Source organism: Aeromonas sp. 601039 (assembly GCF_049174415.1).
Classification (GTDB): domain Bacteria; phylum Pseudomonadota; class Gammaproteobacteria; order Enterobacterales; family Aeromonadaceae; genus Aeromonas; species Aeromonas veronii_A.
Genome location: NZ_JAAKTL010000027.1, coordinates 1 through 54,342 on the forward strand (window position 1 = coordinate 1; position 54,342 = coordinate 54,342).

52 protein-coding genes are annotated in these 54,342 nt (G+C 60.0%); 31 read left to right on the forward strand and 21 right to left on the reverse strand.

What is annotated here, in order from left to right; all coding sequences use genetic code 11:
• Window positions 1–313: 313 nt before the first annotated feature.
• The 3 genes from G5195_RS17715 to G5195_RS17725 form a co-directional block, all read right to left on the reverse strand.
• Window positions 314–523, reverse strand: coding sequence for a cold-shock protein (locus G5195_RS17715; protein WP_005338972.1), 210 nt, complete (start codon window positions 521–523; stop codon window positions 314–316).
• 274 nt (window positions 524–797) lie between these two features.
• Window positions 798–1,466 carry a LysM-like peptidoglycan-binding domain-containing protein gene (locus G5195_RS17720; protein WP_103250429.1) on the reverse strand — a complete coding sequence of 223 codons (669 nt, stop codon included), beginning with the start codon at window positions 1,464–1,466 and terminating at the stop codon, window positions 798–800.
• Between the two features lie 99 nt (window positions 1,467–1,565).
• Window positions 1,566–3,668, reverse strand: coding sequence for a methyl-accepting chemotaxis protein (locus G5195_RS17725; protein WP_421236352.1), 2,103 nt, complete (start codon window positions 3,666–3,668; stop codon window positions 1,566–1,568).
• 273 nt (window positions 3,669–3,941) lie between these two features.
• On the opposite strand from G5195_RS17725, the gene gltX reads away from it, so the two are divergent.
• On the forward strand, window positions 3,942–5,357 hold the full coding sequence (gene gltX / locus G5195_RS17730) for a glutamate--tRNA ligase (protein WP_323895711.1): 1,416 nt from the start codon (window positions 3,942–3,944) through the stop codon (window positions 5,355–5,357).
• A gap of 144 nt (window positions 5,358–5,501) precedes the next feature.
• Here the strand turns inward: gltX and G5195_RS17735 are convergent, their stop codons facing one another.
• Entirely contained in the window at window positions 5,502–6,752 is a 1,251-nt protein-coding gene (locus tag G5195_RS17735; RefSeq protein ID WP_421223593.1) for a methyl-accepting chemotaxis protein, read from the reverse strand.
• A 100-nt stretch (window positions 6,753–6,852) separates the two neighbouring features.
• Between G5195_RS17735 and G5195_RS17740 the strand changes: the two genes are divergently transcribed.
• The 11 genes from G5195_RS17740 (at window position 6,853) to G5195_RS17790 (ending at window position 20,925) form a co-directional block, all read left to right on the forward strand.
• Window positions 6,853–7,602 (forward strand): potassium channel family protein, encoded by a 750-nt coding sequence (locus G5195_RS17740; protein WP_266135366.1) that lies wholly within the window; start codon window positions 6,853–6,855, stop codon window positions 7,600–7,602.
• Between the two features lie 146 nt (window positions 7,603–7,748).
• The gene (locus G5195_RS17745; RefSeq protein WP_266135365.1) at window positions 7,749–8,354 is read left to right on the forward strand and encodes a TIGR04211 family SH3 domain-containing protein; all 606 of its coding nucleotides are present in this window, start codon (window positions 7,749–7,751) and stop codon (window positions 8,352–8,354) included.
• 313 nt (window positions 8,355–8,667) lie between these two features.
• The gene (gene putA / locus G5195_RS17750; protein WP_227342007.1) at window positions 8,668–11,832 is read left to right on the forward strand and encodes a bifunctional proline dehydrogenase/L-glutamate gamma-semialdehyde dehydrogenase PutA; all 3,165 of its coding nucleotides are present in this window, start codon (window positions 8,668–8,670) and stop codon (window positions 11,830–11,832) included.
• A gap of 259 nt (window positions 11,833–12,091) precedes the next feature.
• Entirely contained in the window at window positions 12,092–12,871 is a 780-nt protein-coding gene (nudC, locus tag G5195_RS17755) for an NAD(+) diphosphatase (RefSeq protein ID WP_421236353.1), read from the forward strand.
• Window positions 12,872–13,053: 182 nt separating this feature from the next.
• Window positions 13,054–14,121, forward strand: coding sequence for a uroporphyrinogen decarboxylase (gene hemE / locus G5195_RS17760; protein WP_421223591.1), 1,068 nt, complete (start codon window positions 13,054–13,056; stop codon window positions 14,119–14,121).
• A 112-nt stretch (window positions 14,122–14,233) separates the two neighbouring features.
• Window positions 14,234–15,163: an ROK family protein gene (locus G5195_RS17765; RefSeq protein ID WP_421223589.1), complete on the forward strand. Its 930-nt coding sequence runs from the start codon at window positions 14,234–14,236 to the stop codon at window positions 15,161–15,163.
• 60 nt (window positions 15,164–15,223) lie between these two features.
• Window positions 15,224–16,234, forward strand: a complete 1,011-nt coding sequence (epd, locus tag G5195_RS17770; RefSeq protein WP_124928631.1) for an erythrose-4-phosphate dehydrogenase — start codon at window positions 15,224–15,226, stop codon at window positions 16,232–16,234.
• A 61-nt stretch (window positions 16,235–16,295) separates the two neighbouring features.
• Window positions 16,296–17,459, forward strand: a complete 1,164-nt coding sequence (locus G5195_RS17775) for a phosphoglycerate kinase (RefSeq protein ID WP_120415498.1) — start codon at window positions 16,296–16,298, stop codon at window positions 17,457–17,459.
• A 115-nt stretch (window positions 17,460–17,574) separates the two neighbouring features.
• Complete coding sequence (fbaA, locus tag G5195_RS17780; RefSeq protein ID WP_005340963.1) at window positions 17,575–18,654, forward strand: class II fructose-bisphosphate aldolase; 1,080 nt, start codon at window positions 17,575–17,577, stop codon at window positions 18,652–18,654.
• Between the two features lie 159 nt (window positions 18,655–18,813).
• Window positions 18,814–20,118: an NAD(P)/FAD-dependent oxidoreductase gene (locus tag G5195_RS17785; RefSeq protein WP_421223587.1), complete on the forward strand. Its 1,305-nt coding sequence runs from the start codon at window positions 18,814–18,816 to the stop codon at window positions 20,116–20,118.
• 303 nt (window positions 20,119–20,421) lie between these two features.
• Window positions 20,422–20,925, forward strand: a complete 504-nt coding sequence (locus tag G5195_RS17790) for a hypothetical protein (RefSeq protein ID WP_421223585.1) — start codon at window positions 20,422–20,424, stop codon at window positions 20,923–20,925.
• Between the two features lie 55 nt (window positions 20,926–20,980).
• Here G5195_RS17790 and G5195_RS17795 read toward each other — a convergent pair whose 3' ends face one another.
• The 3 genes from G5195_RS17795 to cutA form a co-directional block, all read right to left on the reverse strand.
• Window positions 20,981–21,394, reverse strand: a complete 414-nt coding sequence (locus G5195_RS17795; RefSeq protein ID WP_139733337.1) for a hypothetical protein — start codon at window positions 21,392–21,394, stop codon at window positions 20,981–20,983.
• Between the two features lie 131 nt (window positions 21,395–21,525).
• A complete protein-coding gene (locus G5195_RS17800; RefSeq protein WP_421223583.1) occupies window positions 21,526–23,316 on the reverse strand; it encodes a protein-disulfide reductase DsbD in 1,791 nt (596 codons plus the stop codon).
• On the reverse strand, window positions 23,313–23,630 hold the full coding sequence (cutA, locus tag G5195_RS17805; protein ID WP_421210090.1) for a divalent-cation tolerance protein CutA: 318 nt from the start codon (window positions 23,628–23,630) through the stop codon (window positions 23,313–23,315). The genes G5195_RS17800 and cutA overlap by 4 nt, the downstream gene beginning before the upstream one ends.
• A 244-nt stretch (window positions 23,631–23,874) precedes the next feature.
• Between cutA and G5195_RS17810 the strand changes: the two genes are divergently transcribed.
• Complete coding sequence (locus G5195_RS17810) at window positions 23,875–24,231, forward strand: hypothetical protein (protein WP_167557017.1); 357 nt, start codon at window positions 23,875–23,877, stop codon at window positions 24,229–24,231.
• A 162-nt stretch (window positions 24,232–24,393) separates the two neighbouring features.
• On the opposite strand, the gene G5195_RS17815 is transcribed toward G5195_RS17810, so the two are convergent.
• The gene (locus G5195_RS17815; protein WP_216961077.1) at window positions 24,394–24,840 is read right to left on the reverse strand and encodes a PACE efflux transporter; all 447 of its coding nucleotides are present in this window, start codon (window positions 24,838–24,840) and stop codon (window positions 24,394–24,396) included.
• 125 nt (window positions 24,841–24,965) lie between these two features.
• On the opposite strand from G5195_RS17815, the gene G5195_RS17820 reads away from it, so the two are divergent.
• Window positions 24,966–25,847 (forward strand): LysR family transcriptional regulator, encoded by an 882-nt coding sequence (locus tag G5195_RS17820; RefSeq protein ID WP_021229472.1) that lies wholly within the window; start codon window positions 24,966–24,968, stop codon window positions 25,845–25,847.
• 6 nt (window positions 25,848–25,853) lie between these two features.
• On the opposite strand, the gene ygfZ is transcribed toward G5195_RS17820, so the two are convergent.
• On the reverse strand, window positions 25,854–26,762 hold the full coding sequence (ygfZ, locus tag G5195_RS17825; protein WP_199765780.1) for a tRNA-modifying protein YgfZ: 909 nt from the start codon (window positions 26,760–26,762) through the stop codon (window positions 25,854–25,856).
• Window positions 26,763–26,873: 111 nt separating this feature from the next.
• Between ygfZ and G5195_RS17830 the strand changes: the two genes are divergently transcribed.
• Window positions 26,874–27,143, forward strand: coding sequence for a succinate dehydrogenase assembly factor 2 (locus G5195_RS17830; RefSeq protein WP_236348725.1), 270 nt, complete (start codon window positions 26,874–26,876; stop codon window positions 27,141–27,143).
• Between the two features lie 19 nt (window positions 27,144–27,162).
• On the forward strand, window positions 27,163–27,555 hold the full coding sequence (locus G5195_RS17835; RefSeq protein WP_421236354.1) for a protein YgfX: 393 nt from the start codon (window positions 27,163–27,165) through the stop codon (window positions 27,553–27,555).
• 133 nt (window positions 27,556–27,688) lie between these two features.
• On the opposite strand, the gene nadB is transcribed toward G5195_RS17835, so the two are convergent.
• Window positions 27,689–29,296: an L-aspartate oxidase gene (gene nadB, locus G5195_RS17840; RefSeq protein ID WP_421236355.1), complete on the reverse strand. Its 1,608-nt coding sequence runs from the start codon at window positions 29,294–29,296 to the stop codon at window positions 27,689–27,691.
• 182 nt (window positions 29,297–29,478) lie between these two features.
• Between nadB and rpoE the strand changes: the two genes are divergently transcribed.
• The 10 genes from rpoE to pdxJ all read left to right on the forward strand — a co-directional run bounded on the left by rpoE (window position 29,479) and on the right by pdxJ (window position 38,183).
• Window positions 29,479–30,060 (forward strand): RNA polymerase sigma factor RpoE, encoded by a 582-nt coding sequence (rpoE, locus tag G5195_RS17845; protein WP_042062096.1) that lies wholly within the window; start codon window positions 29,479–29,481, stop codon window positions 30,058–30,060.
• Between the two features lie 22 nt (window positions 30,061–30,082).
• Entirely contained in the window at window positions 30,083–30,688 is a 606-nt protein-coding gene (locus tag G5195_RS17850) for a sigma-E factor negative regulatory protein (protein WP_421223577.1), read from the forward strand.
• A gap of 21 nt (window positions 30,689–30,709) precedes the next feature.
• Complete coding sequence (locus G5195_RS17855; RefSeq protein WP_005335407.1) at window positions 30,710–31,690, forward strand: MucB/RseB C-terminal domain-containing protein; 981 nt, start codon at window positions 30,710–30,712, stop codon at window positions 31,688–31,690.
• 93 nt (window positions 31,691–31,783) lie between these two features.
• Window positions 31,784–32,245, forward strand: a complete 462-nt coding sequence (locus G5195_RS17860; protein ID WP_040068038.1) for a SoxR reducing system RseC family protein — start codon at window positions 31,784–31,786, stop codon at window positions 32,243–32,245.
• A gap of 116 nt (window positions 32,246–32,361) precedes the next feature.
• Complete coding sequence (lepA, locus tag G5195_RS17865; RefSeq protein WP_005335396.1) at window positions 32,362–34,155, forward strand: translation elongation factor 4; 1,794 nt, start codon at window positions 32,362–32,364, stop codon at window positions 34,153–34,155.
• A gap of 3 nt (window positions 34,156–34,158) precedes the next feature.
• A complete protein-coding gene (gene lepB, locus G5195_RS17870; RefSeq protein WP_005335395.1) occupies window positions 34,159–35,082 on the forward strand; it encodes a signal peptidase I in 924 nt (307 codons plus the stop codon).
• A complete protein-coding gene (gene rnc, locus G5195_RS17875) occupies window positions 35,083–35,754 on the forward strand; it encodes a ribonuclease III (protein WP_005335394.1) in 672 nt (223 codons plus the stop codon).
• Window positions 35,751–36,650 (forward strand): GTPase Era, encoded by a 900-nt coding sequence (gene era, locus G5195_RS17880; protein WP_005335393.1) that lies wholly within the window; start codon window positions 35,751–35,753, stop codon window positions 36,648–36,650. The genes rnc and era overlap by 4 nt, the downstream gene beginning before the upstream one ends.
• A complete protein-coding gene (recO, locus tag G5195_RS17885) occupies window positions 36,651–37,361 on the forward strand; it encodes a DNA repair protein RecO (protein ID WP_005335391.1) in 711 nt (236 codons plus the stop codon). It abuts the gene before it with no gap.
• Window positions 37,362–37,445: 84 nt separating this feature from the next.
• A complete protein-coding gene (pdxJ, locus tag G5195_RS17890) occupies window positions 37,446–38,183 on the forward strand; it encodes a pyridoxine 5'-phosphate synthase (RefSeq protein ID WP_005335389.1) in 738 nt (245 codons plus the stop codon).
• A 120-nt stretch (window positions 38,184–38,303) separates the two neighbouring features.
• Here the strand turns inward: pdxJ and G5195_RS17895 are convergent, their stop codons facing one another.
• Genes G5195_RS17895 through kbaZ form a run of 8 tightly spaced genes read right to left on the reverse strand, consistent with a single transcriptional unit; the run spans window position 38,304 to window position 45,462 of the window.
• Window positions 38,304–39,158: a tagatose bisphosphate family class II aldolase gene (locus G5195_RS17895; RefSeq protein WP_167567023.1), complete on the reverse strand. Its 855-nt coding sequence runs from the start codon at window positions 39,156–39,158 to the stop codon at window positions 38,304–38,306.
• Window positions 39,149–40,348: an N-acetylglucosamine-6-phosphate deacetylase gene (gene nagA, locus G5195_RS17900; RefSeq protein ID WP_421236356.1), complete on the reverse strand. Its 1,200-nt coding sequence runs from the start codon at window positions 40,346–40,348 to the stop codon at window positions 39,149–39,151. Before nagA ends, G5195_RS17895 begins: the two co-directional genes overlap by 10 nt.
• The gene (gene agaF, locus G5195_RS17905) at window positions 40,348–40,788 is read right to left on the reverse strand and encodes a PTS galactosamine/N-acetylgalactosamine transporter subunit IIA (RefSeq protein ID WP_115522006.1); all 441 of its coding nucleotides are present in this window, start codon (window positions 40,786–40,788) and stop codon (window positions 40,348–40,350) included. Before agaF ends, nagA begins: the two co-directional genes overlap by 1 nt.
• A 48-nt stretch (window positions 40,789–40,836) precedes the next feature.
• Entirely contained in the window at window positions 40,837–41,715 is an 879-nt protein-coding gene (agaE, locus tag G5195_RS17910) for a PTS N-acetylgalactosamine transporter subunit IID (RefSeq protein WP_005354370.1), read from the reverse strand.
• On the reverse strand, window positions 41,705–42,478 hold the full coding sequence (gene agaW, locus G5195_RS17915) for a PTS N-acetylgalactosamine transporter subunit IIC (RefSeq protein WP_005354369.1): 774 nt from the start codon (window positions 42,476–42,478) through the stop codon (window positions 41,705–41,707). Before agaW ends, agaE begins: the two co-directional genes overlap by 11 nt.
• Before the next feature lie 15 nt (window positions 42,479–42,493).
• Entirely contained in the window at window positions 42,494–42,967 is a 474-nt protein-coding gene (agaV, locus tag G5195_RS17920; protein ID WP_005335358.1) for a PTS N-acetylgalactosamine transporter subunit IIB, read from the reverse strand.
• On the reverse strand, window positions 42,967–44,136 hold the full coding sequence (locus tag G5195_RS17925) for an SIS domain-containing protein (protein ID WP_421236357.1): 1,170 nt from the start codon (window positions 44,134–44,136) through the stop codon (window positions 42,967–42,969). Before G5195_RS17925 ends, agaV begins: the two co-directional genes overlap by 1 nt.
• Window positions 44,137–44,148: 12 nt before the next feature.
• Window positions 44,149–45,462 carry a tagatose-bisphosphate aldolase subunit KbaZ gene (gene kbaZ, locus G5195_RS17930; protein WP_421236358.1) on the reverse strand — a complete coding sequence of 438 codons (1,314 nt, stop codon included), beginning with the start codon at window positions 45,460–45,462 and terminating at the stop codon, window positions 44,149–44,151.
• Window positions 45,463–45,736: 274 nt separating this feature from the next.
• On the opposite strand from kbaZ, the gene G5195_RS17935 reads away from it, so the two are divergent.
• Both G5195_RS17935 and cysQ read left to right on the forward strand, forming a co-directional pair.
• A complete protein-coding gene (locus tag G5195_RS17935) occupies window positions 45,737–46,597 on the forward strand; it encodes a DeoR family transcriptional regulator (protein ID WP_421236359.1) in 861 nt (286 codons plus the stop codon).
• A gap of 47 nt (window positions 46,598–46,644) precedes the next feature.
• On the forward strand, window positions 46,645–47,400 hold the full coding sequence (gene cysQ / locus G5195_RS17940; RefSeq protein ID WP_421236360.1) for a 3'(2'),5'-bisphosphate nucleotidase CysQ: 756 nt from the start codon (window positions 46,645–46,647) through the stop codon (window positions 47,398–47,400).
• Window positions 47,401–47,479: 79 nt separating this feature from the next.
• On the opposite strand, the gene G5195_RS17945 is transcribed toward cysQ, so the two are convergent.
• The 3 genes from G5195_RS17945 to G5195_RS17955 form a co-directional block, all read right to left on the reverse strand.
• Window positions 47,480–47,776: a YciI family protein gene (locus G5195_RS17945; RefSeq protein WP_005335344.1), complete on the reverse strand. Its 297-nt coding sequence runs from the start codon at window positions 47,774–47,776 to the stop codon at window positions 47,480–47,482.
• A 24-nt stretch (window positions 47,777–47,800) separates the two neighbouring features.
• Window positions 47,801–48,364 carry a septation protein A gene (locus G5195_RS17950; protein WP_279498676.1) on the reverse strand — a complete coding sequence of 188 codons (564 nt, stop codon included), beginning with the start codon at window positions 48,362–48,364 and terminating at the stop codon, window positions 47,801–47,803.
• 90 nt (window positions 48,365–48,454) lie between these two features.
• Window positions 48,455–49,978, reverse strand: coding sequence for an aminotransferase class V-fold PLP-dependent enzyme (locus tag G5195_RS17955; RefSeq protein WP_421236361.1), 1,524 nt, complete (start codon window positions 49,976–49,978; stop codon window positions 48,455–48,457).
• A gap of 175 nt (window positions 49,979–50,153) precedes the next feature.
• On the opposite strand from G5195_RS17955, the gene trhA reads away from it, so the two are divergent.
• The 3 genes from trhA to G5195_RS17970 all read left to right on the forward strand — a co-directional run.
• Complete coding sequence (gene trhA / locus G5195_RS17960) at window positions 50,154–50,789, forward strand: PAQR family membrane homeostasis protein TrhA (protein ID WP_158111314.1); 636 nt, start codon at window positions 50,154–50,156, stop codon at window positions 50,787–50,789.
• Window positions 50,790–50,916: 127 nt separating this feature from the next.
• Window positions 50,917–52,578, forward strand: coding sequence for a putative transporter (locus tag G5195_RS17965; protein ID WP_216952965.1), 1,662 nt, complete (start codon window positions 50,917–50,919; stop codon window positions 52,576–52,578).
• Between the two features lie 229 nt (window positions 52,579–52,807).
• A partial coding sequence (locus G5195_RS17970; protein WP_421236362.1) for a retention module-containing protein occupies window positions 52,808–54,342 on the forward strand: 1,535 nt, incomplete at its 3' end.

Below are 54,342 nucleotides of genomic sequence, written 5' to 3' on the forward strand. Positions count from 1 at the left end.
GGGAATAGCTCAGTTGGTAGAGCACGACCTTGCCAAGGTCGGGGTCGCGAGTTCGAGTCTCGTTTCCCGCTCCAATCTCTCTTCGAAGTTTTCATAATTCCTTTGAATTGCCCTTCACATCGCGCTGCGATGTTTTGTTGTATCTGGCGTTTACTAGGCGCGTCTCTGCCACCTCCTGCCAACAGTAAGGGGACGTGGGCTCATGGTGCGGATTGTACGAGGCAAGCGGTTGTAACAGGTGGTGGGAGGCGAGAATTGCGGGCAAAAAAGAGGAGGGGCCTTGGCTCCTCCTGCATGATTCACTGGCGCGGGCTTAGACCAGAGTAACGTTTTCAGCCTGAGGGCCTTTTTTGCCCTGGGTCACAGTGAACTGGACTTTTTGACCTTCAGCCAAGGTTTTGAAACCGGTGCTCTGGATGGAGGAGAAGTGAACGAATACGTCCGGACCCTGGGATTGTTCAATAAAGCCAAAACCCTTGGTTTCGTTGAACCATTTTACCTGGCCGGTGCGAATGTCAGACATGTGCTAAATCCTATCAATAACAAAATGAAACTAAGCCCGTGCTGGGCTGCATTTGCCTTGCAAGCAGGGGTTGGCTCATGACTGACCACGTCTCTTTGTCCCAGTAGCACGTAGAACAATCCCTGTCTAAAGCACAAACGATTGTACGTTAGCGCCGATCCTTGTCAATTTGACCCCTTTCGTTTTTTGAACAAGCTAAAAATATTGTGAAGTCAGTAGCTTATTTGAAGATATTTGACTGAAAAAAACGGGAGGCCAGCGCCTCCCGTTTTTGTTATTCCTTGAGGGCGAACCCTTCGCCCTGCCGGTCGTAGCGGTAGACCGCCTGACCGTAGGAGCGGATCTCCACCCGCTGGATGCGGCGGGTGTCGTCCACCAGGATGAAGATAGAGCGGCCCGATTGCAGGCGGGTCAGGGGGCGATCCGGCCCCTCGATGGCGATCAGGCGGCTCAGCTCGGCACCCGGCAACTCGAATTTACGCCAGATGGAGTAGAGGGTCTCACCCGCCTGCACATCGTGTTGCAGCCAGGTACCGTTGACCTTCTCTTCGACTGGTTTAGCTGCCGCGGGGGCACTGCCTGCCGCGCCATTACCGACAGTTAGAGCTTGAGCAGGTACGGCCAGCGGCACTTCCAGCGAGCCGGAAGGGGCTGCTTTGGGAGCGGAGGGTGCCGGCTCCCAGGCCAGTACCAGCAACCAGAGCGGGATCAGGATCAGCAGACCTATGGTGTTTTTGCGGGGCAGCGGGCTGGACAGCTTGAATTTGCCTGCTTTGGCATCCTGGCGGCGTTGGCCGAGGTTGCTCATCCCTTGGCCAAAACGTTGGCGCAGGGACAGGGTCGCGGCATTGATGCGATGGAGCAGGGATCCTTGTGATTCGTCTTGGCGACGCTGCTGGGCTCGTCTGTTATGGCCTCGTGGGCGACGGTCCGGGGTGGGCACGGCATTTACCTCTCACTACATTGCCTGCCATCAGGCAAATTCGTCGCCTATGGTAAACGGACTCGCCCCCGAGGGGGAGAGTCCTGATGCGGAAAATTATCAGCTGAGACGAAATTGACCCAATAATTGCTGCAATTTGTCGGCCGCATGACGCAAAGCCTGACTGGCTTTGGCCGTTTCGGTCGCATCCTGAGCAATGTCGTTGGCCAGTGCGTTGGTTTTTGACAGGTTGCCGGAGACGGTTTCTGAGACCGAGCTCTGCTCTTCGGCGGCGGAGGCGATCTGATAGGTCATGTCGTTGATGGTGGAGATGGCCTGGTAGATGCTGCCGAGCGCCTCTTCCGCCAGATCCGCCTCGCCCACCGCTTGATGGGTCAGCTGCTGGCTTTGGGTGATGGCGTTGACTGCATTGGTGGAGCTGAGGCGGATCTTCTCGATCAGCTCCTGGGTGTTCTGCACCGCCTGCTGGGTATTGCCCGCCAGTTTGCGCACCTCGTCGGCGACTACCGCAAAGCCGCGGCCCTGTTCGCCAGCCCGGGCAGCCTCGATGGCGGCGTTGAGGGCCAGCAGGTTGGTCTGATCGGCAATCCCCTGAATGACGGTGAGGATGCTGGTGATCTGGGCGCTATCGTGGGCCAGCCCTTCCACCACTTCGGCCCCTTTCCCGGCTTCTGCCGCGACCTTGTGCATCGACTGGATCACCTGCTGGAAGCGCTCCTTGCCCTGATCGGCCGCGCTTTGCGCCTGTTTGGCCGAGTCGGCGGTATTGTTGGCGTGGGTGGCGACCTCCTGACTGACGTAGGACATCTCCTGCACCGCGGTCAGCATCTGCTCCATCTCCGCCTGATGGTGCTGCAGGTTGTTGTCGGTCTGGCCGGCGATGCGATCGGTATCACCGGCGTAGCGGTTCACCTCGCTGGCAGTCTTGAGCACATCCCCGAGCAGCCCTTGTAGCTTGTCGATAAAGCGGTTTATCCCCTTGGCGAGATCCCCCAGCTCATCCACCGAGCGGGTCGTGAGGCGTTTGGTGAGATCCCCTTCACCATCGGCGATGTCATCCACCAAGCTGACCATCTGACGGATGGGGCCAGTGATGCTGCGGGCAATCACCAGCATGGTGGCCAGCGCCAGCACCAGTACGATAACGGCGCCCACCAATTGCTGGGTCATGGCTGCCTGGTTCATGTTGCTCAGCTGGCTTTCCAGTTGATCGGCGCCCGCCAGTACCACCTTGTAGGGCAGGGTGACGATGATGGCCCAGTTGCGGCTCATTCCCGACACCATGATGGGGACGGAAATACGGAATGACTCGTCCAGCTCCTGACGCTGAATTTCCGGTTTCAGGTACTGCTGCCACTGGTCGCCCAGCACCTTACTTGCGCTGCTACCGAGCAGGCTGGCATCACCGCTGGTGCCGGTGATGACACCGGCGGCGCTGACGATCAGGGTTTCGCCCTTGCCGTCATAGATATTGCTGTTGAGGCTCTTGGCCTGACGACTGATGGAGTCCACCGCCAGATCCAGCGCGGCGATCCCCTTGAACTGACCATCCACCATGATGGGGGTGGTGATGGTGCTCACCAGCACCTGCTGACCGTTGATATCCACTTTGAAAGGATCGATCAGACAAGAGCGTCCTTCCCGCTTCGGGCAGGCGTAGTAGTCGTTGGCGGGATTGCCGAATTCGTCCGGGTCGGTTTTTTCGATGGAGAGCAGCAGATCGGTACCGATTTGATCCTTGTCGCGATAGAAGTAGGGGACAAAGCGCCCCTTGCTGTCGCTACCGAGCTCGGTCTGACCGGCAAAGCTGGCATCCTGACCGTCGAAACCGTTGGGTTCGAAGCCGGCGAAGGCGCCATAGAGTTGGGGTTCAAGGGCGAGCTGCGCCTTGAGCAGGTCGGTGGCCTGTTGGCGATCCAGCGGCAGTTTGCCTTGCTGTTGCAGGGCGAGGGCGCTGGCCATCTGCTGGGTGTAGGAGAGCCCTTTTTGCAGCAGCTGGGTGATGGTGGCCGCCTCGGCGCGGGCATTGGCGCTGACCTTCTGCCATGCCTCCTGCTGCAGCGCTTCACGGCTGGAGCTGATGGTGAGTTGTTGGGTTTGTTTGCCGGAGTATTGGTTGAGCAGGATCAGGATGACCAGGGCTGCGGTCATGGCGATCCCGGCCATCACTAGAATGCGATTCTGGATAGAACGGAACTGCATCGTCTCTTCCTTGTTCGTGAGAAGTGTGGTGAGCGTTATTTGGGTATCGACCGGAGGAGGCAGCTCTCCAGCATTGTGCATAGCAAATCGGAAACGGGGCTTCGGTTTTGCGATCCTCTTCAAATATCGGGCTACAGATGCAAATGGCGACAGATTTAATCCCCTACTTTAGCCCGCAATGGCGTCATGGTTTTCCCATCCGTGATTGTCGGTGCTAAAATGCGACGGTTTTTTTAACGAATTGGCCCAAGGCCCTCTACACAAGGCTTAAAGATGAAAGTCAAAACCCGTTTTGCTCCCAGCCCGACCGGCTTTTTGCATGTCGGCGGTGCCCGTACCGCACTCTATTCCTGGTTGTTTGCAAAGAACCAGGGCGGTGAGTTCGTGCTGCGTATTGAGGATACCGACCTGGAACGTTCCACTCAGGAGGCGATCGACGCCATCATTGAGGGCATGGAATGGCTGGAGCTGAACTGGGATGAGGGCCCCTACTACCAGACCAAGCGCTTCGATCGCTACAACGGTCTGATCGACGAGATGCTGGCCGATGGCCGCGCCTACAAGTGCTACTGCTCCAAAGAGCGTCTGGAAGCACTGCGCGAAGGCCAGATGGCCAACGGCGAGAAGCCCCGTTACGACGGCAAGTGCCGCGACCACGCCCACGATCACCCGGCCGATGCGCCGCACGTGATCCGCTTCCGCAACCCGACCGAAGGCTCTGTGGTGTTCGATGACCACGTCCGTGGCCGCATCGAGTTCGCCAACACCGAGCTAGACGATCTGATCATCCGCCGTACCGACGGCGCGCCGACCTACAACTTCTGCGTAGTGGTCGATGACTGGGATATGGAGATCACCCACGTGGTGCGTGGTGAAGACCACATCAACAACACCCCGCGCCAGATCAACATCTACAAGGCGCTGAACGCGCCGGTGCCGGAATTTGCCCACGTCTCCATGATCCTGGGTGACGACGGCGCCAAGCTCTCCAAGCGCCACGGTGCTGTCTCCGTGATGCAGTACCGCGATGACGGCTACCTGCCGGAAGCGCTGCTGAACTATCTGGTACGTCTGGGCTGGTCCCACGGCGATCAGGAGATCTTCACCCTGGAAGAGATGATCAAGCTGTTCAGCCTGGATGCCATCTCCAAGTCCGCCTCAGCTTTTAACACCGACAAGCTGCTGTGGCTGAACAACCACTACATGCGCAGCCTGGATCCGGCTTATGTGGCCAAGCATCTGGCATGGCACATGGAAAACCAGAAGATCGACACCAGCAATGGCCCGGCTCTGGCCGACGTGGTCACCCTGCTGGCCGAGCGCTGCAACACCCTGGTCGAGATGGCCGCCCAGAGCCGCTACCTGTTCGAAGAGTACGAGGCCATCGACGAAGCCGCTGCCAAGAAGCACCTGCGTGGCGTCGCTGCCGAGCCGCTGGCTCTGGCCAAGACCAAGCTGGCTGCACTGGATAGCTGGACCACCGAAGCGCTGCACGAGCTGATAGAAGCGACCGCCGCCGAGCTGGGTCAGGGCATGGGCAAGGTTGGTATGCCGCTGCGTGTGGCCGTCACTGGTCTGGGCCAGTCTCCTGCTATCGACGCGGTAATGGCGTTGGTAGGTAAAGAGCGTGTTCTCGCTCGTATCGACCGCGCACTGGCTTACATCGAAGCCCGCATGGCTGCCGAGTAAGTTCTGCCGAGGTGGCAGGCGAGGGGACAACCCTGCTCTGCCACATGCTGAATAGCAAAAATCCGAAACCACTGGTTTCGGATTTTTTTATGGCCGGGAGCGGCGGCAGGGCACAACGCGGTCATGCCCGACCAGGGCGAGCAGTCAGGCGAGCTTGAAGGAGTGGATCTGGCTGTCGAGCTCCTTGCTGTGCTGTTCGACCAGCTCGGAGGCCTCTTGCAGCTCGCGCAGCACCACGACGGAGCCTTCGGCGATCTGCTTGACCTGTTCCAGATTGCCGCGCATCTCTTCGGCGACCGAGCTCTGCTGCTCGGAGGCGGCTGCGATGTGGCGGTTCATGTCGGCGACACCCTGTACCCGCTGCACTATGGTGGCCAGCTGGGTTCCGGCCTGGGTCACCTGTTCCACCCCCTTGTCGGCCTGGCGCACGCTCTGGGCCATCAGTTCGGCGGCCTGACCGGCATTGCCCTGCAGTTGTTCGATCATCTTCTGAATTTCGACGGTGGCAGCTTGAGCCCGGTTGGCCAGCTCGCGCACTTCGGAGGCTACCACGGCAAAGCCACGACCCGCTTCACCGGCGCGGGCCGCCTCGATGGCCGCGTTAAGTGCCAGCAGGTTGGTCTGCTCCGAGATGCCGCGAATGGTGTCGACCACAGATCCAATGCGCTCGACCCCTTGCTCCACCTGATTGACCACGGTGGCGGAGCGCTGGATGTTGTCGGAGAGGGTGTCGATGGTGCTGACGGTATCGGCGACGCAGCGGCTCCCCGCTTCTGCCAGCTGGCTGGTTTCGGCGGTGGCGTGAGAGGCCTGATCCGCATGGGCAGCCACTTCGCGAATGGCGCCGACCATCTGGCTCATGGCGCTCGCCAGCTGTTCGATCTGGGTGAACTCTTCGTTGATCGCTTCGTTGGCCTCCTCCATGCAGAGGGTGACCTGAGAGGCGATGTCGTTGAGCTCCTTGCAGGCGGCGCGCTGGTTGTTAAACACTGCTTTGAGGTTCTCCTGCGAGTGGGAGACCGCCTTGGCGATGTCACCGAATTCATCCCGAGATTTGAGCAACACCTTGTGACTGAGATCCCGCTTGGCGAAGCGCTCCAGCAGATCCACCAGATAGTGCACCTGCTTGACCATCAGGCGGGAACCGGTCATCAGCAGGATCACGAACAGCAGCCCCATGATGGTGGTCTCCATCAGGCCGCTCCAGAGCAGGCGGTCGGCAATGGCGTTGGCTTTGTCCGGATCAAGCCCCTCGCTGAGCAGGGTCGCTTCCAGATTGTTGGCGTCAAACCAGAGTTTTGTCAGTAGCAGGAGGGTACTGAACACCATCAGCAGCACCACTTTGGGTACCAACCGAATGTTGCTCATCCGCTTCTCCAGCAGGTTCAACTGCATCGTAAAATCTCCTTTGAATATCGCTTTTCCTTTGCCCTCAAGGCTATCGGCATTATCTTCTCTTTTATTAATTCGCACTGTGCTTAAAGTTGGAAAATGTATGCGACATCACTTAACTCATCTACGGGCGATGGATCTGCTGATGGCATTTCTGTCGATTGTCTCGGTTCTGCTGGTGACGGCCCGCTGGTGGGGCCACGAAACCCTGACTCCCCAGACCCTGCAGCTCTTCTATGACCTGGACAGTCTGATCTGCTACTTCTTCCTCGCGCATTTTGCTTATGGCTGGATCCGTGCTCCAGACCGCAAAGCCTACTTCAAGGCAAACTGGTTCTATCTGCCGGGTAGTCTGCCGATGGTGGAGCAGCTGCGTTGGGCCCGACTGCTCCAGTTGTGGCGGGTCTATCAACTGTTCAAGGAGCACCCGGATCTCTGGGCCATGTTCCGTCGCGAGCGCAACGAGACCACCCTCTCCGGCATCCTCTTCCTCTTCGTCCTGCTGCTGGGATTGGGCTCCGGCGTCATGTACTGGATTGAGTCGGGCCAGCCCGGCAGCCAGATTGAGACCCCCTATGACGCCTTCTGGTGGACGCTGGTGACCCTGTCGACCGTGGGCTATGGCGATCTGGTACCCAAGACCGAGGAGGGGCGTTTTGTCGCCAGCCTGCTGATCCTGTTCGGGGTCGGTCTGTTTGGTGCCATAAGCGGTTTTATGGCCAGCATCTTTTTGCAGCCTGCCAAGGAGAGCGAGACCGACAAGTGGCGTCATCACTACAACAACCAGCAAGAGGAGTTGCTGCGAGAGATCCGCGCCCTGCGCAGCGAGGTGCGGGAGCTGAAAAACAAGTGAGGCCAAGGGCGGGCAAGTTGCGAGGTGACTCGCAACTCCGCGCTTTATATCCGGGGGGAGCTGCTTTTTCTTTGCTTGTCCTTTAGCCTGCTGGCGGCTTAACATTCAACCTCTTGTCCACACCAGAAAAAGAGAACCGATCGACCATGCGCGCCCTTCTCGGGATTTTGATCTGCTTGTGTGCCCAACAGGCACTGGCCGATACCCGTTATGTTTCAGACAACATCTTTACCTATATCCACAATGGTCCGGGTACCCAGTACCGGATCCTCGGTAGCGTCAAGGCTGGTGAACCGCTGGAGGTGAAGGCGGTGAACGGCGAGGCCGGTTTCACCCAGGTGGTGGACGGTCGTGGCCGCGAGGGGTGGATCAAGAACAGCGAACTGCAGAGCCAGATCAGCCTGCGCGAGCGTCTGCCCCAGGTGGAAAAAGAACGCGATGAGCTTAAAGATCGCCTGCAGAACCTCAACGGTGACAACGAGAAACGCTTCACCGAGAAGGATGGCCAGATCGCTGCCCAGAGCAAGGAGATCGCCGCCCTCAAGGCCCAGCTGGTCAGTCAGGGTGAGGAGATGAGCAATCTCAAAGAGCAGAATGATGCCCTGACCCAGAGCTACGACAACCAGGAGCACGACATGCAGATGGACTGGTTTATCCGTGGTGGTGCCATGGTGGGGGCCGGTATCCTGCTTGGCATCCTGTTGCCCATGCTGCCCCGTCGTCGCAGCCGTGGCGATCGCTGGATGAACTGACAGCATCTGGCTGAATGAATTGCTAAGAAGGGTCGCCGTGGCGGCCCTTCTTTTTTAGGGCGTATTGGACGGAATGCGTGGCTGCTTTGCGATAGAGCGGCGGAAGATCGTATACAAAATGAAGTCAGGTGACCCTCACGCTTGCTGGCGTATTGGCTTAAAAAGGGAATTTATGGGGGGGATGAGCGATCTTTGTTAAAGAATGGCAACAAATTCATTTCATATAAGGTGCAACATTGTATACATTATCGGCGTTTCGGCGGCACGTCCGCCTTTGTTGATATCAGCCCTAGGGCGTACAGGAAGACCCCATATGTTCAAAGCTACTCAAGTGCTTGCCGCTGACTATATCCCCTCCGATCTGGCCGCCCTGCGCGAAGCCATCACCCAAAACTACGTGGTGGATGAAAATGCCTATCTGGCCGAACTGTCGGCCATGCTGCCGGGGGATGGTGCTTCGCTGGAGCAGGTGACCCAGCGTGCCCGTACTCTGGTGACCAAGGTGCGCAAGGAGAGCGGCTCCGGTGACGGTATCGACGCCTTCCTGCAGGAGTACAGCCTGGATACTCAGGAGGGGATTATCCTGATGTGTCTGGCCGAGGCGCTGCTGCGCATTCCCGATGCCGAGACCGCTGACGCCCTGATCAAGGACAAGCTCTCCGGCGCCAACTGGTCATCTCATTTCCGCAAGAGCGACTCTACTCTGGTCAACGCCTCCACCTGGGGGCTGATGCTGACCGGCAAGATTATCAAGCTCGACAAAAAGCTCGACGGCAACCCGGCCAACCTGCTGGGGCGGATGGTCAACAAGCTGGGGGAGCCGGTGGTGCGATCCGCCATGTATGCCGCCATGAAGATCATGGGCAAGCAGTTCGTGCTGGGGCGCGACATGAAGGAGGCGCTCAAGGCGAGCCGCAAATCCCGCGAGCTGGGCTACACCCATACCTACGACATGCTGGGTGAATCTGCGCTGACCATGCAGGATGCCGACAAGTATCTGACCGATTACCGCAACGCCATCGAGGCGGTGGGTAACGAGCGGATCAGCGACGGCGGCCCGGCCCCCTCCATCTCCATCAAGCTCTCGGCACTCCATCCACGCTATGACGTGGCCAACCGCGAACGGGTGCTCGGCGAAATGTGCGAGCGGCTGGTGGGGCTGGTGCGTCTGGCCCGCGACAAGGATGTGGCCATCAGCATCGACGCCGAGGAGATGGACAGACTCGAGCTGTCGCTGGACTTGTTCGAGCAGCTCTACCGCTCCGACGCCAACCGTGGTTGGGGCAAGCTCGGTATGGTGGTGCAGGCCTACTCCAAGCGCGCCCTGCCGGTACTCTGCTGGCTGACCGCACTGGCCCGCGAGCAGGGTGACCTCATTCCGGTTCGCTTGGTAAAAGGCGCCTACTGGGACAGCGAACTGAAATATGCCCAGCAGGCGGGTCTGCCCGGCTACCCGCTATTTACCCGCAAGGCGGGCACCGATATCTCCTACCTCGCCTGCGCCCGCTACCTGCTGAGCGAGTCGACCCGTGGCTTTATCGCCCCCCAGTTTGCCACCCACAATGCCAATACCGTGGTCAGCATTCTGGAGATGGCCGGTGATCGCCAGTTTGAATTCCAGCGTCTGCACGGCATGGGGGAGGAGCTGCACAACGCCGTGCTGAACGACAATCCCGGCCTGCACTGCCGCATCTATGCGCCGGTCGGCGCCCACAAGGACTTGCTGCCCTATCTGGTACGCCGCCTGCTGGAGAACGGGGCCAACACCTCCTTCGTTCACAAGCTGGTGGATCCCAACACCCCGGTGGACTCGCTGGCCGAGCACCCGCTGCGCACCCTCAAGCGCTACTCCGGTTTTGCCAACGACCGCATTCCCCAGCCGGTGAACCTCTTCATCGACCGCAAGAACTCCAGCGGCGTCAACATGAACATCCTCTCCATCCAGCGCCCCTTCTTCGCCCGCTTGAAAGAGCTGGAGAGCAAGCAGTGGCTGGCGGGCCCCATCGTCGATGGCGAGACCCTCAAGCGCAGCGAGGCACGCACCGTGCTGAGCCCGCAGGATGTGAGCCTGACTGTCGGCAAGATCCACTGGGCCGACGAGCAGGCGGTGGAACAGGCTTTGGCATCTGCCCACGCTGCCTTCCCGCGCTGGCGTGAAACCCCGGTGAGCGAGCGTGCTGCCGCGCTGGAGAAGCTGGCGGATCTGTTGGAAGCGAACCGCGAGCAGTTCGTCTCCCTCTGTACCCGCGAGGCGGGCAAGTTGCTGCAAGATGGCATCGACGAGGTGCGTGAAGCGGTCGATTTCTGCCGCTACTACGCGGTGCAGGCCCGCGGCCTGATGGGGCAGGCAACCCTGTTGCCCGGTTATACCGGCGAGCAGAACGAGCTGTTCCTGCAGGGGCGCGGTGTCTTTGTCTGCATCAGCCCGTGGAACTTCCCGCTGGCGATCTTCCTCGGCCAAATTGCTGCTGCGCTGGCCACCGGCAACACCGTCATCGCCAAACCGGCGGAGCAGACCGGCCTTATAGCCCATCTGGCGGTGACTCTGGCCCATCAGGCCGGTATTCCGGGCGACGTGCTGCAACTGCTGCCCGGTGACGGTGCCACCGTGGGTGCCAAGTTGACAGCCGATCCGCGCATCGGCGGCGTCTGCTTCACCGGCTCCACCGAGACTGCCAAGCTCATCAACATGACCCTGGCCCAGCGCGATGGCGCCATCCTGCCGCTTATCGCCGAAACCGGCGGCCAGAACGCTATGATCGTCGACTCCACCGCCCTGCCGGAGCAGGTGGTGCGCGACGTGGTGAGCGCCGCCTTCCAGAGCGCCGGTCAGCGCTGCTCGGCCCTGCGGGTGCTCTACCTGCAGGAGGAGATCGCCGAGCGGGTGCTGGAGATCCTCACCGGCGCCATGCAGGAGCTGAAAGTGGGCAACCCGACCGAGCACAACACCGACGTCGGCCCGGTGATCGATGCCGATGCCAAGGCCGGTCTCGATGCTCACCTCGCCTACATGATCCCGCGTGCTCGCCTGATTGCCCAGGCGCCGATGCCCGCCGCGACCATGGAGGGACACTTCGTCCAGCCGACCGCGCTGGAGATCGGCTCCATCCGCGAGCTGGTGAAGGAGCAGTTCGGTCCCATCCTGCACGTGGTGCGCTACGCCACCCGGGATCTGGACAAGGTGATCAGCGACATCAACGGCACCGGCTATGGCCTGACGCTCGGGATCCACAGTCGCAACGAATCCCACGCCGAGGAGCTGGCAAGCCGCATCAATGTGGGTAACGTCTACATCAACCGTAACCAGATCGGCGCCATGGTCGGGGTGCAACCGTTCGGCGGCCAGGGGCTCTCCGGCACCGGCCCCAAGGCGGGTGGCCCCCACTATCTCGGGCGGTTTGTTACCGAGAAGACCCGCACCATCAACACCACTGCAGTGGGCGGCAACGCCTCCCTGTTGGCGATGGGCGATGCCTGATCTGCGTCGATAGAGGCCGGATACGGGATACCGGATAACAGCGGGCCGCCTTCGGGCGGCCTCTTTGTTGGTATGCTCCTCTTGCTCGCCAGTTTTGGCCCCGGCGGGGAGAAGATCGGAGACGATTTTGTTGTGGCGGCGGGGTCGTCAGTGGCGCTTGCCAGTCGTAAGATGGGGCCCATTCGCGCTATTTTGCCCCTGCTGCAGCCTGCTGTGACCGTGGCGTTGTTTAATCTGACTTAACGAGAGTGTTTATCCGATGTCATTAACCGAACAAGCCTGCTGGTTCGTGCTGGGGGGCGATCATCTGGTACTGCTCGATCAGCAGGGAGAGGTGCCACAAGGAAGTAAAGCGTGCCTGCCCACAGCGCTGGCTGACGCCCATTTCGAGCGTTTTGACGAGTGGCAGGGGCTGCCCTGCTATCTGCTCGATCTGGGTGATGAGGCTGACACGAGCGCTATGAGCCCCCTGCGCCAGTTGATGGTAGCGGGGGATGAAGAGGGGTTTCGTCTCGCGGGCCGTGCCTGGCAGCTCGTTACCTTCCGCCGCACCCACCGTTTCTGTGGTGAGTGCGGCGTCCCCATGACCCCGAAGGCGGGGGAGTGGGCGCAGGTGTGCCACCACGGCCACACGGCCTATCCGCGCATTTCACCCTGCATTATCGTGGCGGTGCGCAAGGGGGCGGAGATCCTGCTGGCGGCCCATCGCCGTCACTATCAGGCGGACGATCCCATGTATACCGTGCTGGCCGGCTTTGTGGAGGCGGGAGAGGACCTTGAGCAGTGCGTGGCACGGGAGGTGTTTGAGGAGAGCGGCATCCGGGTGCGCAATGTGCGCTATGTGGCGAGCCAGCCCTGGCCATTCCCCCACAGCCTGATGATGGGCTTTACCGCCGACTACGAGAGCGGCGAGATAATGGTGCAGGATGACGAACTGGTTGCCGCCGCTTTCTTTGTCGCCGACCGGCTGCCGCGTTTGCCGCCCCACGGCACCATTGCCCGGCGGCTGATCGAGTTGTCACTGGCTGGCGAGGGGTAACGAGGCGCTTATCTTTTCGCCAACCTTTTTGCACTTCTTTTTAAAAACGGGGCGATCTGGTTTGCGCCCCTTCACATCTTTGCAACCGCGCGTCCATTTGCCACGTTTTGGGCAGTCCGATCCGGTGGGCAAAGTGGTATTATGGCCGCCATTTTATGCGTGATACGAACTCAGGAACTGGGATGAAAGAGCTGAAGAACGATCGATACCTGCGCGCTTTGCTGCGTCAGGACGTGGATATGACCCCGGTATGGATGATGCGCCAGGCTGGCCGTTATCTGCCGGAATACAAGGCGACTCGCGCCCAGGCGGGGGATTTCATGTCCCTGTGCCGCAACGCCGAGCTGGCCTGTGAAGTCACCCTGCAGCCGCTGCGCCGCTACCCGCTCGATGCCGCCATCCTCTTCTCCGACATCCTCACCGTGCCCGATGCCATGGGGCTCGGTCTCTACTTCGAGCAGGGTGAAGGCCCGCGCTTCGAGCGTCCGATCACCTCCATGGCCGATGTGCAGGCGCTGCCCCTTCCGGATCCGGAAGATGAGCTGGGCTACGTGATGAACGCGGTGCGCACCATCCGCCGCGAGCTGAAGGGCGAAGTGCCGCTGATCGGCTTCTCCGGCAGCCCATGGACCCTGGCCACCTACATGGTGGAGGGGGGCAGCTCCAAGGCGTTCACCAAGATCAAGCAGATGATGTATGCAGAGCCGCAAACCCTGCACCTGCTGCTCGACAAGCTGGCCGACAGCGTGATTGCCTACCTCAACGCCCAGATCAAGGCGGGTGCGCAGGCTGTCATGGTGTTCGACACCTGGGGCGGCGTGCTCACCCCGCGCGATTACCGCGACTTCTCCCTGCAGTACATGCACAAGATTGTCGATGGCCTGATCCGCGAGCACGACGGTCGCCGTGTGCCGGTCACCCTGTTCACCAAGAACGGTGGTCAGTGGCTGGAGCAGATTGCCGCCACCGGTTGCGATGCGCTGGGTCTGGACTGGACCACCGACATTGCCGACGCCAAGCGTCGGGTCGGCGACAAGGTGGCGCTGCAGGGCAACATGGATCCCTCCATGCTCTACGCTACCCCGGCTCGCATCCGTGAAGAGGTCGCCTCCATTCTGGCCTGTTTCGGTCACGGCAATGGCCACGTCTTCAACTTGGGACACGGCATCCATCAGGATGTGAACCCGGAACATGCCGGTGTGTTCGTCAACGCGGTACACGAGCTCTCCGCCCAGTACCACGGTCGCTAAGGCCGGGGTGAGAGAAGAAGAGTGTGTTTGATATCCGGGGCCGTCAGGCCCCGTTTTACATTAAAAAATGGCGCTGCGACGACGAGCGCGTGGCGTCCGTGCAGGAGGCAAGATGAGCGGCAAGTCACTGGATTGGGGTATCGATCTTGGCGGTACCAAGTGTGAATGCGTGGTGCTGGATGGCGACGAGGTGCTGCTGCGCCACCGCATCCCCACCGAGCGGGCGGGCGGTTATGACCATATGATCGGCCAGATCGCCAAGCTGGTAGCTGAGTGCGCCGAGAAGATTGGCCAGCGCCCGACCGTCATTGGCATGGGCACGCCGGGGGCGCGGGATCCGCAGACCGGTCTGATGAAGAACTGCAACACCACCGAGCTCAATGGCAAGCCGTTCAAGGAGGATCTGGAGCGCCGGCTCGGCGTGCCGGTGCTGATCGCCAACGATGCCAACTGCTTTGCGCTGGCAGAAACCCATCTTGGTGCGGTGCGCCAGCACCATCCCGATGCGAAAGTGGTGTTCGGCATCATCATGGGCACCGGAGTTGGCTCCGGCATCGTCATCAACGGCCAGATCCTCAACGGCCACCACGGCATCGCCGGTGAGTGGGGCCACAATGTGCTCTCCCCTGATGGCCCCGAGTGCTACTGCGGCAAGCGCGGCTGCGTCGAGACCCTGATCAGCGGCCCGGCGCTGGAGGCTTGGTACGAGGCGAAGGCCAAGCGCCACCTCTCGCTCGCCCAAATCGCGACCGCCACGGCTCACGATCATGTGGCCAGGCTCACCATCGACCGGCTGCACCTGCTGTTTGGTCAGGCGCTGGCCAATGTGGTCAACATTCTCGACCCGGATGTGATCGTCATCGGCGGTGGGGTGGGCAATGTGCAGAGCCTTTACAGCGCCGGGCGGCAGACAATTTTGCCTTTCCTCTTTAATCCCCGCTTCGCAACCCCCATTATTGCTCCTGCCCTGGGTGACAGTGCCGGGGTATTCGGGGCCGCACTGCTGGCCCGCGGTGAATTCAAGGAGGCCCTGCTGTCGTAGCCGGGGCTCCCGGGTGGCCGGTGCGCCGCCCTGTTGCTGGTTCAAGGAAACGGATTCTCGATGATCAAGATTGCCATCAATGGTTACGGGCGGATCGGTCGCAACGTGTTGCGAGCCCTCTATGAAAGCGGGCGCGACAAGACCATCAAGATCGTCGCCATCAACGAGCTGGCGGCCCCCGAGGCCATGGTGCACCTGACCCGTTACGATACCAGTCACGGTCGCTTCCACCATCCGGTGCAACTGGCGGGCAACAGCATGCTGGTGGGGGAGGATCTCATCTCCCTGTTTGCCGAGCGGGATCCGTCAAAGCTGCCGTGGCGGGCGCTGGGGGTGGACGTGGTGCTCGATTGCACCGGGGTATTCGGCTCGCGGGCCGATGCCGAGCTGCATCTGGCGGCGGGGGCGGGCAAGGTACTCTTCTCCCATCCGGCGGATGCGGATGTGGATGCCACCGTGGTCTACGGGGTCAACCATCATACCCTCACCGGAGCGGAGCGGATTGTCTCCAACGCCTCCTGTACCACCAACTGCGTGGTGCCGGTGATTGAAACATTGCATCGAGAATTCGAGATAAATTGTGGTACTATTACGACAATTCATTCGGCCATGCACGATCAGCAAGTCATCGATGCCTACCACAGTGACTTGCGCCGAACCCGCGCTGCCAGTCAGTCCATCATTCCGGTGGATACCAAGCTGGCAAAGGGGCTGGAGCGCATCCTGCCCCACTTCGCCGGCAAGTTCGAGGCGATCGCGGTGCGGGTGCCGACCATCAATGTAACAGCGATGGATCTGAGTATTACTGTTCGTAAAAAAGTGACAGTTAGTGACGTAAATCAAGCCCTGCAAAGGGCATCCAGAGGTACATTACACGGTATTCTGGATTACACGGAAGAACCGCTGGTCTCCGTAGACTTCAATCATGATGCGCACTCCTGCATCATTGATGGTACCCAGACCCGAGTGAGCGATGCCAACCTCGTCAAGATGTTGATGTGGTGCGATAACGAATGGGGCTTCGCAAACCGGATGCTGGATACCACCCGGGCCATGATGGTTGCAGGCTGAGCCTGCCCCGGGCGAAAGGTTACTGTTTTTAACATTACCTGGAAAATATAGAGGACTGAATATGTCTGTTATCAAGATGACTGACCTGGATCTGGCGGGCAAACGCGTTCTGATCCGTGCTGACCTGAACGTACCGGTAAAAGACGGCAAGGTCACTTCCGATGCACGTATCGTTGCGACTCTGCCGACCATCAAGCTGGCTCTGGAAAAGGGCGCCAAGCTGATGATCACCTCCCACCTGGGGCGTCCGACCGAGGGTGAATACAACGAAGAATTCTCCCTGGCTCCGGTTGTCAACTATCTGAAAGACGCTCTGTCCTGCCCGGTTCGCCTGGCCAAGGATTACCTGGATGGCGTAGAAGTCGCTGCCGGTGAGCTGGTTGTGCTGGAAAACTGCCGCTTCAACAAAGGCGAGAAGAAGAACACCGAAGAGCTGGCCAAAAAATACGCCGCCCTGTGTGACGTCTTTGTAATGGATGCGTTCGGTACTGCTCACCGCGCCGAAGGCTCCACCTACGGTGTGGCCCAGTTCGCTCCGGTCGCTTGTGCCGGTCCGCTGCTGGCGGGTGAACTGGAAGCCCTGGGCAAAGCAATGCTGAAGCCCGAGCGCCCGATGGTTGCCATCGTTGGCGGCTCCAAGGTCTCCACCAAGCTGACCGTTCTGGAATCCCTCTCCAAGATCGCTGACCAGCTGGTTGTCGGTGGTGGCATCGCCAACACCTTCATCGCTGCTGCCGGTCACAACGTCGGCAAGTCCCTGTGCGAGCACGATCTGATCGATACCGCCAAGAAACTGGCTGCCGAGACCAACATTCCTGTGACCACCGACGTGGTTGTAGGTGCCGAGTTCTCCGAGTCCACTCCGGCCACCATCAAGTCTGTTAACGATGTGACCGACGGCGACATGATCTTCGACATCGGCCCGGATTCTGCCAAGGCTCTGGCTGACATCATCATGAACGCCAAGACCATCCTGTGGAACGGTCCGGTTGGCGTGTTCGAGTTCGACCAGTTCGCTGAAGGCACCAAGGTTATCGCTGAAGCCATCGCTGCTTCTCCGGCTTTCTCCATCGCTGGCGGTGGTGACACCCTGGCTGCCATCGACAAGTTCGGCATCGCTGACAAAGTCTCCTACATCTCTACTGGCGGCGGCGCCTTCCTGGAGTTCGTAGAAGGCAAGGTTCTGCCGGCTGTTGAGATTCTGGAACAGCGCGCCAAAGCCTAATTGACCCGGAACGGGGGGCAAAAGCCTCCCGTTTCGTTTATCATGTGCCCGCTGTGCCGGTTCATGATGAACCCCCCATTTTTTATTAACGGCATACGAGACAGGACGATTAAACATGTCTAAGAAAATTTTCGACTTCGTAAAACCCGGCGTGATCACTGGTGATGACGTTCAGAAAGTGTTCGCCATCGCTAAAGAGAACGGCTTCGCTCTGCCAGCCGTAAACTGTGTTGGTACCGACTCCGTTAACGCCGTACTGGAAGCTGCCGCCAAGGTTAAAGCGCCGGTTATCGTTCAGTTCTCCAACGGTGGTGCCGTGTTCACCGCCGGTAAGGGTCTGAAGCTGGAAGGTCAGAAAGCTGCCATCCTGGGTGCCATCTCCGGTGCCAAGCACGTTCACGCTGTTGCCGAAGCTTACGGCGTGCCGGTAATCCTGCACACCGACCACGCTGCCAAGAAGCTGCTGCCGTGGATCGACGGTCTGCTGGAAGCGGGCGAGAAGCACTTTGCTGAAACCGGCAAGCCGCTGTTCTCCTCCCACATGCTGGATCTGTCCGAAGAGTCTCTGGAAGAGAACATCGACATCTGCTGCGAGTACCTGACCCGCATGGCCAAGATGAACATGACTCTGGAGCTGGAACTGGGTTGCACCGGTGGCGAAGAAGACGGCGTCGACAACAGCCACATGGATCAGTCCGCTCTGTACACCCAGCCGGAAGATGTTGCTTACGCTTACGAGCGTCTGTCCAAGATCAGCCCGCGTTTCACCATCGCTGCCTCCTTCGGTAACGTACACGGTGTATACAAGCCGGGTAACGTCAAGCTGACCCCGTCCATCCTGGACGCTTCCCAGAAGTACGTTTCCGAGAAGTTTGGCGTTCCAGCCAAGTCTCTGGACTTCGTATTCCACGGTGGTTCAGGTTCCACTCTGGAAGAGATCCGCGAGTCCATCTCCTACGGCGTAGTGAAGATGAACATCGACACCGACACCCAGTGGGCAACCTGGGAAGGTCTGCTGAACTTCTACAAGAAGAACGAAGCTTACCTGCAAGGCCAGCTGGGCAACCCGGAAGGCGCCGACAAGCCGAACAAGAAGTACTACGATCCGCGCGTATGGCTGCGTGAAGGTCAGACTTCCATGATCGCTCGTCTGGAGAAAGCATTCTCCGACCTGAACGCCATCGACGTACTGTAATTCGTTACAGCACCTTGATTGCATGAAAAGGCGCCCTTCGGGGCGCCTTTTGCATTTCTGTGATCCGCACCGGTTGGTGAGTGGAGGAGGAACTGGGTATTATCTAAACAACTTTGCTTATTTTATTAAACAATTTGCAACCAAGGCAGGATGCTGAGTATGCAGGCAGGAAAGCACAACGGATATCAGGAGCACGTCGCCTCCTACTACGCGGCCACCCGTAACGACTCGCAACAGTGGCCCGAGCTGGAGGGGGAGCACAAGGCTGACGTCTGCATCATCGGCGGCGGCTTTACCGGTCTCAATACCGCCATCAATCTGGCTGATGCCGGTTACAAGGTCGCCTTGCTGGAGGCCAACCGTATCGGCTGGGGCGCCTCCGGGCGCAACGGCGGCCAGCTTATTCGCGGTATCGGTCACGATACCAGCCAGTTCGCCCGCTGGATTGGTGAGGAAGGGGTGCGCGAACTCGACCTGATGGGGCTGGAGGCGGTGCAGCTGGTGCGCGAGCGGGTTGAGCGTTTCAATATCGACTGCGACCTCACCTGGGGTTACTGCGATCTGGCCACCCGTCAGCGCCATCTGGCCGGCTTCGAGGAAGATCTCGACCATCTGGCGAGCCTCGGCTATGAGCACGAACTCAAGCTGGTACCGCGGGAAGATATCCATAGCGTGGTGGGATCGGATCGCTACATCGGCGGCCTTATCGACATGGGCTCCGGCCACCTGCATCCCCTCAATCTGGCGCTCGGCGAGGCGCGCGCCGCCGCCAGCCTCGGGGTCTCCCTGTTTGAACACTCCAGAGTGACCCATATCGATTACGGCAAGCAGGTCGAGGTGACCACGGCTCATGGGCGGGTCACCGCCGACTATCTGGTGATCGGCTGCAACGCCTATCTCAACGACCTCAATCCGGAGCTGGGGGGGCGGGTGCTGCCGGCCGGTTCCTACATCCTCGCCACCGAAGTGCTGGATCGCCGTTTGCGCCAGCGATTGCTGCCGCAAAACATGGCGGTGTGCGATCAGAATGTGGCGCTCGACTATTACCGCCTCTCCGCCGACGGCCGCCTGCTGTTTGGCGGCGCCTGCAACTACTCCGGCCGGGATCCTCGCGATATCAAGGCCTTTATGTTGCCCAAGATGCTGCGGGTCTTCCCCGAGCTCGCTGGCACTGCCATCGAGTTTCAGTGGGGAGGCATGATCGGGATCGGCGCCAACCGGCTGCCGCAGATTGGCCGTCTCAAGGAACACCCCAACGTGCTCTACGCCCAGGCCTATTCGGGTCACGGCCTCAATGCCACCCATATGGCGGGCAAGCTGGTGGCCGAGGCGATCCGCGGCGAGAGCCGGGGCTTCGATCTCTTTGCCAGCGTGCCCCATATCACCTTCCCCGGCGGCCCGGCGCTGCGCTCCCCGCTGCTGGCACTGGGAATGTTGTGGCACCGGATGAAGGATATCTTCTGACTCCGATTATCAGCCTGCGTAGTGATGGTTGAACGAGGCACTCTTGCCAGCCCCTTGTTTATAGCGGGTTGGCACAATTATCCCGCCTGATAGACCAAAAGATGCATTCGCGCCAATCCCTGCTGGTTGGCGCTATCTTTTAGGTGTGAGCGTGAGGCCGGGCCAGGCGAACAAGAGCGGGTTCGCTGGCCGAAAAAGATGTGAAGGAGGGCCAAGATGGAGATAAATGTGGTCGCGTCAGGCGGGCTCCCCCCGCTGGCGCAACGGCAGGGATCTCCCGCTGCGCAGGCACAGGAGCGGGCTGTGACCTTACCATCAACGGGCAGTGACAGCCGTATGGTACGCGATCTTGGCGCCGTGCTGGATGAGCTCGGGCTGTCGCCGCAAGGGGAGGATAGCAGCGGGAGCCGCATCTCAATCAGAGATTCGCTGGAAGCGTTCATCAACACCATGATGGGCGCCCTGCAACAGCAGCAGGAACAACAGTTGGCATTGCAGCAACAACAGCGGCAAGAGCAGGAACAGCGCAAACTCGCCATCGCCGACAGCAGCGAAAATCCGCTCAAGCGGGATCTGGAGCGCCTGCTGGAGACGCTGGATCAACAGGGCGGGCAGGGAAAAGAGAGCGAACCAGGAGCCGAGATCGAAGCGGTGAACCCCTTGCAGAGCCAGCTGACCAAGCTGCTGGAGAGCAGCGGTGCGGCAGAGAGCGGGGTCACCCTCAAGGAGGTACTGTCAGGGTTGGCCAGCAAGCTGCCGAACGAACCTGCCGAGCGAAAAGGGTATCGGGTCGATACCCAGGTTTGAGCTGGTTGGCAACGGCAGCCCCGCCGTTGCAGAGACATGAGGGGCTTGTTGCCTTTTATTGCGCTGGTTCCGCCAGCCGCCAGCCCTGTTCGCTCTTCATCATCCACACCTCTGCCTCTTGCGGCAGCACCTGGCCCGCCTCGAACTCGCCATATTTACGCTCGAGCTCCATCAGACCCATCTCCTGCTGGAAGGGGCCAACCCGGTCGTAGACCAGATCCTCGTCGTGCAATACCTGCAACTGATCGAGCCCCTGCTTGAAGTGGAGCTGGTAACTCACCTTGACCAGATAGACCCCCTCCATCCGCTCCTCCTTGCCGAGGATGGTGAAGTCGCTGATATCGAACAGGTTGGCGTCTGTCTCGGCCAGCAGCTTGGCGGTAACTTGGCTCCGGATATCCTCTTCACCGGGCCCTGCACTGCAGCCATAAAGCCAGAGGGCTAGCAGGGGGATGAACCACTTTTTCATCAAAACTCCGGACGGGCGAGACAATCGAAGGGCAAATTCTGCCATGCTGCCGGCCATATACAAGGGATTGCCAGAAAAATCAGTGCGTAACGTATGAGGCGGCCCCTGCCTGTCGACAGGGGGGCCGTTGGTCAGCGTAGCTGATCAAGTTTGCCCAGAAACTCGGCAGGCCCCATAAAACCGGTGACCCGCAGGCCTGTCAGCTCCTTGCCCTCGCGGTCGAAGAAGATGAGGGTCGGCAGCCCCAGCACATTGAGGCCGTTGAGCAGCTCGATATCGGCATCGTCGTTGGCGGTAACATCCGCCTGCAGCAGCACCATCTGGCCGAAGCGCTCCCTCACCGTGGGATCGCTGAAGGTCTTGTGCTCGAATTCCTTGCAGGCGACGCACCAGTCGGCGTAGAGGTCGAGCAGCACCGGCTTGCCGCGAGCGGCGGCCAGCTGCACCTTGAGATCATCCAGCGTCTTGATGCGGATAAACTGAGGTGCCGTTTGACTGGCATCCGCCGTGATGGCAGCAGGGGGGGCCGGTTGCAGCAGATCCTTGCCCACTACCACGGCGCTGATCATCGCCAGCAACAGCACGAAGCCGCGCACGCTTTTGGCCACCGAGTGGGGCTGGTGCTGGTTGTGGTGATAGAGATAACCGCACAGCAGCAGCCCCCAGCCGAGCCAGGCTAGAGTGGCAATCTGGTCGCTCCAGAGCCGTGACAGCAGCAGGATCGGCACTGCCAGCAGGGCGAAGCCAAACAGCTGCTTGATCACATCCATCCAGGCGCCCGCCTTGGGCAGCAGCTTGCCGCCCGAGGTGCCGAGCAGCAGCAGCGGCAGACCCATCCCCAGTGACAGCGCATAGAGCGCCGCCCCGCCGAGCCAGAGATCGCCGCTCTGGGCCACGTAGATCAGTGCCCCCGAGAGCGGCGCCGTGGTGCAGGGTGAGCAGACCAGCCCGGAGATCATTCCCATGATAGCGACCCCGACCACAGAGCCGCCCTGCTGGCGGTTGGAGAGACTGGAGAGCCGAGTTTGCAAACTGCTCGGCAGTTGCAGGGTATAGAGTCCGAACATGGAGAGGGCCAGCAGCACGAACATCACCGAGAGGCCGATCAGCACATAGGGGTGTTGCAGCGCCGCTTGGAATTTAAGACCTGCCGAGGCCACTACCAGCCCCAGCAGGGTGTAGGTGACCGCCATCCCCTGCACATAGACAAAGGAGAGCAGGAAGGCGCGACCGGTGGAGAGGCGATGGCCGGCACCGGCGATGATGCCGGTCAGGATTGGGTACATGGGGAAGACGCAGGGGGTGAAGGCGAGCCCCAGCCCCAGCGCGAAGAAGGCGACGATGCTGAGCCAGAAACCCTGATTGCCGAGGGCTGCGGCGAGCTGATCCTGCTGGCTAACCGGTGCGACGCTTTGTGCCGTTTCAGCTGCGGATGCGGTGGTTGCCGTGACCAGCGGGGCCACATCGATCAGCTTGTCGGTCGGCGGGTAGCAGAGGCCGTCGGTGCAGCCCTGATAGCGCACCCGCAGGGTGGCGCCGTCGCCCACCTCTTTGAGCGGCACCGCAATGCTCACCTGCTGGTAGTAGACCCGGGTCTTGCCGAAGAAGTCATCCTCGTGCTCGGTGCCTTCCGGCAGGGTCGGCTCGCTGAAGGTGAGGTTGTTCCCCTTGAAGCGCAGGCTATGGCGATAGAGGTAGTAGTCGTCGGCGATGTGGAGGGTTAGCAGCAGCTGATCGCCACGCTGTTCGCTCTCGATCTGAAAGGCCTCATCGACCTGCAAAAATTTGGGTTTGGCATTGGCCTCAATGCCCAGCGAGCTGAGCAGATCGGTGCCGCTGGCGTGGGCAGGGGCGCTGCCCGCCGCTGTCGTCAACAGGGCACAGAGCAGCAACAGGGGAGAGAGCAAGCGGGTGAACGTCATGCGCTCTCCCCATTGAGCCAGTCGAGATAGGCAGGTAGTCCGGCACTCACCGGCAGGGCCAGCAGCTCGGGCACCTCATAGGGGTGATTGGCTTGAATACATGCCTGCAGCTCGGCAAAGCGCGACTGACGGGATTTGATGATGAGCTGGATCTCGGCGGTGCGCTCCACCTTGCCTTGCCAGCGATAGACGGAGGTCATGCTCGGCAGTTGATTGATGCAGGCGGCCAGCCGCTGGTTCAGCAGCTGCTCGCAGAGAAGGTCGGCACTGGTTTGATCTGGGCAGGTGCAGAGCACCACAATGGCGTCGGTCATAAAGCGGATCTTCACCTCGTTGGGGTAAACCGGGCAGGCGCCCTTGCCGTCTCATCCCTGTCTGCGGATGAAGGTGAAAAAAGCGCCCGAAAATCAGCGGCTACTATACCCCAGAGGCGCTTCAAATAGCATCTGTAGCCATTTGTGAGCCAGCGCCAAAAATTTGTGGGGGGCATGAGATAGACGCTGTCATGGGGACAGGGCAGAATGAGCGGGCTTGTTCCCAATTGACGTAAGGAAATGTATGACCCAACAGAATGAGCAGCAGAGAAACCGCATGTTGAGCCTGCTGCGCGAAGGTGAGCGCCGCATGTTGGTTCAATTGGCCGGGCTGCTGCGCACGACCGCCGATGAAATCAATGCCGAGCTGGAGAAAGAGGAGCTGATGGCCACCCTGGAGCAGCCCATCACGGTGGAGTATCTCAACGGCGTGGTGCAGCACCATCTGTTCGAGCGCAAACACAAGGGAGATATGGCGGTTGCCCAGCAGATCCTGAGCGATTATCAGAGCGAGCTGGAAGCGCTGCAGACCGCTCAGGCCCAGCCTGAAGAGGCTGCTGCGGCCGACGAGAGCGGCGAAGAGCTCAAGGCCCAGGCTTGAGCGACGGGCAGGCCTGAATCCTTACCTCTGAATCAGCCGGCCTGCCAGCGCTGATCCCTGTTGCGGCCCCATCATGTCTGCCATGGTGGGGCCGTGTCGTTTCTTCTGTTGCCTTCCCTCGTTGACCTTCACTTCTCGGTTTCAATCCAACTGATTCGTGCCTTAGCGCGCCTCTTGTGGCATGCCGTGCGGCACTTCGCCGGGGATGGGGAACACCTTGTCATAACCCCAGTTGTAGACGAAGGCATAGATCAGATAGAAGACGACGAAGCCCAGATCCAGCACCAGCGCCTCCAGCAGGCTGACGCTCAGCCACCAGGACATGACCGGCAGCGCGACGATCAGCAGACCGCCCTCAAAGCCGAAGGTATGCAGAACCCGTTGCCACAGGGTTTTGTGGGTATGGCCCTGATATTTGAGCAGCAGCTTGTCGACCCCGATGTTGTAGATGTAGTTCCAGACCGTGGCCAGCACCGAGAAGAACAGTGCCAGCGGGCCCATATGGTTGAGCCCGACCCCGGTAACCCAGCTGGCCAGCGGGGCGGCAATCAGCAGGCCAATGAATTCAAAGCCAATGGCATGGCGCAGGCGATCGTTACGGGTACGCATAAGTCACTCTCTCAATCAGATTTATTCACGGATTGCTGGTTAATCTATAGATCTTTAGCGATAGATTCATGTTGGTATCCATCGCTAAAATAGATGGATGAGAGAGCTTGCCGGAGGGCCATAAGATGACGCCATCACTGGAACAACTGAGGATCTTGCTGGCGGCCGCCGAAACCGGCTCGTTTTCCGCTGCCGCCCGCAAGCTGGGCAAGGCGCAGTCGGTAGTGAGCAGCGCTATCGCCAATCTGGAGATCGATCTGGCGCTCACCCTGTTTGACCGCAGCGGCCGCTATCCGCAGCTGACGGAGGCGGGGGCCCGCATGGTGCAGGAGGCGGGGATCCTGCTGGCGCAGAGTGAACGATTGCAATCTATTGCCGGGGAGCTGGCGGCCGGGGTGGAGACGCGGCTCACTCTGGCCATCGATGATGACTCCCACCTCCCCTGGCTCGGCACCCTGCTGGAGGCGTTCGCCACTCGTTACCCGACCGTGGAGCTGGAGCTGCTCTTCCCGCTGATGGAGGATGTGACCGAGATGCTGGTGACCGGCCGGGCCCAGCTCGGCATCAGTTATCAGAAGGTGCACCCCCAGAGAGAGATTGTCGCCCATTCGCTGGGGGAGGTGACCATGCCGCTGGTGGTGTCACCGGATCATCCGCTGGCCCGCAAGCAGCCGCTGCGGGAGGTCGATCTGCAGGGGGCACGCCAGCTGATGGTCACCGGCCGACGGGAAGGGAGCGAGCGCCAGCGTTTTCGCATCTCGGCTCAGGTGTGGTGGGTCGAGGGGGATCTCGGGGTGCTGGAGCTGGTCAAGCGGGGTCTTGGCTGGTCCGCGATTCCGGAATTTCTGCTGCATCAACCGCTGAAGCGGGGCGAAGTGGTGGTGCTAGAGCCCGATTTTATCGCCAGCCATGCGTTGGCGCTGGAGCTGCAGTGGCATCGCGCCCGCCCACTTGGGCAGGCGGGGCGCTGGTTGAAGGAGGCCCTGCTGGCGCGGGTGCCTCGCTAGCCGACCTTACTCGGTCAGATCGTAGGGGAGGGGTTGCAGGGTGAGCTGGGAGCTCTCCTCCTGCTTGAGGCGGAATTGGGCGTCAGCCTCGGTATCCTTCGGCAGTACGGCGGTGAGCCACACCTGACCCTGATGTTGCCAGGCGTTGAGCACCATACCGCTGCGACGCCAGTTGTCACCGAGCTGGATCTCCAGGGTATCACCCGCATTGACCGGCTCGCCGGCAGTGCCCGCCAGCAGGAACAGGGCGCGGTTGTTGGCGCCGCGATACTTGGCGCGGGCCACCGTCTCTTGCCCCATGTAGCAGCCCTTGTTGAAGCTGATGCCGTCCAGTGCCTGCAGGTTGAGCATCTGCGGGATGAACTCCCCCTGATGCACCGCTTCCATGTGTGGCAGGCCCGCCTTGATCTCGAGCCCCCACCAGAGTGACTCGTCACCTTGCGGCAGGGCGTCGGCTTGCTGATTGCTCACCAGCAGCCAGCGATCCTGTTCAATCTTCACCGCCATGCCGCCGTCGATAAGACCGCTCTGCAGAAGGCCAAACTGCTCGGCGATCCACTCATCGCTGCCCGTACCGGCGATCCCGGTAGCGTGACGCTCATCGGCGGCGATCTCGACCTTGGAGAAAACGGCAAATTTCTTCAGCTCCGGCAGCTGACGTTCCAACACTGAAGGGCTGGTCAGCAGCAGCAGGCTGTCGTCGAGGCAGAGCAGGCGGAAATTGCTCCACAGCTTGCCCTTGGGATCACAGTGGCCACCCGGGGTCTGTTGCCCCGGTTGCAGGGCGTTGACATCACAGGTGACCTGACCTTGCAGATATTTGACGCGATCCTGGCCGCTGATACGGGTGATGGCCAGCTTGGTCAGGGAGAAGCGGGTCGGCTCGGCAGGAAAAACAGGTGGTTGCAGGCTCACGATGGTATTCCAGAGAGAAAGTATGTGACCTGCATGGTAAAGACGTAACTAATGTTTGTCAGCCGGAAAATCCAGCTGGTACCATCCTCGGGTCTTTGTAAGGAGAGTTCCATGTTGAGCCCAGTTGAAAAATCCCGTCTGAAATGGGCCTGCCGCCGTGGCATGCTCGAGCTGGATGTTGTTTTTATGCCCTTTTTCGAACACGAGTTCGACTCCCTGAGCGAAGCCGATCAGCAGACCTTTATCCGCCTGCTGGAGAGCGATGATCCGGACTTGTTCCGTTGGACCATGGGTCATGCCATCCCGAGTGATCCAGCTTTCGCCACGATGATCAAGATGATCCTGGAGCGTAATCAGGCTCGTCACGATCGCCAGGGGTAATACCGTGGAGCGGGTGATCATGACGGTTCACCCCTCCCGCCATCAGCGATATCTGTTGGTGGCCCTCTTTCTGTTGTTGCTCTGGCCGGTGGCTGGCCTGATTACCGGTTGGCAGTGGGCCCTGTTGCTGCCCATCTGGCTGGTGGCGCTTTGGCTGAGCTGGCGGGTGCTCGCCGCGCCCCCGTTCGAGCTTGTCTGGGATGGTCAGTGGCTACAGTGGCAAGGTTGCCGCTATCAGCTCGGCAAGAAAAGCCGCATTTTGCCCGGCGTGCTCAGGCTGGCGCTTTGTCCCGAGCCGGAAGGCTCTGAATCGGCGTCGCCACGGCAACTGTGGCTCTTCTCCGACGCCCTTCCCCCCGAACATTACCGCCTGCTGGCGCGAGCCATCAACTTTCTGCCATCTCGGCGCTGACGCCTGCTTTCCGTGATGACCATGCGCTGATTTAGCGCGATAAGCTGTTGCCATGTGGCTGAAAAGCGGTTGAAAACAAGTGACCCCGCCGGGGCGGGGTCACTGATTGCTGCAATGCTTGGCGGGAAGGGGATTAATCCCGCTCCGGGGTCAGTACGGTTGGCTTGGAGTCCGGCAGCATATCCGGATGATCCAGGTTGTAGTGCAGGCCGCGAGACTCTTTGCGCTGCAGGGCGCAGTTGACGATAAGCTCGGCCACCTGCAGCAGGTTGCGCAGCTCCAGCAGGTTGTTGGAGACGCGGAAGTTGGCGTAGTACTCCTGCACCTCCTGCTTGAGCAGGTCGATGCGGCGCTTGGCGCGGGCCAGGCGTTTGTTGGTACGCACTATCCCCACGTAGTCCCACATCATCAACCGCAGCTCGTGCCAGTTGTGCTGGATCACCACCAGTTCGTCGGAATCTTCCACCTTGCTCTCGTCCCACACCGGCAGGCGCGGCGGCTCCACACTCATCGGCAGCTTGGCCAGAATGTCGGCCCCCGCCTGATGGGCATAGACCACGCATTCCAGCAGGGAGTTGGAGGCCATGCGGTTGGCACCGTGCAGCCCGGTGTAGGTCACTTCACCGATGGCGTAGAGGCCGGGAATATCGGTCTGGCCGTTGCTGTCGATCATCACTCCGCCACAGGTGTAGTGGGCGGCTGGGACGATGGGCATCGGTTCCTTGGTGATGTCGATACCGACCGCAAGGCAGCGCTCATAAATGGTCGGGAAGTGCTTGATGATGAAATCGGCCGGTTTGTGGCTGATATCCAGATACATGCAATCCGCCCCGAGCCGCTTCATCTCGTGGTCGATGGCGCGAGCGACGATATCGCGTGGCGCCAGTTCGGCCCGCTCGTCAAACTCCGGCATAAAGCGGCTGCCGTCCGGGCGGCGCAGATAGGCCCCCTCGCCACGCAGTGCTTCGGTCAGCAGGAAGTTGGGATCATCCGGGTGGAACAGGCTGGTGGGGTGGAACTGGTTGAACTCCAGGTTCGCCACCCGGCAGCCGGCCCGCCACGCCATGGCGATGCCATCGCCAGAGCTCACATCGGGGTTGGAGGTGTACTGGTAGACCTTGGAAGCACCGCCGGTGGCCAGTGCCACGAAGCGGGCGCGGATCACCTCGACCTGCTCGGCGTTGCGGTTCCAGACGTAGGCGCCCAGCACCTTGTTGCCCGGCAGGCCGAGCTTGCGGGTGGTGATGAGGTCGACTGCGTTGAAGCGCTCCATCAGCTGGATGTTGGGGTGAGCGCGCACCTGATCGATCAAGGTGAGCTGTACCGCCTTGCCGGTGGCATCCGCCGCGTGGAAGATGCGGCGATGGCTGTGGCCCCCTTCCCGGGTGAGGTGGTATTGGGACTCGCCCTCGGCATTCTCCTCCTGATCGAAGGGGACCCCCTGCTGAATGAGCCACTGGATGGACTCGCGGGCGTGGCGGGCGGTGAACTCGACCACGGCCGGGTCACACAACCCTGCCCCGGCGTTGAGTGTGTCGCTCACGTGGGATTCGATGCTGTCGGTTTCGTCGAAAACGGCAGCGATGCCTCCTTGCGCATAGAAAGTGGCCCCTTCACTGATGGGCCCCTTGCTCAGAACCAGGACTTTGGCGTGGTCTGCCAATCGCAACGCGAGGGACAAACCAGCGGCACCGCTGCCAATGATCAGTACATCGCAAAGGTATTCAACACTTGCTTTCATAAGTATCATTGGCCTGGATTAAGAACTGGCACCATGGTAGCCCAAGCGAGGGCGAGGATGCAGCCTGCATCACATTTTTTTCAATTGAAGCGAACTTTCTCTGATTCTCCCTGTCTGAACTTGTGCGCTTAGGAAGGGCCGGAAAAGAAGAACGATAACCTGATGGGGGTTTTACGGCTCTGATGAGCGACCAGAATCTACTGGACGAACAACTGGTTGAACGGGTCCAGCGCGGCGATAAAGCAGCTTTCAACCTGTTGGTAAAAAAATACCAGCAAAAGGTGGTCAACTTGGTTGCCAGGTATGTCAACAATCCCGGCGATGTGCCCGATGTGGCACAAGAGGCCTTCATAAAAGCCTACCGGGCATTGCCGACATTCCGTGGCGAGAGTGCTTTTTACACTTGGTTGTACCGAATTGCCGTGAACACGGCGAAGAATTATCTGACCTCCCAGGGGCGCAGGCCGCCCAGCAGTGATGTGGAGGCTGACGAAGCGGAGTCTTATGGCGGTGGTGAAGCCTTGCAAGAGGTCTCAACCCCCGAAAACCTGGCGCTGACTGACGAGATCAAACGCACCGTGTTTTCAGCCATAGAGGCATTGCCGGAAGACCTGAGGACAGCGATCACCCTTCGCGAACTGGAAGGGCTGAGCTATGAAGAGATTGCCGAAATCATGGATTGCCCTGTGGGTACGGTCAGATCCCGTATCTTCCGGGCGAGGGAAGCAATCGATAAAAAGCTGCAACCTCTGATCGAGAATTAACTGGGGAAAGACGGGTTAACTTATGGCAAATAAAGAGCAAATCTCTGCCCTGATGGATGGTGACCTGAGTGACGCAGAGGTACTGAACGAGCTGGAGATGGACTCCGACTTGCAAGCTACCTGGGGTCGTTACCACCTGATCGGCGATGCCATGCGGGGTGACCTGCCGGTCAATCTGCAACTGGATCTCAGTGACAGCATCATGGCTGCGCTGGAAGATGAGCCCACCATACTGGCACCCAAGCCGGTTGAGACTGCGTCGGTGGTACAACCGGTCGTTGCACCGATCAAGACAGATTCCAACAATGTGGTGCCCCTGTTTCGTCGGGTCGGCCAGCAGCTGGGACAATATGCCATCGCAGCCTCTGTGGCCGCGGCCGTGATTTTCGGGGTGCAACAGTACCAGGGGCAGGACGGCGTACCGAACAACCCTGTGCTCAATACCATACCTATCGGTGGCAGTGCGGCGCCTGTGAGTGTTCACTATCCGCAACAGGATGGCGCCCGTGCCCGTCAGCAGGGGCTGACCGAACAGCAGATGCAGGAGCAGCGGGAGCGGATCAACGCCTTCCTGCGTGACCACCAGTTGCAGCAGCGCCTGTTGCAAGACAGACAGCTCCAACAATAACGAATTGTCAGGGATACAAACGTGCGCCAGTCCAGCCGTATTTTGCTGGCCTCTCTCCTGCTAATTAGTGCCAAGGCCTCGGCCGACGATAAGTCGGCCGAGGCCTTGTTGCAGCAGATGCAGAGTGCCGTGCAGCAACAGAATTTCGAGTTGTCCATGGTTAAGGCCCGTCAGGGGCGTCTTGAACCGATCCGGATCAGCCATGCCGTCATCAACGGCAAGGAAGTGGCCCACCTCAGTTACCTTGACGGCAAGGCGATCGAGTATCTCCAGCGCCAGAATGAATACACCTTTTTTGAAAACAGCCACGATCCCTACACCCTGAAGGATGCCCGCTTCCCCGGCATCTGGTCGACCCTGGTGAAGATGCCGCTGGCACAGGTACTGGAGAGCTATGACCCTGTGCTGGCCGGTCGCAGCCGGGTTGCCGGTGTGGTGGCGCAGGTGGTGAGGCTTGTGCCTAAAGAGGCCGACAAATATGGTTTCGTGCTCTGGATTGATGAGCAGAGCCACTTGCTGTTGCGGATCGACATGGTCGAGCGGGAAGGCAATCTGGTGGAGCAGGTACTTGGTGTCGAACTGGATCTGCAGAGCAAACCGGCCCCCTGGCTGGTGAAGCTGGCCAACAGCAAGCAGCCCCCGGCGCTGGCGCTGGAGGATGCCTATCCGGCGCCGCAACAGCAGTTGAACTGGCAGATCACCTGGTTGCCCGATGGCTTCAAGGTGCTGTCGCAAGACCGGCACCAGCTGGTGACCACCAGTATGCCGGTGGATTACATGATGCTCTCCGACGGGCTGGTGGATCTCTCGGTCTACGTCTCCCGGGTCGATCCCAAGCAGGCGGTGCGCCAGCAGCTGATCCGCCAGGGGGCGACCTCGCTGGTGAGCTATGTCAACGAGGTGGGGGTCGAGATCACCGTGGTCGGTGAGGTGCCTGCCGAGACCGCCAAGCGCATCGCCGAGTCGGTCCAGCCGCTGGCCCGCAACGAAGCGGTGCAGTAACGGGGGATGCGGGGTTGTTTCCCGCTTGCCGAGCGTGGCGAGTCGTGGTCAGATCCCCTGATTGTGTGAACCCGAGGTGTTGCCGTGAATGAGATGAGTGAAGAGCTGGCGACCGTGGTGGCCATTGAGGGTGACCATGCCTGGGTGGAGTGCGAGCGTCGCTCCGCCTGCAGTGGTTGTCAGCAGCAATCCAACTGTGGTACCGGCACCGTGGCCAAGGCGTTTCCCCTGAAAGCTCCCCGCTTGCGAGTCAGGCTGACCGCCGAGGTGCGGGTTGGCCAGCAAGTTAGGCTCGGTATCCCGCAAGAGAGTCTGCTGCGCGGGGCGGCGCTGGTCTATGTGCTGCCGCTTTTCTGTCTGTTGGCCGGCGCCTTGCTGGGGCAGCTCTGGCTGGCACCGCTGCTCTCGGGCGGGGAGGGAATTACCATTCTCTGCTGCCTGCTGGGGGGCGTGCTGGGCTTTTTACTGGTTCGTTACTTTTCCAACCGCCTGGATCAGGGGCGCTACGGCCCGCAGATGCTCGGCGTCGTGGTCCCTGTCCGCATCCTCCCCTGACTGAACAGGCGCTATTTCACTGGCGCTGGCGACTAAAGAATGGCCGTCAGCCGGGTTATCCAGTAAAATCGCGCCTCCATAACTGACCTTAACTAATTTTGAGTGACTCTTGCTCGATGAAACACATTCGTAACTTTTCGATTATTGCGCACATCGACCACGGTAAATCGACCCTGTCGGACCGTCTGATCCAGACTTGCGGTGGCTTGTCCGACCGCGAGATGCAGGCTCAGGTGCTTGACTCTATGGATCTGGAGCGCGAGCGCGGCATTACCATCAAAGCACAGAGTGTGACCCTGAACTACCAGGCACAAGACGGTAACACCTACCAGCTGAACTTTATCGACACCCCGGGCCACGTGGATTTCTCCTACGAGGTCTCCCGCTCTTTGGCGGCCTGTGAAGGGGCGCTGCTGGTGGTGGATGCCGGCCAGGGGGTTGAGGCACAGACTCTGGCCAACTGCTATACCGCCATGGAAATGGATCTGGAAGTGGTGCCGGTGCTGAACAAGATTGACCTGCCGGCCGCAGAACCTGAGCGGGTTGCCGAGGAGATCGAAGACATCGTCGGTATCGATGCGGTCGATGCGGTGCGCTGCTCCGCCAAGACCGGTCTGGGTGTTGACCTGGTGCTGGAAGAGATCGTCGCCAAGATCCCGGCACCGGAAGGTGACCCGGATGCCCCGCTGCAGGCGCTGATCATCGACTCCTGGTTCGACTCCTATCTGGGCGTTGTCTCTTTGGTGCGGATCAAGAACGGTTCTCTGAAGAAGAACGACAAGATCAAGGTGATGAGCACCGGTCAGGTGTGGGGGGTCGATCGTATCGGTATCTTCACGCCCAAGCAGGTGGATACCCAGGGGCTGGGTTGCGGCGAGGTAGGTTGGGTTGTCTGCGGCATCAAGGACATCCACGGCGCGCCGGTGGGCGATACCCTGACTCAGGCCAAGAACGGTGCCGACAAGGCGCTGGCCGGCTTCAAGAAGGTGAAGCCGCAGGTTTATGCGGGTCTGTTCCCTATCTCCAGCGATGACTACGAGTCGTTCCGTGACGCCCTCGACAAGCTCTCCCTGAACGATGCCTCCCTGTTCTTCGAACCGGAGAGCTCCACTGCGCTGGGCTTCGGCTTCCGTTGCGGCTTCCTCGGCATGCTGCACATGGAGATCATTCAGGAGCGTCTGGAGCGTGAATACGATCTGGATCTGATCACCACGGCGCCGACCGTAGTGTACGAGATCGAGCTGACCGACGGCTCCACCATTCATATCGACAGCCCGGCCCAGATGCCCGCCATCACCAGCATCAAGGAGATGCGCGAGCCGATCGCCGAGTGTCATATCCTGCTGCCGCAGGAGTACATGGGCAACGTGATCACCCTCTGTATCGAGAAGCGTGGCGTGCAGACCAACATGGTCTATCACGGCAAGCAGGTGGCACTGACCTACGAGATCCCGATGGCGGAAGTGGTGCTCGACTTCTTCGACCGTCTGAAATCCACCAGTCGTGGTTACGCCTCGCTGGACTATGGCTTCAAGCGTTTCGAAACCTCCGACATGGTCCGTCTGGATATCATGATCAACGGTGAGCGCGTCGATGCCCTGGCTATCATCACCCACAAGGACAACGCCCAGTATCGCGGTCGTCAGGTGGTGGAGAAGATGCGCGAGTTGATCCCGCGCCAGATGTTCGATATCGCCATTCAGGCGGCCATCGGTAACCAGATCATCGCTCGCAGTACCGTCAAGGCACTGCGTAAGGACGTAACCGCCAAGTGTTACGGTGGTGACGTGAGTCGTAAGAAGAAACTGCTGAACAAGCAGAAAGAAGGTAAGAAGCGGATGAAGTCCCTCGGCCGTGTCGACGTGCCGCAGGAAGCCTTCCTCGCGATTCTCCACGTCGGAAAGGATTAATAGATGGCAAGCACGTTTTCCCTGATCCTGGTGGTGGTCTGCGCGATCACCGGTGTTATCTGGTGTCTGGACAAGATGATTTGGTCCAAGCAGCGCGCCGCCAAGATTGCCGTGGCTCGTGCCCATGGCGGTGCCCACCTGGATGAGAAGACCCTGGCCAAGGTCGCCCCCGTGCCGGTCTGGATTGAGCAGACCGCTGGGGTCTTCCCGGTCATCACCTTTGTGCTGATCCTGCGTTCGTTCATTTTTGAACCGTTCCAGATCCCGTCAGGTTCCATGATGCCCACTCTGCTGGTGGGCGATTTCATCCTGGTGGAAAAGTTTGCCTATGGTCTGCGGGATCCGGTGACCAACACCAAGTTTCTCGAGACTGGCGAGCCCAAGCGTGGCGATGTTGTGGTGTTCAAGTATCCCCTTGAACCGCGCGTTGACTACATCAAGCGGGTGGTCGGCATGCCGGGTGATCGGGTTATCTATCGCAACAAGGAGCTGATGATCCGGCCCAAGTGCGAGGAACAGGAAGGGAAAACGTGCCCGGGCTTCAAGAAGCTCGACGTCAAGTTTGAACAAAGAGGCGAATTTACCCAGATGGGGATCCCCCTTGACCGCTATACCGAGCAGTTGGGTGATGTCTCCCACGAGACCCTGCGCAATCCGCTGATGCCCGACATGGTTGGCCGTTACTATCGCCAGCCCGGCACCTACCCCGACGAGTGGGTGGTACCGGAAGGTCAGTATTTCGTGATGGGCGACAACCGCGACAACAGCACCGACAGCCGCTTCTGGGGCTTTGTGCCCGAGCAGAATCTGGTCGGCAAGGCGGTCGCTATCTGGATAAGTTTTGAATTCGAGCGCGAAGAAGGCTCCCTGCTGCCAAGTTGGGTACCGACAGGTGTGCGCTTCAACCGCATTGGCGGAATCAAGTAAATGAATATCAAAATGAACAGACTGCAGTCCCGTCTCGGGCATGTCTTTGCGGATCTGGAACTGCTGACCCGCGCGCTGACTCACCGCAGCGCCGGTTCCCGTCACAATGAGCGACTGGAATTTCTGGGTGACTCGATTTTGAGTCTGGTGATTGCCGATGATCTGTTCCACCGCTTCCCGCAAGCGGCGGAAGGGGATCTCAGCCGGATGCGCGCCACCCTGGTACGCGAGAAGACCCTGGCCGAACTGGGCCGGGAGTTTGACCTCGGGGATCACCTGATCCTGGGGCCCGGCGAACTCAAGAGCGGCGGTTTTCGCCGCGAATCCATTCTGGCCGACACGGTCGAGGCGGTGATCGGTGCCGTCTATCTGGATACCAATCTTGAGACGGTGCGGACACTGTTGCTGAGCTGGTATGCCAGCCGCCTGGAAGAGATCAAGCCGGGCATCGAGCAGAAAGATCCCAAGACCCGTCTGCAAGAAATTTTGCAGGGAAGCCGCAAATCCCTGCCGACCTACACTGTGACCAACGTCAAGGGCGAGGCACACAACCAGGAGTTCACTGTCCAGTGTGACGTGGAAGGTCTGGATGGTCCCCTCGTCGGGGTCGGCACCAGCCGTCGCAAAGCCGAACAGGCCGCGGCGCAGCAAGCATTGGAAAAACTGTCATGACAGATACCACCTACTGCGGCTTTGTCGCCATCGTGGGCCGCCCGAATGTGGGCAAGTCCACCCTGCTCAACAAGCTGCTTGGCCAGAAGGTCAGCATTACCTCGAAGAAGCCCCAGACCACCCGTCACCGGATTTTGGGGATCGACACCGAGGATAACTACCAGACCATCTATGTGGATACCCCGGGTCTGCACATTGAAGAGAAACGGGCCATCAACCGCCTGATGAACCGTGCCGCCACCAGTTCGCTGGGTGATGTGGCCATGGTGGTGTTCATGGTCGACGGTACCCACTGGACTAAAGACGACGAGATGGTGCTGGGCAAGCTGCGCAATCTCAAGTGCCCTGTGGTGCTGGCGGTCAACAAGATCGACAACGTCAAAGAGAAAGAAGATCTGCTGCCCCACCTCGAGTGGCTGGGCCAACAGATGAACTTCGCCCATATTCTGCCCATCAGTGCCGAAAAGGGCACCAACGTGGAGAAGATCCGCGAGTGGGCCAAGGATCTGCTGCCGGAAAACGTCCATTTCTTCCCGGAAGATTACGTGACCGACCGCTCCTCTCGTTTTATGGCTTCCGAAATCATCCGCGAGAAGCTGATGCGCTTTACTGGCGAGGAGCTGCCCTACTCGGTGACGGTGGAGATCGAGCGCTTCAAGGTGGAAGAGAACGGCCTCTACCACATCCACGGTCTGATCTTGGTCGAGCGCGATGGTCAGAAGAAGATGGTCATCGGCAACAAAGGCGAGAAGATCAAGACCATCGGTACTGAAGCGCGCCTCGATATGGAACGGCTGTTCCAGAACAAGGTGCACCTCGAGCTGTGGGTCAAGGTCAAGTCGGGCTGGGCTGATGATGAGCGCGCCCTGCGCAGCCTCGGGTATGGCGACGACTGATTGCTGACCCCGGCTTTCGTCATCCACAGTCGGCCCTATCGGGAGACCAGCCAGCTGGTCGAGGTCTTCACCCAGGATAGTGGCCGATTTACTCTGGTGGCTCGCGGTTCTCGCGGGCCACGCTCCCCTCTCAAGGGGCTGCTGCAACCCTTTACCCTGCTCACCATCGCCTGGCGCGGCAAGGGCGATCTCAAGAACCTCACCCAGGTCGAATGCCCGGATCACTCCCTGCGTCTCGGCGGCGATCGCCTCTTCTACGGCCTCTATCTCAACGAGCTGGTCTACTACCTGCTGGAAGCCCACACCCCGTTCCCCGAGGTGTTCGATGCCTATGCCCGTGCCATCATGGCGCTGGCTGACGGCGAGACACCGGAGCTGCCGCTGCGCCGCTTCGAATTCCTGCTGCTGCAGGCGCTGGGTTATGCGGTCGATTTCGAGTACACGGCGGACGACGAGTCGCCCATCGAGCCGACCCTGCTCTATGGCTTCGAGCGTGAATTGGGCTTTGTTGCTTGCGAGCGGGCGCCGGATCCCCGTACCCTGTTTCTCGGTGCCCACCTGCTCGCCTTTGCCGAGGGACGTTTCGATACCCCTCCCTTGCTGCAGGCGGCCAAACGTTTCAGCCGATTGGCACTGCAACCCTATCTGGGCAAGCGCCAGCTAAAGAGCCGGGAGCTGTTTTTAAAACGTAAAGCCAGTATGCAAGGCTGACACAGATTACAGACATACGGATATTGGCGCGGTGTGATTCGCTGACCGCGCAGTCAACAGATGAAGCCTTTCAAGGAGTTCTCAATGAGTGAAATCTATCTGGGTGTGAACATCGACCATATCGCCACCCTGCGCAACGCCCGTGGCACCCAGTATCCGGATCCGGTGCAGGCCGCTTTCGTGGCCGAACAGGCCGGGGCCGATGGCATTACCGTGCATCTGCGTGAAGATCGCCGCCACATCACCGACCGCGACGTGGAGATCCTGCGCCAGACTATCCAGACCAGAATGAACCTGGAGATGGCGGTGACCGAAGAGATGATCGGTATCGCCTGCCGCATCAAGCCCCACTTCGTCTGTCTGGTGCCGGAGAAGCGCACCGAGGTGACCACCGAGGGCGGTCTGGATGTGGCCGGCCAGCTGGACAAGGTGACTGACGCAGTGGCCCGCCTCTCCGCGGTGGGGGCCCAGGTTTCGCTCTTTATCGATGCCGATCCCATCCAGATCGATGCCGCTGCCGAGAGTGGTGCCCCCTTTATCGAGATCCATACCGGCCGTTATGCCGATGCCACCACAGATGCCGAGCGCAACGCCGAGTTCAAGCGCATCGCCGCCGGTGCCTCCTATGCCGCTGGCAAGGGGCTCAAGGTCAATGCCGGCCACGGTCTGCACTACCACAACGTCAAGGCCATCGCCGCCATCCCCGAGCTCTATGAGCTCAACATCGGCCACGCCATCATTGGCCGTGCCGCCTTCGATGGTCTGGCCAAAGCCGTGAGCGACATGCGCCTGCTGATGCAGGAAGCCCGTCAGGGGATCTGAGTTGCAAATTAGGCCCGCGGCCTGAGACCGGCCGCCAAAAATAACAAGGGACGCCACGGCGTCCTTTGTTGTTTTTAGCTGAACCAAGTCAATCACGGCATGGCGAGTCAGCTCTCGTGATCACAGCTTTCCATCGCTCATACACATACGGATTTTCGCCTCGACAACTTCTTCCATGGCGGCCATGGCGGGTACCAGATACTGGCGCGGGTCGCTGGCATCCGGATGAGAGCCAAGGAATGCTTTCATTGCATCGGCGAAGGCTATCTTCAGTTCGGTCGCAACGTTGACTTTGCAGATCCCGAGCTCAATGCAGCGGCGCACATCGGCTTCCGGTACGCCGGAAGCGCCGTGCAGCACCAGCGGAATATCCACCTGCTCGCGAATGGCGGCGAGGCGGGCGAAGTCGAGACGGGGCTCCTCCTTGTAGAGGCCGTGAGCGGTACCGATGGCCACCGCCAGCGAGTCGATGCCGGTGCGGCGGACAAACTCGGCTGCCTTGAGCGGGTCGGTAAATTTGGCATGAGCGGCATCGACGATGAGGTCATCCTCCTGACCGCCCAGCTGGCCCAGCTCCGCTTCGACGCTGGCCCCCATGCGGTGGCAGAAGGTGACCACGCTGCGCACCTTCTCGATGTTCTCTTCAAACGGAAAGTGCGAGGCATCGATCATGGCGGAGCGAATCCCCGCTTCGACCTTGTTGTGGATATCCTGCTCGTCTTCGTGGTGATCCAGATGCAGCACCAGCGGGATGCGATATTCATGGGCGGCGGCCTGACAGATGGAGACCAGATACTCGACCCCTGCATGGCGATAGGTACCCGGGGTACCAGCCAGGATCACCGGAGAGCGCATGCGAGCGGCGGTGCGAGCCACCACCTGCACGGTTTCCAGGTTGTGGATGTTGAAAGCCGGTACGGCATAGCCGCGGCGCTGGGCATCTTTGAGCATTTCATGGGAAGAGATCAGATACATAGTGACTCCTGAGCGTCCTGATTGACGCGAGATCCTGAGAAAAGGGAGGAGAGCTGGGTCGGGTTTATCTCCCGGCCAGCTACCCAGATGTGTTGTTGATTGAGTTCAGTGGTGAGGGCGAGCAGGTTGGCCTGTTTGCCAACCGCCAGTGAACCGAGACGATCGGCAAGGCCGAGCATTTTTGCTGGTGCCAGCGAGGCCATTGCGATTGCTGCATCAAGCGGTACATTCGCCAACTGCACCATGTTGCGTACGGCGCCAAGCAGGGTGAGGGTGCTGCCCGCCAGGCCGCCGGTGTCGGTGCGTACCACGCCGTTTTTCATCTCGACCCGATAGTTGCCAAGTAGATAGTGACCGTCGGGCATACCGGCGGCGCGCATCGCATCGGTGACCAAGAGCAGGCGCTGGCCGGCGCAGCAGTGACAGAGCTTGAGCACGCTCGGGTGGAGATGATGGCCATCGGCGATCAGCTCCAGCCAAGCTGCGGGATGGACAAGGCCCGCACCGACCATGCCGGGTTCGCGGTGGTGCAGGCCGCGCATGCCGTTAAAGCAGTGCACCAGCCCGGAGGCGCCCGCTGCCAGCGCCGCCATGGTGGTGTCGTGATCCGCCGCCGAGTGGCCCAGCATCACCCGTATGCCGTTTGCGGCAAGATGGTGAATGGTCGCGATGGCATTCGGCTTTTCCGGTGCCAGTGCGACCACCTTCAGGCTGCCACGCGCCAGCTGTTGCAGATGGTTCAGTTCGGCAATATCCAGCTCCCGAAACAGCGCCTGATCGTGGGCGCCCTTGTTGTCCGGCGTGAAGTAGGGGCCTTCCAGATAGCAGCCGAGCAGCTCGGCGCCCGGCATGCCGTGAGCAACGCCATCGGCAATGCGGGCAAGTGCTTGCTCTATCTCGGGGAGTGGGGCGGTGACCGTGGTGGCAAGAAAAGCGCCGACCCCTTCTGCCGCCTTGGCCATCGACAAGGTAGCCAAGGCATTGCCATCGCTATCCATGACATCGACACCGGCACCGCCGTGGACATGACCGTCGATCAGCGCGGGTACCAGCAGCTCGACATCCCGCGCCGGATCGCCATCAGTGATGGGGTCGATAGCGGTGATGATGCCCCCTTCATGGGTCAGCTCCTGATGTTCCAGCCAACCCTGTTCGGTCAGCAGGCGACGGGCACGGATCCGTGAGGCCATCAGATGCCCTCCTCGGCGAGAGCGACATCTGTCTGACGCTCTTTACTCATCTCATCTGCCAGCGAGGTGAGCCCCCGGTGGCCGCAATCAAGGGCCTGCCTGCGGAATTCACGGGCGCTGAGGCCATCGCGCTCCAGCGCCATCTCCAGCAGCAGTTGCAGGTTGGTACCGGTAATAACCTCCCGCTCTGGCTGGTGCAGTGAGAGGGTTGAGGCGACCCGAAACGGGGTGCCGCCGAGCAGATCGGTCAGGAAGACCACGCCATCCCCCTTGTCGACCTCTGCCAGCGCCGCTTCGCACTGTGCCTGCAGCAGGGCGGTGGTGGAGCTCTCGGGAAAGTCGATGGCGATAACCGCTTCCTGTTCGCCGAGGATCTGCAGCATGGCGCGCTCCAGACCGCTGGCGAAACCGCCATGACCACAAATGATGATGCCCAACATAGTCTGTTCCTTTACTGCAAAGGGGGCCGGCTTACTGCCGGCTCCGGATTAGAGGAAACCGGCGAACTTGCCGACGATACCGAGTACCACCGTGATGACGATGAGGCGCAGCGGGCTCCAGCCTTTGCGGATCAGGGCGTACATCGCTAGGGTGTAGAGCAGCGGCAGGAAGGCGGGCATCAGCTTGTCGAGCACATCAGCCTGCAGTTTGACGACTGCATCACCAGCAGTAATTTCCAGCGTGGTGCCAAGGCGCACATAGGTGGCGACCAGCGCGCCGATCACCGTCATACCGACGATGGAGGCGGCATGGCCCACCTTGCGGGTATTGGCCTTAATGACCGGAATGGCCGCTACCCCCATGCGGTAGGCGTAGTGCGCCAGACCAAAACGCAGGCCGAAGTGGACCACGTTGAACAGCAGGAAGAAGACCACGGCACCCATGATGGAGCCTTGCAGTGCCAGATCTGCCCCTATGCCGCCACAGATGGGGAGCAGGGTGAGCCAGAACATGGCATCGCCAATCCCGCCAAGCGGTGCACCGACGGCAATCTTGGTGCTCTGGATGCTGTTGACGTTCTGTTTGGAGCGCTCCATCGCCAGCACGATCCCCATCACGAAGGTGACCAAGAAGGGGTGGGTGTTGAAGAAGCCCATGTGCCCTTTCATGGCCCGGGAGAGATCCCGCGGATTGGTGTGGATCTTCTGCAGTGCCGGCAGCAATCCATAGAGCCAGCCGGAGGCCTGCATCCGTTCATAGTTGAAGGAGGCCTGCAGCAGCAGGGAGCGCCAGGCAAAGCGGTTGATATCCTGCTTGGTCAGCTCGGCGCCAAGCTGCTGATCTTCATAGGTGTCGTCGGATTGTGGCCGGGTATTGTGCGGTTCGGCGCTGGAGATGATCCGCGCAGCTGTGTTGTTAGATGCCATCTTCGGTTTCCTCCTGAACAGGACGAGCTTGCGGGGTGGTGGTGCGCATGAAGTCGATCAGGGCCATGGCCAGCGCGGCGGCGGCGATGGCCAGCACCGGCAACTGGAGCCAGGCGGCAGCGACGAAACCGAGGATGAAGTAGGGGATATAGACGTTCTTCATCATGATCTTGAGCAGCACGGCAAAACCGATGGCGGGCATGATGCCGCCAGCAACGCCGAGGCCATCGATGAGTCGGGCGGGCAGCACGTCGATGGCTGCCTTGGCATGTTCGGCCCCGAAGTAGGTGGGCAGGAAGGCACAGAGGAAATAGAAGGTGCCCAGCGCCAGCAGCGCCAGGTAGTTGACCCGCTCGATACCGCGCACGTCAGCTGCTTCGGCCATGCGATCGCAGCGGGACATCACCCCCGACATCACCGAGAAGAGGAAGGTGATCCCCATCTGCACGGCAACGGCGAAGGGAACTGCAACCCCGACCGCCACATCCGGCTTGACCCCGGTGGTGATGGCGAAGGTGGCGCCGACTATGGTGCCGATAATGACGTTGGGCGGTTGCGCCCCCGCCAGCGGGGCCAACCCCATCCAGACCAGCTCCAGGGTACCGCCCACCAGAATACCGGTGGGCAGGTCGCCGAGGATGAGGCCAACCAGTGGCCCCAGCACCACGGGACGGTGGAAGTGGGTCAGACCGTTGAACAGGTCGAGTCCGGCGAAAAACGCCAGGATGCCAAGCAGCAGACCTTGTAACAAACTGATTTCCATCACAATTGTCCTTAATCAGAGCAAATTGAAAATGTCCTGTGCCGGTTCGGTCGGCACGCCCTGGACATAGCACTCGACACGGGCGTCCCGCAGGGCGCGAAATGCGGTGATGTCCTGTTCGTCCACGGATACGGTCTTGTGGATTTGACGCTTGCCGTCGGCGTAATGCATGTTGCCGACGTTGATCCGGGAGATGGGGACACCTCCCTGAACCAGGGTGTTGAAATCGGTAGGGTTTTTGCAGACCAGCAGGATCTTCTGGCGATCTGCCGCCTTGTGGATGTTGTCGATCACCTTCTGGAGCGGCCAGAACCGCACCGCAATGCCTTCGGCCAGTACCATCTCCATCAGGTTCTGCTGGATGGGGTCCTCTGCCACTTCGTCGTTGGCGACCAGCACCAGATTGGCACCGGCAAAGCCGACCCACTGGACGCCGACCTGACCGTGGATCAGACGCTCATCGATCCGGCTCAATACGATATTGGGCATCACAGCACTCCTTCTTGGTGGAACGGATAGATATTGACCCCCTGTACGACCCGGTTGACCTGACCGGTGGGGCAGGGATTGTCCGGGCTGATCCCCAGTCCCAGCGAGGTATGGAATGCGTAGTACTGGGCATAGAGCAGGTAGCAGAAGGTGAGCTGGGCATCGTCGCCATGCAGGGTGGCGGGCAAATAGATGTACTCCCCCTCCTCGATGGCGGGATGGTGCTGGTCGGCGATGGCGACCACCCGAGCGGCCTTGCCATCGCTTCGCAGCTCGCGCAGCAGATCCAGATCGTATTGTCGGGTGTAAGGGTCGTTGGAGATGAGCAACACGATGAGCGTCTGCTCGTTGACGACCGATTTTGGGCCGTGGCGAAAGCCGGTGGGGGAGTCGAACATGGCGACCAGACGGCCGGCGGTCAGCTCCAGCAGCTTGAGTGCCGCCTCCTGCGCCACCCCTTGCAGACTGCCGCTGCCAAGATAGATGACCCGCTCGGGCAACGGCTCGTTCCAGGCCGGTACGCGCTGCACAACCTGCTCCAGAATGGCGTCGCTGGTAGCGACCAGTTGCTCGCAGTGCTGGCGGTTGAACCGCTCTGGCAGAAAGAGAGCCAGACAGCTCAGCATCATGCTGGTCAGGCTGCTGGTCATGGCGAAGCTGCGATCATTGGTCTGGGGCGGCATCAGCAGGGCCAGAGAGTGGGCATCTTGCTGGCAGCGGCGATAGAGCGCCCCTTCACCGTTGCAGGTCAGTACTAGATGGTGGCAGTGGCTGAGCAGCTGGCTGGCCAGTTCGACCGCCGCCACACTCTCGGGGCTGTTGCCGGAGCGGGCAAAGGAGATAAGCAGGGTTGGGCAATCTTCGGCCAGATACTCGGCCGGATCGGTGACGATATCCGTGGTGGCGATCGCCTCGACCCGGGCATGCAGGTGGGCCGAGAGATAGGGGGCGAGCGCCCGACCGGCAAAGGCGGAGGTGCCAGCCCCGGTCAGGATGATGCGCAGCTCTTGCCGGGCGAGCAGGGGGGCCAGAAAACGGGTCAATGCTGGACGGCACTCCTCGACCATTGTGAGGGTCTCGCGCCAGGTGGCGGGTTGTTGGCGAATTTCACGGGCAGTCGCCAGGCCATTGGCACTGCGCAACATCTCTTCTGGATAACCAAGGATCATGTCTGCAACTCCTTATACAACGGGGTCGAGCTGGGAATGGCGGCGAGAGGCCGCAGTGCAGGCGCTGGCGTAGTGCCGCAGCACCTCCTGCACCTGATCGAGAATGAGGTCATGGGGATTGGCCGAGAGCGTGCCCTGACGCACCTTGCGATACTGCAGGGGCAGATGCTGGCTCAGCAGTGGCAAGGGGATGGGCTCCGCCGCCAGATTGGCCAGCAATCTGGCGTAGCACTCATCGACCCGGCTATCGGGCCAGTAGTAGCGAATGCGATCCGAATAGCTGTAGCCACGGGCCAGCCGGCACTCGTTGGCACTGCCCTGATAGTGGCTGCGCCAGAAGTCGGGGCGCTCCAGCATGGTCTCTTCCATCACCTTGCGCAGACCTGAACAGGCCTTGGCCACCACCAGCTCCTCCTCGATGGCGGCAAGGGCAAACAGCGCTTCGCGCAGGGCGAAGGTGAGGGCAGGGCCGACCTTGAGAATGGCAAAGTGGTCGCATACCAGCTGGCGGTAGGCCTCAGGAGTCTGGTAATCGGTGGAGTGAGCCTCGAACACCATGTGGGGATAGGCTTCGATCATCCGGCTAAGAGGGGCTGCTTTTTCGGGCCGGTAATCGATGACGCGGGTATGGTCAAACTCGACGCCGGGTTGCACCACCAGACCGATCACCCTCGGCCAGATATGGGCCAGCCCCGCCTTGTTGAAGGCCTGTTGATGGGCCTCGAGGGTGTGGCGTGCCGCCTCCGGCGTGGTGACCGCCAACTCGGCAAGATCTTCATGGGCACCGCCCGGCACCGGCACCTCGGTGCCAATCACATAGACCAGATCGCTCTCGCCAAAAGTGGCCAGACAGGTTTGCTCGGCGATCTGCGCCAGCCGTGCGGCTCGCTCTGCGACCAGCTCATCGGTCAGGGGAACGGGATCGCCCTGACAGGACATGCTGCAGTCGAGGTGGATCTTCTTGAACCCGGCAGCGACATAGCTGGCGATGAGATCCCTGGCATGGGCCATGGCTTGCTCGGCCGGTTCCCCCTGCCAGCGGTTGGGGCCCAGATGGTCGCCCCCCAGAATGAGGCGCTGCGCCGGAAAGTGACACTGTGCCGCCAGCTCGTAGAGGCGATCGCGAAAGTCGGCGGGGGTCATGCCGGTATAGCCGCCAAACTGATCCACCTGATTGGATGTGGCCTCGACCAGCAGCAGCTCATCCCCTTCGGCGGCCAGCCGCAGCGCGGCCTCCAGCACCAGAGGGTGAGCGGAGCAGACGGCGTAGATCCCGGTCTGTTCTCCCTGTTTGTGTCTTTCGACTAGTGCCAGCATGGATTTCATTTTGATGTCCCTTGGTTGCTGCGTATGGAAAGGTTCTTTCGATTTCTTTTCTTTACGGTAGTGGTGAGCAAAAGAAAACGAAACAAAAGAGTCATCAGATCTTGAAAGGGATCACAAAAAGAAAGACATCGAAAGTATTTAAATGATGAAAAAAGATGGGGAGAGTAGTGGTAAAGCGTAATGAAGGCTTGATTTGGCACCTTTGCTGAGCGTTAATATGCAAACGTAACGAAGTGAAAGCGATCTTTCACTACAGCATTCCGGCAGAAGAACTATGCAAACAAGCGAAAAAGGTGCGCTCGGAACCAGCGAGCGGCGGGAGCGGATTATTCAGCAGCTGCGCAGCAATGGCAGCGTTCAGGTCAACGAGCTGGCGAGTCACTATCAGGTCTCTACCGTGACCATCCGCAACGATCTGGCCTTTCTGGAGAAGCAGGGGGTGGCCGTGCGCGCTTATGGCGGCGCCCTGCTGTGCGAGCCTGGCCAGACGGTGCCGGAGCGCACTATTGCCGACAAGAGTGTGCTCAATACCCCGGTGAAACAGCGGATAGGTGCGCTGGCGGCGACCCTGGTGCCCTCCGGTTGTCGCCTTATCCTCGATTCGGGGACGACAACACTGGAGGTGGCGCGTCATCTGAAGGGACATCAGGAGATCCTGGTGATGACCAACGGTATGAATGTGGCGAATGAACTGCTCGAAGCAGAGGGGGTGGAGCTGCTGATGACGGGCGGACATCTGCGCCGCAAGTCGCTCTCCTTCTACGGTGCGCAAGCGGAGCAGTCCCTGCAAAACTACCACTTTGACATGCTGTTTCTCGGGGTGGATGGCATCGATCTGGAGCGCGGCGTCAGCACCCATCATGAGGACGAGGCGCGCCTTAACCGCTGCATGTGTCAGGTGGCCGAGCGGATTGTGGTGGTCACCGACTCCACCAAGTTTGGCCGGCGCAGTCTGCACAAGATCATCGATACCCTGCGTATTCACACCCTGATCACCGACGATGCCGTGCCTGCCGATATCCTTTCCGGTTTGCGCAATGCCGGTATCGAAGTGCTGCTGGTACCGGCCGATGGCGGCAAGGGGCAGGAGAAGCAGGGGCAATATAATCCAGTGCAATCAGCTATAAGCGGTTGATGACAAACGCGATAGACTGGGTTTCTCACTCACTGATCGAGCCTGTTATGTACCACCCCGATATCACTGAACTTGAACCTGTCGCTCGCGCGGCGGGAGCGGCCATCATGGCTATCTACAGCCAGCCCTTCGCGGTGGAGTACAAGAGCGACGAGAGTCCCCTGACCGCGGCCGACAAGGGTGCTCATGAGGTGATCGTTCAGGGGTTGGCGCGGCTGACTCCGGATATTCCCGTATTGTCGGAGGAGTCAGGGCCCGAGGTGATGGCGGCGCGCCACGGCTGGTCCCGCTACTGGCTGGTGGATCCCCTCGACGGCACCAAGGAGTTTGTCTCCCGCAACGGCGAGTTCACCGTCAATATCGCGCTGATTGAAGAGGGGGCGCCGCGCTGGGGGCTGGTCTATGCCCCTGTGCTGGATAAGCTCTGGTATGGCGGAAAGGGGCTCGGTGCCTGGCGAATCGCCGATGGCAAGCGCGAGCCTATCCAGACCCTGCCTCATCGTGAAGGAGCGGCGTGGCGAGTGGTGGGCAGTCGCAACCACCTGTCGCAGGAGACCCTCGATTTCTTGGCTCCTTTTGGCGAGATCGAGCTGGTCTCGATGGGCAGCTCCCTCAAGTTCTGCATCATCGCCGAGGGGGGCGCCGAGCTCTATCCGCGCCTTGCTCCTACTTGCGAGTGGGACACCGGTGCGGCACATGCTGTGCTGGAGGGGGCGGGTGGCTGCGTCACCCAGCTCGATGGCTCACCCCTTGCCTACAACAAGCCCGACATACTTAACCCTTGGTTTGTCGCCAAGGCATAAGCGAGATATCGGGATGCAAAAAGGCCGGACTGGAATGAACTTCCAGTCCGGCCTTTTTTATTTCGCTGTTCGCTTCGGGTCAGAAGACCTTTTTGAACGGCTTGATGGTGACCTTGGCGTAAACACCGGCGGTCACATAAGGGTCGGCATCAGCCCAGGCTTTGGCGTCAGCTTGCGAGGCAAACTCGGCGATGACGGTGCTGCCGGTAAAGCCTGCATCTGCTGGATCCTCGGCATCGATGGCCGGGTTGGGACCGGCGGTCAGCAGGCGCCCTTCATCCTGCAGGGCTTGCAGGCGAGCCAGATGGGCAGGGCGAACCTGCTTGCGCAGTGGCAGGCTATCGGGGACATCTTCGGAGTAGATGAGATACCACATGAGACAATCCTTTTCTGATGAGGGTTACTTTTTGGGTTCGTCTTTTTGATGGGACAACTGCTCGGCAGGGATGTGGCGGTAGAGATAGACGCCGCTCAGCAGGGTAAAGACCAGCGTCATCCCCAGCAGGCCGAACACCTTGAAGTTGACCCACATCTCTTGCGGCAGGTTGAATGCCACATAGAGGTTGAGCAGGCCACAGACGGTAAAGAAGCCGACCCAGCCGAGATTGACCTTGTCCCAGACTGCATCGGGGGCTTGCAGCTCCTTGGCCAACATCTGTTTGATCAGATTCTTGCCAAAGCCGTAGCGGCTGATGAGCAGACCCAGTGCGAACAGCACGTTGATGACAGTCACTTTCCACTTGATGAAGGTGTCATCGTGGAAGAAGACGGTGAGGCCGCCGAAGAAGCCGACCAGCAGGAAGGTAAAGAGCTGCATCTTCTCGACTTTGCGATAGCGGATCCAGCTATAGGCGAGCTGCAGACCGGTGACCACCACCAGTGCGCCGGTAGCCATGTAGATGTCGTAGAACTTGTAGACCGCGAAGAAAACGATAAGTGGAATAAATTCAATAAATTGCTTCATGTCTGGCGCCTAGTCCTCAAAGATGGCCTGCAAATTTCGCCCAGTCTACCTGCATGGCGGACAACGGCAAATGAATAAGACCGCTCATTTTTACGCCGGTTCCGTGCCGTCGCCAAACAGTTGGCGTGCAATGGATATCCCCAGTCGCTGCTGATCGGCCAGCAGGTCGCGGATATGGCGCTCTTCAATCAGAGGGTTGAGCAGCACGGCGCGCAGCAGGGTGAGCGGTTGGGCACCGTAGCGTACCACCGCTCGTTGGGTGCGGGAGACAAAGCTGTGCCCCTCGGCCCGCTGGGCTTTTTGCAGGGACACGTTGAAGTCGTTGATCTGCGCATTGGCCGTCTCATCCAGCACCTTGCCCTGCAGATGGGGCGGGATGCAGCGATAGGAGAGCAGGTTCATCACCGGAGCAGACATCAACTCGAAGGCGGGGTCGCTTTCGATGAGCTCGGCCATCAGTCTGGCTCGGTCGTAGTTGGCTTCGATAAGCTCGGCATAGCCTTGCTGGCCGAAGAGCTGGAAGGCGGCATCCAGATAGAGGGCGTTGGCCGGGCGGGTGCCCTCCAGGGTAAAGCGACCCTGATCGAACGAGGTGGCGCGAATGGCATAGGGCGCCTCCCGCTTGACCGCCATCATCAGGTCGGGCTGGCGGCAGAGCAGCATGCCGGTACCGAGCGGCACCAGAAGTTGCTTGTGACCATCCAGGGTGACGGTGTCGGCCTGCTCTATTCCGGCTAGCAGACCTTGATAGCGGGGGGAGAAGAGGGTCGGGCCACCCCAGGCAGCATCCACGTGGAAGTGGATCTGCTCTCGTTCGGCAATGGCCGCCAGCTCAGGCAGGGGATCGATGGAGCCAAAGTCGGTACTGCCTGCCACGCCGACCAATGCCAGTACTTTCAATTTCTGCTCTTTGCACTGGATCAGCGCCTGTTCCAGCGCAGCCAGACTGAGCCGGTTCTGCTCGTCGGTCTCGAGGCGCCAGACGCTGCGGGCGCCCAGTCCCAGCAGATCCATCCCCTTGTCGAAGGAGTAGTGCATCAGCCGGGTGCCCAGAATGACTGCACCGCGATAGCCTTGCTCATAGAGCGCGAACAGGTTGTCGCCGCAGGCGCGGTTGCGGGCCAGCCAGAGAGCTGTGACGTTGGCGATGGTGCCGCCGCTGGTCATGACGCCGAGGGCGGCATCCTTGGCATGCATCTGCTCGCCGTAGAAGGCATCGTCCCTGCCATAGATGAGGCGGTGCAGCTTGGCCAGCACCTCCCGCTCCAGAAAGCTGAGCAGGCGGGAGGACTCCATCTTCATCGGATTCTGGTTGAGCATCACCAGCAGGCGCGACAGCTCGGCGGTATAGGCCGGCAGGGGCGCCGTCATGTGGCCCATGTAGCGTGGCGAGGTGAGGTGCGAGGCGCCGGGCACCAGAGTAGCCAGCCGTGCCAGATACTCCTCGATAGGTTGGCCGACTGCAGGCATGCGGGATTGATCGAGCTGGTGGGTGAACAGGTCGCGCTGATAGGGGGCCTGACTGTCGTCGGAGTGGTGGAAGCTCTCCAGCAAGGTGTTCATCGCCTCGCCAAAGGCGGGATCCGCTTGTGCAAACAACTCAGTCAACTTCATCAGGTTCTCCAGACCAGGTCACCGGGTTAGGTGTCTATGCCGCTTGTCTCGGGCATCGGCGGCAGAGCATACACCAAAGGGGGGCGGGTGACAGCCACCCCATTTTTTAAGCGAACACTTGTACTCCGAAATGGTGCTGGGTAGAGTGAGCCACAGTTATTGTGGAGTCGATGTTATGAGTGGTGTGATGGATTACTCCCCCCGGGAGGAGCTGGCAAACCGGCTGAGTCACGGTGCGGGATTGTTGCTGGGGATTGTCGGGCTGGTGCTGTTGCTCATCAAGGGATGGGGACAGGGTACGCAGGCGCTGGTGAGCTACAGCCTCTATGGCGGCAGTTTGGTATTGCTCTATCTCGCCTCGACCCTCTATCACAGCATGGCTGAAGGGCGTGCCAGACGCTGGTGCAAGGTGTTTGATCACTGTGCCATCTATCTGCTGATTGCCGGCACCTATACCCCCTTTCTGCTGGTGGCGCTCGATACGCCGTTGGCGAAGGGGTTGATGGTGGTGATCTGGGCCCTGGCGCTGGCTGGCGTGGTGTTCAAGCTGGTGTTTATCAACCGCTTCAAGAAGTTGTCGCTCTTTACCTACCTGATGTTGGGCTGGCTGTCGCTGGTGGTCATCTACCAGCTCTATATCCATCTGGCCGGTGAGGGGTTGTTGCTGCTCGGGCTTGGCGGCCTTATCTACAGCCTCGGGGTCATCTTCTATGTGGCCAAGCAGCTCCCCTATAACCACGCCATCTGGCATCTCTTTGTGCTGGGTGGCAGCGTTTGTCACTTTATGGCCATTTACGGCTACGTCGCCTAACGTCTTGTAACTAGCCCTTAATTGGTATTTTTGGCGCGTAAAAGGATAAATTCGTGCGGTATCACACAGTTGGCATCAGCGTTTGCTGACAAGCTAGGGCCAGTTCAATTCGCAAAGGATGCACGAAATGAGTGAAATCGCGCTTTCCATCAGCATGTTGTCGCTGGTGGCAGTGCTGGGACTCTGGCTTGGAAACTGGCGAGTCTATGGCGTTGGGTTAGGGATCGGTGGGGTGCTGTTCGGCGGCATCATAGTGGGTCACTTTGCCGGGGTGTCAGAGCTGGCGCTCGATGAGCAAACACTCCATTTTATTCAAGAGTTTGGCCTGATCCTGTTTGTCTATACCATCGGCATTCAGGTCGGCCCCGGTTTTTTCTCGTCATTGCGCAGCTCCGGACTCAAGCTCAATGCCTTTGCTGCTTTGCTGGTTATCCTGGGGTGCATCGTTGCGGCGGCACTTCATCAACTGTTTGATGTGCCGCTACCGGTGATCCTCGGGGTCTTCTCCGGTGCCGTGACCAATACCCCATCTCTTGGTGCGGGTCAGCAGATCCTGGCGGAGCTGGGAGCTCCCCATGGTTCAACCGGGCTGATGGGGATGGGATACGCAGTGGCCTATCCATTCGGCATCTGCGGCATTTTGCTCACCATGTGGCTGGTCAGGGTCTTCTTTCGCATCAAGATCGACGATGAAGCTGCCCAGTTCGAGTTGCAGACAGGTAAAACCAAGGAGAGCTTGCAGACCATCAACATCGCGGTACGCAACCCCAACATGCATGGCTTGATGCTGAGCGAGATCCCGAGTCTCGACGAGTCTGATGTCATCTGCTCACGCCTCAAGCGTGGCGACGAGCTGATGGTGCCGCGCCCTGATTCCCGTATCGAGCTGGGCGACCTGCTGCACCTGGTTGGTGAGCGCCATGCTCTGCACAAGGTGTTGCTGGTGCTGGGTGAAGAGGTCGACACTTCCCTATCGACTCGCGGTACCGACCTGAGGGTGGAGCGGGTCGTGGTGACCAACGAGCAGGTGCTGGGCAAGAAGATCCGCGATCTTGACATCAAACAGCGCTATGACGTGGTGATCTCGCGCCTCAACCGGGCCGGTATCGAGCTGGTACCGACCAGCCAGACCAGTCTGCAGTTTGGTGACATCCTCAACCTGGTAGGTCGTCTCGATGCCATCGAGGCCGTGACCAATGTGGTCGGCAACGTGCAGCAAAAACTGCAACAGGTGCAGATGTTGCCGGTATTTATCGGGATTGGCCTCGGCGTATTGCTCGGCTCCATCCCCTTCTACCTGCCCGGATTCCCGGCCGCTCTCAAATTGGGTCTGGCGGGGGGGCCGCTGGTGGTGGCGCTGATCCTGTCGCGGATCGGCAGCATCGGCAAGCTCTACTGGTTCATGCCCCCCAGCGCCAACCTCGCGCTGAGAGAAATTGGCATAGTGCTGTTTCTGGCGGTGGTCGGCTTCAAGTCAGGGGCCGGCTTTGTTGATACCCTGATCAACGGTGATGGCCCCTCCTGGATGCTATATGGGGCAGCGATTACCCTGATCCCCTTGCTGGTGGTCGGGGTGCTGGCGCGTCTCTATGGCAAGATGAACTATCTCACCCTCTGTGGCTTGCTGGCTGGCTCCATGACGGATCCTCCCGCATTGGCCTTTGCCAACGCCATGCACCCGACCAGTGGTGCCAGTGCGCTCTCCTATGCCACTGTCTACCCGCTGGTGATGTTCTTGCGGATCATCTCGCCGCAACTGCTGGCCATCATCCTCTGGGCCGGTGCATAGGGTTAATTCTGACAGGAGCATGGCTTGTCATGCTCCTGTCATTATAATGTAATGTATTGATAATTTTAGTTTTTACTTTTCGGTAATCCCCTCGTCACCCTTCTGTCTGGCTGAACGGTCCAGCCTCAAATCAGTCTATTCTTTCGAATTTTCGAACTGGTTATTTGCTCTCTCTCTGTGCAGAGTAGGCTGTGGCTTTTTGCATGCAAATCAGGATTCAGGAGAGAACATGATTACCAATTCCGTTACTCTGGAACAGGGCGTAACCGTCACCCAGCTCAAAGGTCAAGTTTATCAGGTGGCTGCAGATGGTAGCCGCAAGTTGCTGGTGGAAGGGGATGTGCTGCCGAAAGGGGCGGTGATCATGTCGCCGGATGGCGCCAGTTTCATGGGCGGCGGACAGTCTTTCAATGTGCAACCTGCCAGCGAGCAGAGTGAGCCTGCCGAAGAGGAAGATGCTCCCCAGCTGGCGCAAAACAGTGCCGCAGGCACACCCGATGATATCAGTGCCCTGCAAGAAGCCATTTTGGGTGGCGCTGACCCGACCCAGGCCTTTGAAGCCTCCGCCGCAGGCGGTGCACCTGCTGCCGGTGGTGGCGGGGTTGGTGGTGTCGCCGGAGCCAGTGGCAACGGCGGTTTTGTCACCATCGACCGTACCGGCTCCGCAACCATTGCCGAAGCGACCTTCGATACCACCTACAACACCAATGGCGAGCCACCGCTGGATGCTGCAGGAGAAGATGAGGTATTTGACCTTACGCCTCCAACCATCTCCGTGGTAGCGCCAGACAATACCAATGACACCACTCCGACCCTGACCGGAACCACGGATGCGCCTGCTGGCAGCACGGTGACCCTGGTGGTGACCGATGCCAACGGCAATCAGCAGACCCTGACCACTATTGTCACACCTAATGGCACCTTCACCGTGGATGTCGCCACACCGCTGGCCGAAGGGGGCTATCAGGTGACGGCTTCCGTGACCGATCCGGCCGGCAACACCGGCACCGCGACCGATGATGGCAGTGTGGATGTAACCGCTCCGGTGATTACTGTTGATGCACCTGACAATACCAATGACACCACCCCGACCATTACGGGCACTACGGATGCACCTGCTGGCAGCACGGTCACTCTGGTCGTGACCGATGCCAATGGCACTCAACAAACGTTGACCGCCATCGTGCAACCGGGTGGTGGTTACAGCGTAGATGTCACTACTCCGCTGGCGGAAGGCAGCTATAAGGTGACGGCCAGCATCACCGATCCGTCTGGCAACACAGGTACCGCTACCGACGATGGCAGTGTTGATAGCAAGGCCCCTGACCTGGCCATCACCCTGGATGCCGACATCACCGCCGACGACGTCATCAACGCCGCTGAAGCGGGTCAGCAGATCCCGGTCAGCGGCACCGTGACGGGCGAGTTCAAGGTAGGGGACACCGTCACCCTGACCGTCAACAACACCGAATACACCGGCAAGGTGGCTGCCGATGGCCGCTTCATCATCCTGGTGGCGGGCAGCGATCTGGCGGCCGATGGCGACCGCACCATCGATGCCAGTGTGACCAGCACCGACGTGGCGGGCAACAGCGCCACCGAGACCGACAGCGAAGGTTATGAAGTGGATACTGACCTGCCGAGCATCGACCTGGCGGCGATTGGCGATGGCAACCTGTCGGTGGATGAAGCCAAGGCGGTCGAGCTCAAGGGCACGACCAGCAACGTGGAAGATGGCCAGAAGGTCACCCTGACCGTGACCGA

Excerpts from the sequence above, each read along its gene's own strand:
- G5195_RS17775 (WP_120415498.1), top strand. The coding sequence starts at position 16,296 with ATGTCTGTTATCAAGATGACTGACCTGGATCTGGCGGGCAAACGCGTT.
- G5195_RS17815 (WP_216961077.1), bottom strand. The coding sequence starts at position 24,840 with ATGCGTACCCGTAACGATCGCCTGCGCCATGCCATTGGCTTTGAATTC.
- agaF (WP_115522006.1), bottom strand. The coding sequence starts at position 40,788 with ATGTTGGGCATCATCATTTGTGGTCATGGCGGTTTCGCCAGCGGTCTG.
- agaW (WP_005354369.1), bottom strand. The coding sequence starts at position 42,478 with ATGGAAATCAGTTTGTTACAAGGTCTGCTGCTTGGCATCCTGGCGTTT.
- G5195_RS17895 (WP_167567023.1), bottom strand. The coding sequence starts at position 39,158 with ATGTATCTGATCTCTTCCCATGAAATGCTCAAAGATGCCCAGCGCCGC.
- fbaA (WP_005340963.1), top strand. The coding sequence starts at position 17,575 with ATGTCTAAGAAAATTTTCGACTTCGTAAAACCCGGCGTGATCACTGGT.
- kbaZ (WP_421236358.1), bottom strand. The coding sequence starts at position 45,462 with ATGAAATCCATGCTGGCACTAGTCGAAAGACACAAACAGGGAGAACAG.
- lepA (WP_005335396.1), top strand. The coding sequence starts at position 32,362 with ATGAAACACATTCGTAACTTTTCGATTATTGCGCACATCGACCACGGT.
- rnc (WP_005335394.1), top strand. The coding sequence starts at position 35,083 with ATGAATATCAAAATGAACAGACTGCAGTCCCGTCTCGGGCATGTCTTT.
- nudC (WP_421236353.1), top strand. The coding sequence starts at position 12,092 with ATGTCATTAACCGAACAAGCCTGCTGGTTCGTGCTGGGGGGCGATCAT.
- cutA (WP_421210090.1), bottom strand. The coding sequence starts at position 23,630 with ATGACCGACGCCATTGTGGTGCTCTGCACCTGCCCAGATCAAACCAGT.
- G5195_RS17950 (WP_279498676.1), bottom strand. The coding sequence starts at position 48,364 with ATGAAGCAATTTATTGAATTTATTCCACTTATCGTTTTCTTCGCGGTC.
- epd (WP_124928631.1), top strand. The coding sequence starts at position 15,224 with ATGATCAAGATTGCCATCAATGGTTACGGGCGGATCGGTCGCAACGTG.
- trhA (WP_158111314.1), top strand. The coding sequence starts at position 50,154 with ATGAGTGGTGTGATGGATTACTCCCCCCGGGAGGAGCTGGCAAACCGG.
- G5195_RS17860 (WP_040068038.1), top strand. The coding sequence starts at position 31,784 with ATGAGTGAAGAGCTGGCGACCGTGGTGGCCATTGAGGGTGACCATGCC.
- G5195_RS17725 (WP_421236352.1), bottom strand. The coding sequence starts at position 3,668 with ATGCAGTTCCGTTCTATCCAGAATCGCATTCTAGTGATGGCCGGGATC.
- G5195_RS17925 (WP_421236357.1), bottom strand. The coding sequence starts at position 44,136 with ATGATCCTTGGTTATCCAGAAGAGATGTTGCGCAGTGCCAATGGCCTG.
- G5195_RS17785 (WP_421223587.1), top strand. The coding sequence starts at position 18,814 with ATGCAGGCAGGAAAGCACAACGGATATCAGGAGCACGTCGCCTCCTAC.
- G5195_RS17835 (WP_421236354.1), top strand. The coding sequence starts at position 27,163 with ATGACGGTTCACCCCTCCCGCCATCAGCGATATCTGTTGGTGGCCCTC.
- gltX (WP_323895711.1), top strand. The coding sequence starts at position 3,942 with ATGAAAGTCAAAACCCGTTTTGCTCCCAGCCCGACCGGCTTTTTGCAT.
- G5195_RS17965 (WP_216952965.1), top strand. The coding sequence starts at position 50,917 with ATGAGTGAAATCGCGCTTTCCATCAGCATGTTGTCGCTGGTGGCAGTG.
- hemE (WP_421223591.1), top strand. The coding sequence starts at position 13,054 with ATGAAAGAGCTGAAGAACGATCGATACCTGCGCGCTTTGCTGCGTCAG.
- G5195_RS17935 (WP_421236359.1), top strand. The coding sequence starts at position 45,737 with ATGCAAACAAGCGAAAAAGGTGCGCTCGGAACCAGCGAGCGGCGGGAG.
- rpoE (WP_042062096.1), top strand. The coding sequence starts at position 29,479 with ATGAGCGACCAGAATCTACTGGACGAACAACTGGTTGAACGGGTCCAG.
- nagA (WP_421236356.1), bottom strand. The coding sequence starts at position 40,348 with ATGGCCTCACGGATCCGTGCCCGTCGCCTGCTGACCGAACAGGGTTGG.
- G5195_RS17955 (WP_421236361.1), bottom strand. The coding sequence starts at position 49,978 with ATGAAGTTGACTGAGTTGTTTGCACAAGCGGATCCCGCCTTTGGCGAG.
- G5195_RS17715 (WP_005338972.1), bottom strand. The coding sequence starts at position 523 with ATGTCTGACATTCGCACCGGCCAGGTAAAATGGTTCAACGAAACCAAG.
- nadB (WP_421236355.1), bottom strand. The coding sequence starts at position 29,296 with ATGAAAGCAAGTGTTGAATACCTTTGCGATGTACTGATCATTGGCAGC.
- G5195_RS17850 (WP_421223577.1), top strand. The coding sequence starts at position 30,083 with ATGGCAAATAAAGAGCAAATCTCTGCCCTGATGGATGGTGACCTGAGT.
- G5195_RS17820 (WP_021229472.1), top strand. The coding sequence starts at position 24,966 with ATGACGCCATCACTGGAACAACTGAGGATCTTGCTGGCGGCCGCCGAA.
- G5195_RS17800 (WP_421223583.1), bottom strand. The coding sequence starts at position 23,316 with ATGACGTTCACCCGCTTGCTCTCTCCCCTGTTGCTGCTCTGTGCCCTG.
- G5195_RS17810 (WP_167557017.1), top strand. The coding sequence starts at position 23,875 with ATGACCCAACAGAATGAGCAGCAGAGAAACCGCATGTTGAGCCTGCTG.
- G5195_RS17745 (WP_266135365.1), top strand. The coding sequence starts at position 7,749 with ATGCGCGCCCTTCTCGGGATTTTGATCTGCTTGTGTGCCCAACAGGCA.
- agaE (WP_005354370.1), bottom strand. The coding sequence starts at position 41,715 with ATGGCATCTAACAACACAGCTGCGCGGATCATCTCCAGCGCCGAACCG.
- G5195_RS17795 (WP_139733337.1), bottom strand. The coding sequence starts at position 21,394 with ATGAAAAAGTGGTTCATCCCCCTGCTAGCCCTCTGGCTTTATGGCTGC.
- era (WP_005335393.1), top strand. The coding sequence starts at position 35,751 with ATGACAGATACCACCTACTGCGGCTTTGTCGCCATCGTGGGCCGCCCG.
- G5195_RS17765 (WP_421223589.1), top strand. The coding sequence starts at position 14,234 with ATGAGCGGCAAGTCACTGGATTGGGGTATCGATCTTGGCGGTACCAAG.
- putA (WP_227342007.1), top strand. The coding sequence starts at position 8,668 with ATGTTCAAAGCTACTCAAGTGCTTGCCGCTGACTATATCCCCTCCGAT.
- agaV (WP_005335358.1), bottom strand. The coding sequence starts at position 42,967 with ATGCCCAATATCGTATTGAGCCGGATCGATGAGCGTCTGATCCACGGT.
- pdxJ (WP_005335389.1), top strand. The coding sequence starts at position 37,446 with ATGAGTGAAATCTATCTGGGTGTGAACATCGACCATATCGCCACCCTG.
- G5195_RS17735 (WP_421223593.1), bottom strand. The coding sequence starts at position 6,752 with ATGCAGTTGAACCTGCTGGAGAAGCGGATGAGCAACATTCGGTTGGTA.
- G5195_RS17945 (WP_005335344.1), bottom strand. The coding sequence starts at position 47,776 with ATGTGGTATCTCATCTACTCCGAAGATGTCCCCGATAGCCTGCCACTG.
- G5195_RS17740 (WP_266135366.1), top strand. The coding sequence starts at position 6,853 with ATGCGACATCACTTAACTCATCTACGGGCGATGGATCTGCTGATGGCA.
- lepB (WP_005335395.1), top strand. The coding sequence starts at position 34,159 with ATGGCAAGCACGTTTTCCCTGATCCTGGTGGTGGTCTGCGCGATCACC.
- cysQ (WP_421236360.1), top strand. The coding sequence starts at position 46,645 with ATGTACCACCCCGATATCACTGAACTTGAACCTGTCGCTCGCGCGGCG.
- G5195_RS17830 (WP_236348725.1), top strand. The coding sequence starts at position 26,874 with ATGTTGAGCCCAGTTGAAAAATCCCGTCTGAAATGGGCCTGCCGCCGT.